This window comes from Actinosynnema sp. NPDC050801, from assembly GCF_040673975.1.
Lineage (GTDB): Bacteria > Actinomycetota > Actinomycetes > Mycobacteriales > Pseudonocardiaceae > Actinosynnema.
Genome location: NZ_JBFAQZ010000010.1, coordinates 227,935 through 285,605 on the forward strand (window position 1 = coordinate 227,935; position 57,671 = coordinate 285,605).

At 71.2% G+C, this 57,671-nt stretch carries 43 protein-coding genes (1 of these 43 running past the window's edge); 24 read left to right on the forward strand and 19 right to left on the reverse strand.

Going from position 1 to position 57,671, the window contains the following annotated elements:
* Together AB0K14_RS23445 and AB0K14_RS23450 are read right to left on the reverse strand one after the other, a co-directional pair.
* A protein-coding gene (locus AB0K14_RS23445) for a non-ribosomal peptide synthase/polyketide synthase (RefSeq protein ID WP_360455018.1) crosses the window boundary here: on the reverse strand, positions 1–13,365 show its 5' portion. The gene continues 603 nt to the left of window position 1, outside the view; the window shows 13,365 of its 13,968 coding nt (coding positions 1–13,365); the start codon lies at positions 13,363–13,365; its stop codon lies beyond the left edge, outside the window.
* A 124-nt stretch (positions 13,366–13,489) separates the two neighbouring features.
* Positions 13,490–14,830, reverse strand: coding sequence for a serine hydrolase domain-containing protein (locus AB0K14_RS23450; RefSeq protein WP_360455015.1), 1,341 nt, complete (start codon positions 14,828–14,830; stop codon positions 13,490–13,492).
* A gap of 500 nt (positions 14,831–15,330) precedes the next feature.
* Between AB0K14_RS23450 and AB0K14_RS23455 the strand changes: the two genes are divergently transcribed.
* Together AB0K14_RS23455 and AB0K14_RS23460 are read left to right on the forward strand one after the other, a co-directional pair.
* Positions 15,331–16,161 (forward strand): universal stress protein, encoded by an 831-nt coding sequence (locus tag AB0K14_RS23455; RefSeq protein WP_360455012.1) that lies wholly within the window; start codon positions 15,331–15,333, stop codon positions 16,159–16,161.
* A 420-nt stretch (positions 16,162–16,581) separates the two neighbouring features.
* The gene (locus tag AB0K14_RS23460; protein WP_360455009.1) at positions 16,582–16,986 is read left to right on the forward strand and encodes a hypothetical protein; all 405 of its coding nucleotides are present in this window, start codon (positions 16,582–16,584) and stop codon (positions 16,984–16,986) included.
* A gap of 120 nt (positions 16,987–17,106) precedes the next feature.
* Here the strand turns inward: AB0K14_RS23460 and AB0K14_RS23465 are convergent, their stop codons facing one another.
* The 3 genes from AB0K14_RS23465 to AB0K14_RS23475 all read right to left on the reverse strand — a co-directional run bounded on the left by AB0K14_RS23465 (position 17,107) and on the right by AB0K14_RS23475 (position 20,124).
* On the reverse strand, positions 17,107–17,703 hold the full coding sequence (locus tag AB0K14_RS23465; RefSeq protein ID WP_360455006.1) for a hypothetical protein: 597 nt from the start codon (positions 17,701–17,703) through the stop codon (positions 17,107–17,109).
* A gap of 245 nt (positions 17,704–17,948) precedes the next feature.
* Positions 17,949–19,163, reverse strand: coding sequence for a tetratricopeptide repeat protein (locus tag AB0K14_RS23470; RefSeq protein WP_360455003.1), 1,215 nt, complete (start codon positions 19,161–19,163; stop codon positions 17,949–17,951).
* A gap of 91 nt (positions 19,164–19,254) precedes the next feature.
* Complete coding sequence (locus AB0K14_RS23475) at positions 19,255–20,124, reverse strand: LysR family transcriptional regulator (protein ID WP_360455000.1); 870 nt, start codon at positions 20,122–20,124, stop codon at positions 19,255–19,257.
* Positions 20,125–20,189: 65 nt separating this feature from the next.
* Here AB0K14_RS23475 and AB0K14_RS23480 point away from each other — a divergent pair, with 65 nt between their 5' ends.
* Together AB0K14_RS23480 and AB0K14_RS23485 are read left to right on the forward strand one after the other, a co-directional pair.
* Positions 20,190–20,915 (forward strand): hypothetical protein, encoded by a 726-nt coding sequence (locus tag AB0K14_RS23480; RefSeq protein ID WP_360454997.1) that lies wholly within the window; start codon positions 20,190–20,192, stop codon positions 20,913–20,915.
* Complete coding sequence (locus tag AB0K14_RS23485) at positions 20,912–21,874, forward strand: DMT family transporter (protein ID WP_360454994.1); 963 nt, start codon at positions 20,912–20,914, stop codon at positions 21,872–21,874. The genes AB0K14_RS23480 and AB0K14_RS23485 overlap by 4 nt, the downstream gene beginning before the upstream one ends.
* Here AB0K14_RS23485 and AB0K14_RS23490 read toward each other — a convergent pair.
* The 4 genes from AB0K14_RS23490 to AB0K14_RS23505 all read right to left on the reverse strand — a co-directional run bounded on the left by AB0K14_RS23490 (position 21,852) and on the right by AB0K14_RS23505 (position 25,477).
* Positions 21,852–22,916, reverse strand: a complete 1,065-nt coding sequence (locus tag AB0K14_RS23490; protein WP_360454991.1) for a pyridoxal phosphate-dependent aminotransferase — start codon at positions 22,914–22,916, stop codon at positions 21,852–21,854. The two genes, AB0K14_RS23485 and AB0K14_RS23490, sit on opposite strands and share 23 nt — an antisense overlap.
* Positions 22,913–23,737 (reverse strand): diaminopimelate epimerase, encoded by an 825-nt coding sequence (gene dapF, locus AB0K14_RS23495; protein WP_360454988.1) that lies wholly within the window; start codon positions 23,735–23,737, stop codon positions 22,913–22,915. Before dapF ends, AB0K14_RS23490 begins: the two co-directional genes overlap by 4 nt.
* 7 nt (positions 23,738–23,744) lie before the next feature.
* Complete coding sequence (locus tag AB0K14_RS23500) at positions 23,745–24,437, reverse strand: 2OG-Fe dioxygenase family protein (RefSeq protein ID WP_360454984.1); 693 nt, start codon at positions 24,435–24,437, stop codon at positions 23,745–23,747.
* A 62-nt stretch (positions 24,438–24,499) separates the two neighbouring features.
* Positions 24,500–25,477, reverse strand: coding sequence for an iron-containing redox enzyme family protein (locus AB0K14_RS23505; RefSeq protein WP_360454981.1), 978 nt, complete (start codon positions 25,475–25,477; stop codon positions 24,500–24,502).
* A gap of 1,145 nt (positions 25,478–26,622) precedes the next feature.
* Between AB0K14_RS23505 and AB0K14_RS23510 the strand changes: the two genes are divergently transcribed.
* From AB0K14_RS23510 to AB0K14_RS23550, 9 genes are read left to right on the forward strand one after another with little or no spacing between them, the layout of a single operon-like run.
* Positions 26,623–26,976: an antibiotic biosynthesis monooxygenase family protein gene (locus AB0K14_RS23510; protein WP_360454978.1), complete on the forward strand. Its 354-nt coding sequence runs from the start codon at positions 26,623–26,625 to the stop codon at positions 26,974–26,976.
* A 3-nt stretch (positions 26,977–26,979) separates the two neighbouring features.
* Positions 26,980–27,588, forward strand: a complete 609-nt coding sequence (locus AB0K14_RS23515; RefSeq protein WP_360454975.1) for a SchA/CurD-like domain-containing protein — start codon at positions 26,980–26,982, stop codon at positions 27,586–27,588.
* Complete coding sequence (locus AB0K14_RS23520) at positions 27,585–27,974, forward strand: cupin domain-containing protein (RefSeq protein ID WP_360454972.1); 390 nt, start codon at positions 27,585–27,587, stop codon at positions 27,972–27,974. The genes AB0K14_RS23515 and AB0K14_RS23520 overlap by 4 nt, the downstream gene beginning before the upstream one ends.
* Positions 27,971–29,227: a beta-ketoacyl-[acyl-carrier-protein] synthase family protein gene (locus tag AB0K14_RS23525; protein WP_360454969.1), complete on the forward strand. Its 1,257-nt coding sequence runs from the start codon at positions 27,971–27,973 to the stop codon at positions 29,225–29,227. Before AB0K14_RS23520 ends, AB0K14_RS23525 begins: the two co-directional genes overlap by 4 nt.
* Positions 29,224–30,456: a beta-ketoacyl synthase N-terminal-like domain-containing protein gene (locus tag AB0K14_RS23530; protein WP_360454966.1), complete on the forward strand. Its 1,233-nt coding sequence runs from the start codon at positions 29,224–29,226 to the stop codon at positions 30,454–30,456. The genes AB0K14_RS23525 and AB0K14_RS23530 overlap by 4 nt, the downstream gene beginning before the upstream one ends.
* Position 30,457: 1 nt before the next feature.
* Positions 30,458–30,700 (forward strand): acyl carrier protein, encoded by a 243-nt coding sequence (locus tag AB0K14_RS23535; protein ID WP_360454963.1) that lies wholly within the window; start codon positions 30,458–30,460, stop codon positions 30,698–30,700.
* Between the two features lies 1 nt (position 30,701).
* Complete coding sequence (locus AB0K14_RS23540) at positions 30,702–31,160, forward strand: SRPBCC family protein (RefSeq protein WP_360454961.1); 459 nt, start codon at positions 30,702–30,704, stop codon at positions 31,158–31,160.
* Positions 31,145–31,474: a TcmI family type II polyketide cyclase gene (locus AB0K14_RS23545; RefSeq protein WP_360454959.1), complete on the forward strand. Its 330-nt coding sequence runs from the start codon at positions 31,145–31,147 to the stop codon at positions 31,472–31,474. The genes AB0K14_RS23540 and AB0K14_RS23545 overlap by 16 nt, the downstream gene beginning before the upstream one ends.
* Positions 31,467–33,041 carry an FAD-dependent monooxygenase gene (locus tag AB0K14_RS23550; RefSeq protein ID WP_360454956.1) on the forward strand — a complete coding sequence of 525 codons (1,575 nt, stop codon included), beginning with the start codon at positions 31,467–31,469 and terminating at the stop codon, positions 33,039–33,041. Before AB0K14_RS23545 ends, AB0K14_RS23550 begins: the two co-directional genes overlap by 8 nt.
* A gap of 96 nt (positions 33,042–33,137) precedes the next feature.
* Here AB0K14_RS23550 and AB0K14_RS23555 read toward each other — a convergent pair whose 3' ends face one another.
* The 4 genes from AB0K14_RS23555 to AB0K14_RS23570 all read right to left on the reverse strand — a co-directional run bounded on the left by AB0K14_RS23555 (position 33,138) and on the right by AB0K14_RS23570 (position 38,007).
* Positions 33,138–34,196, reverse strand: a complete 1,059-nt coding sequence (locus AB0K14_RS23555; protein ID WP_360454953.1) for an amidohydrolase family protein — start codon at positions 34,194–34,196, stop codon at positions 33,138–33,140.
* A gap of 461 nt (positions 34,197–34,657) precedes the next feature.
* Positions 34,658–34,888 carry a hypothetical protein gene (locus tag AB0K14_RS23560; protein ID WP_360454950.1) on the reverse strand — a complete coding sequence of 77 codons (231 nt, stop codon included), beginning with the start codon at positions 34,886–34,888 and terminating at the stop codon, positions 34,658–34,660.
* Between the two features lie 293 nt (positions 34,889–35,181).
* Positions 35,182–37,056: an ABC transporter permease gene (locus AB0K14_RS23565; protein ID WP_360454947.1), complete on the reverse strand. Its 1,875-nt coding sequence runs from the start codon at positions 37,054–37,056 to the stop codon at positions 35,182–35,184.
* A 69-nt stretch (positions 37,057–37,125) separates the two neighbouring features.
* Positions 37,126–38,007 carry an ABC transporter ATP-binding protein gene (locus tag AB0K14_RS23570; protein ID WP_360454944.1) on the reverse strand — a complete coding sequence of 294 codons (882 nt, stop codon included), beginning with the start codon at positions 38,005–38,007 and terminating at the stop codon, positions 37,126–37,128.
* Positions 38,008–38,126: 119 nt separating this feature from the next.
* On the opposite strand from AB0K14_RS23570, the gene AB0K14_RS23575 reads away from it, so the two are divergent.
* Positions 38,127–39,455 (forward strand): sensor domain-containing protein, encoded by a 1,329-nt coding sequence (locus AB0K14_RS23575; RefSeq protein ID WP_360454941.1) that lies wholly within the window; start codon positions 38,127–38,129, stop codon positions 39,453–39,455.
* Positions 39,455–40,117: a response regulator transcription factor gene (locus tag AB0K14_RS23580; RefSeq protein ID WP_360455201.1), complete on the forward strand. Its 663-nt coding sequence runs from the start codon at positions 39,455–39,457 to the stop codon at positions 40,115–40,117. Before AB0K14_RS23575 ends, AB0K14_RS23580 begins: the two co-directional genes overlap by 1 nt.
* A gap of 172 nt (positions 40,118–40,289) precedes the next feature.
* On the opposite strand, the gene AB0K14_RS23585 is transcribed toward AB0K14_RS23580, so the two are convergent.
* The 3 genes from AB0K14_RS23585 to AB0K14_RS23595 all read right to left on the reverse strand — a co-directional run bounded on the left by AB0K14_RS23585 (position 40,290) and on the right by AB0K14_RS23595 (position 43,582).
* Positions 40,290–41,834 (reverse strand): alpha/beta hydrolase, encoded by a 1,545-nt coding sequence (locus AB0K14_RS23585; protein WP_360454938.1) that lies wholly within the window; start codon positions 41,832–41,834, stop codon positions 40,290–40,292.
* 589 nt (positions 41,835–42,423) lie between these two features.
* Entirely contained in the window at positions 42,424–42,915 is a 492-nt protein-coding gene (locus AB0K14_RS23590; RefSeq protein ID WP_360454935.1) for a DinB family protein, read from the reverse strand.
* A gap of 40 nt (positions 42,916–42,955) precedes the next feature.
* Entirely contained in the window at positions 42,956–43,582 is a 627-nt protein-coding gene (locus AB0K14_RS23595; protein ID WP_360454932.1) for a class I SAM-dependent methyltransferase, read from the reverse strand.
* A gap of 86 nt (positions 43,583–43,668) precedes the next feature.
* Here AB0K14_RS23595 and AB0K14_RS23600 point away from each other — a divergent pair, with 86 nt between their 5' ends.
* From AB0K14_RS23600 to AB0K14_RS23625, 6 genes are all read left to right on the forward strand, one after another.
* Positions 43,669–44,256, forward strand: coding sequence for an XRE family transcriptional regulator (locus AB0K14_RS23600; RefSeq protein WP_360454929.1), 588 nt, complete (start codon positions 43,669–43,671; stop codon positions 44,254–44,256).
* 351 nt (positions 44,257–44,607) lie between these two features.
* Positions 44,608–45,711: a hypothetical protein gene (locus tag AB0K14_RS23605; RefSeq protein WP_360454926.1), complete on the forward strand. Its 1,104-nt coding sequence runs from the start codon at positions 44,608–44,610 to the stop codon at positions 45,709–45,711.
* A gap of 452 nt (positions 45,712–46,163) precedes the next feature.
* Positions 46,164–46,304: a hypothetical protein gene (locus AB0K14_RS23610; protein ID WP_360454923.1), complete on the forward strand. Its 141-nt coding sequence runs from the start codon at positions 46,164–46,166 to the stop codon at positions 46,302–46,304.
* A gap of 93 nt (positions 46,305–46,397) precedes the next feature.
* A complete protein-coding gene (locus AB0K14_RS23615; RefSeq protein ID WP_360454920.1) occupies positions 46,398–46,769 on the forward strand; it encodes a DUF4333 domain-containing protein in 372 nt (123 codons plus the stop codon).
* A 55-nt stretch (positions 46,770–46,824) separates the two neighbouring features.
* Entirely contained in the window at positions 46,825–47,136 is a 312-nt protein-coding gene (locus AB0K14_RS23620) for a hypothetical protein (protein WP_360454918.1), read from the forward strand.
* A gap of 144 nt (positions 47,137–47,280) precedes the next feature.
* Positions 47,281–47,409 carry a hypothetical protein gene (locus AB0K14_RS23625; protein ID WP_360454915.1) on the forward strand — a complete coding sequence of 43 codons (129 nt, stop codon included), beginning with the start codon at positions 47,281–47,283 and terminating at the stop codon, positions 47,407–47,409.
* 54 nt (positions 47,410–47,463) lie between these two features.
* Here the strand turns inward: AB0K14_RS23625 and AB0K14_RS23630 are convergent, their stop codons facing one another.
* The gene (locus AB0K14_RS23630; protein WP_364338676.1) at positions 47,464–48,993 is read right to left on the reverse strand and encodes a serine/threonine-protein kinase; all 1,530 of its coding nucleotides are present in this window, start codon (positions 48,991–48,993) and stop codon (positions 47,464–47,466) included.
* Between the two features lie 489 nt (positions 48,994–49,482).
* Here AB0K14_RS23630 and AB0K14_RS23635 point away from each other — a divergent pair, with 489 nt between their 5' ends.
* Complete coding sequence (locus AB0K14_RS23635; RefSeq protein ID WP_360454912.1) at positions 49,483–51,252, forward strand: PKD domain-containing protein; 1,770 nt, start codon at positions 49,483–49,485, stop codon at positions 51,250–51,252.
* Between the two features lie 72 nt (positions 51,253–51,324).
* Here the strand turns inward: AB0K14_RS23635 and AB0K14_RS23640 are convergent, their stop codons facing one another.
* The gene (locus tag AB0K14_RS23640) at positions 51,325–54,210 is read right to left on the reverse strand and encodes an AAA family ATPase (RefSeq protein ID WP_360454909.1); all 2,886 of its coding nucleotides are present in this window, start codon (positions 54,208–54,210) and stop codon (positions 51,325–51,327) included.
* Positions 54,211–54,452: 242 nt separating this feature from the next.
* On the opposite strand from AB0K14_RS23640, the gene AB0K14_RS23645 reads away from it, so the two are divergent.
* Positions 54,453–54,764: a hypothetical protein gene (locus AB0K14_RS23645; protein ID WP_360454906.1), complete on the forward strand. Its 312-nt coding sequence runs from the start codon at positions 54,453–54,455 to the stop codon at positions 54,762–54,764.
* Between the two features lie 984 nt (positions 54,765–55,748).
* Here the strand turns inward: AB0K14_RS23645 and AB0K14_RS23650 are convergent.
* Positions 55,749–56,753 (reverse strand): DUF2399 domain-containing protein, encoded by a 1,005-nt coding sequence (locus AB0K14_RS23650; protein WP_360454903.1) that lies wholly within the window; start codon positions 56,751–56,753, stop codon positions 55,749–55,751.
* 214 nt (positions 56,754–56,967) lie between these two features.
* Here AB0K14_RS23650 and AB0K14_RS23655 point away from each other — a divergent pair, with 214 nt between their 5' ends.
* Positions 56,968–57,264 carry an integrase gene (locus AB0K14_RS23655; protein WP_360454900.1) on the forward strand — a complete coding sequence of 99 codons (297 nt, stop codon included), beginning with the start codon at positions 56,968–56,970 and terminating at the stop codon, positions 57,262–57,264.
* Positions 57,265–57,671: the final 407 nt, after the last annotated feature.

Below are 57,671 nucleotides of genomic sequence, written 5' to 3' on the forward strand. Positions count from 1 at the left end.
CTGGTCGTCGGCACGACCGGCGAACTCCAGCCCGCCACCGGGCAGCCACCGCACGACGTCGCCGGTGCGGTACATCCGCTCCCCCGGCTCGCCGAAGGGGTCGGCGAGGAACCGCTCGGCGGTCAGGCCGGGCCGGTCGAGGTAGCCGCGGGCCAGCCCCGCGCCGGCGAGGTGGAGCTCGCCGGGCACGCCGACCGGCACGGGACGCAACCGGTCGTCCAGGACGTAGGCGCGCATGTTGTCGAGCGGTGCGCCGATGGGCACCACGTCGGGCACCTCGTCGACGTGGGACATCGGGTGGCAGGTGGCGAAGGTCGTCGTCTCGGTCGGTCCGTAGACGTCCACCACCACGAGGCCGGGACAGGCCTCCAGCACGCGGCGGATCGCCGACGCGGGCACGACCTCGCCGCCGGTCCACACCTCGGCGAGCCCGGCGAGGCAGTCGGGCGAGTCCTGGGCGATGACCCGGAACAGCCCGGTGGTCAGGAACACGACGTCGACCCCGTGCTCGGCGATCAGCCGCCGCACCAGGTCGGCGTCGAGGTCGGTCGGGGGCGCCAGCACCACCCGGCCGCCGCGCAGCAGCGGCACCCACAGCTCGTAGGTGGAGGCGTCGAACGCCAGCGGCGAGTGCACGAGCACGCCGCGGTGGGCGTCGAAGCGGCGGTCGAACGAGAACGCCACCACGTCGCGGTGCCGCACGGCCACGCCCTTGGGGGCACCGGTGGACCCGGAGGTGAACTCGACGTAGGCCAGGTTGTCCGGGTGCAGGGCGACCACCGGCCGGTCGTCGCGTCCTCCGGACCCGTCCACCAGCACGACCTGTCCGCTGTGGACCTCGCCGGCGGTGGCCCGCCACCTCTCGTCGGTGAGCAGCACCGTCGTGCGCGCCTGGTCGAGCACCAGCCGCATCCGCTCGGCGGGCGCCCGGACGTCCAGCGGCAGGTACGCGCCGCCCGCCTTGGCCACCGCCAGCACCGCCACGACCAGGTCGGCGGACCGTTCCAGGAGCACGCCGACGCGGTCCTCCGGGCGGACGCCCAGGTCGACCAGCCGGTGCGCCAACCGGTTGGCCCGCACCTCCAGCTCGGCGTAGGTCAGCGACACCCCGTCCCCCACCACCGCGGTGGCGTCGGGTGTCCGGTCGGCCTGCTCGGCGAACAGGCTCGCCACCGTGCCCCCGGGCACCGGGTGGCGGGTGTCGTTGCGCTCCACCACCAGGTGCTGCCGCTCGGCCTCGCCCACGACCTCGACGTCGCCGAGGCGGCCGTCCGGATCGGCGACCAGTCCGTCCAGCGCGCGGGCCAGGCGGTCCGCCATCCGCTCGACCGTCGCCGTGTCGAACAGCGCCGGGTCGTAGCCCAGGGCGATGGACAGGCGTTCGCCCGGCCGGACGCCGACGCTGAGCGGGTAGTTCGTGGTCTCGACGGCCTGCAGGTCGCGCATCACCAGGCCGTGGGCCGACGCCGCCTCGTCGTTGACCGGGTAGTTCTCGAACACCAGGATGCTGTCGAACAGGCTGACCCCGCTCGGCACCTCGCTCCAGCCCTGCAACTCGCCGAGGGGGACGAAGTCGAACCGCCTGGCCTCCGCCTGGGCCGACTGCAACCGGCGCAGCCACGGCACCACGCCCAGGTCGTCGGCGACGTCCACCCGGACCGGCACGGTGTTGATGAAGATCCCGGTGATCGTGTCCGCGCCCGGCAGGTCGGCCGGTCGGCCGGACACCGTGGAGCCGAAGCACACGTCGTGCCGGCCGCCGCAGCGCGCGAGGGTCAACGCCCAGCCGCCCTGCACGACGGCGTTGAGCGTCAACCCGTTGCGCTGGGCGAACTCCCGCAGTCGCCCGGTGTCCGCGCCGGACAGCTCGGTGATCACCCACTCGGTCGAGCGGGTGGTTTGGGAGCGGTCCACCGGCCGGTCGAGGGGCAGCGGGGTCGGCGTCGCGAACCCGTCGAGCACCCGGCGCCAGTGGTCCTCGGCCTCGCGCGGGTCCTGCTCGGCGAGCCACCTCAGGTAGTCGCCGAAGGGGCGTCGCCCGGTGGGCTCGGGACGGCGACCGCCGGCGAGCGCGGCGTGGCAGGCGAAGACGTCGGACAGCACCTGGAAGACGCTCCAGCCGTCCAGCAGCACGTGGTGGAACGTCCACACCACCCGGACCTCGGTGTCGGACAGGCGGGCCAGCACCACCCGCAGCAGCGGCGCCGCGGCCAGGTCGACGCCGTCGGCCCGGTCTCGGTCGAGCAGGTCCCGCAGCTCCCGGTCGCGGGCGTCGGGCGACAGGCCGGTCCAGTCGAGCTCGCGGATCGGCACGGCCACGTCGCGGCACACCACCTGCAACGGCTCGTCGACGTCCTCCCAGACCACCCGGCTGCGCAGCACCGGCGTCCGCTCGACCACCTCACGCCAAGCCCTGGCCAACACGGTCGAGTCGGTGACGCCCTCCAGCACGAACGCGAGCTGTTCGAAGTAGAGCCGCTGGTCGCCCTCGGACAGGCTGTGGAACAGCATCCCGGCCTGCATCGGGGTCAGCGGGTAGACGTCCTCCACCCCGCGCCCGTCCCCCACGAGGCGGTCCACCGCCGCCTGGTCCAACCGCGCCAACGGGAAGTCCGACGGCGTCCGCCCACCCGACTCCGGCCGGGCGCAGTGCTCCACCACCTCGCGCAGCGCATCCGCCAACCCCTCGGCCAACCGCCGCACCGTGGCCTCGTCGTGCACCCGGTCGCTGTAGTACCAGGTGAACTCCAGGCGCTTGCCTTCCACCGCGCCCACCACGTCCAGCAGGTGCGGCCGGGGCGCGTCCGGTGCGGCGTCCGACCGCAGACCGCCGGTCACCCGGAACGCGCTACCGGCGGAGGACTCGGACCAGTCGAACCGCCCGAGGTAGTTGAAGCTCACCGCCGGGTCCGGCTGCTCGCCCGGGGTCTGCGCCAGGTGGCGCGACGCGCCGTACCCGATGCCGCGCCGGGGCACGGCCCGGAGGATTTCCTTGGTCGACCTCAGCGCCGTGCCCCAGTCACCGGGCTCCCAGTCGCCGTCGGGCGCGTCCAGGACGACCGGGAACATCGTGGTGAACCAGCCGACCGTGCGCGACAGGTCGACGCCGGGCAGGACCTCCTCCTCGCGGCCGTGCCCCTCCAGCTCCACCAGCACCCGGTCGCGACCGGTCCACCGGCCGAGGACCCGCGCCAGGGCGGCGAGCAGCACGTCGTCGACCCGCGTCCGGTAGACCGCCGGCACGTCCTGCAACAACGCCCGCGTCAGCGCCTCGTCCAACCCGACCGAGACGGTCCGCACGGTGGCGGCGGTGTTCGCGCCCCGCCGGTCCACGGGCACGGTCGGGTCCACGCCGGCGGCCACCGCGCTCCAGTGGTCCGCCTCGTCGGCGAAGCCGCCGGACGCGACGTGCTCCGCCAGCCGGTGCGCCCAGTCCCGGAACGACGTGGTCCGGTCCGGCAACCGGACCCGCTCACCGCCGACGGCCTGCCGGTACGCGGTGTCGAGGTCCTCCAGCAGGATCCGCCAGGACACGCCGTCCACGACCAGGTGGTGCACGACGAGGAACAACGTCCACCGGGCCTGGCCCAGGTCGCACAGCACGGCCTTGACCAGCGGCCCGCGCCCGAGGTCGAAGCCGCGGCGGGCGGCGTCGGTGATCGCGCCCAGCCGCCGGTTCGGGTCGTCCGCGGCGGACAGGTCGTGCACCTCCAGCACGTCGACCGGCTCGACCGGCGGGATGTGCTGCCGCCACCCGTCGCCGGTGCGGTCGAAGCGCGTCCGCAGCGCGTCGTGGTGGGCGAGCAGGGCGTCCAGGGCCTGCCGCAACGCCTCGCGGTCCGGTTCACCGGCGAACTCCAGCAGCACGGACTGGTCGAAGTGCTCCGGCCGAGCCGGCCCGGGGTCGAGGAACCAGTGCTGGACCGGTGTCAACGGGACCTCGCCGCTGACCGGTCCCCGCGGCGCGGTGTCCGGCACGCCGGTCACCGGTGCGGCGGCGGCCAGCGCGGCCAACGTGGGATGGGCGAAGAGGTCCCTGGGCATCAGCCCGAGACCGGCTTGGCGGGCGCGCGAGACGACCTGGATGCTGGCGATCGAGTCACCGCCGAGCTCGAAGAAGTCGTCCTCGACGCCGACCCGGTCGACGCCGAGCACCTGCGCCCAGATCGCCGCCAGCGTGCGCTCGGCCTCCGTGCGCGGTGCGACGTAGGAGGAGCCCGTGGCCTCCCAGCCGGGGTCGGGTAGCGCCCGGCGGTCGACCTTGCCGTTGAGGTCGAGCGGCAACCGGTCCAACGCCACCAGCACCGAGGGCACCATGTAGTCCGGCAGCACGTGCCCGAGGAAGTCCCGCAGCCCGGCGGTCGAGGGCTCGTCGCCGGCGGGGACGAAGTAGGCCACCAGGCGCTTGCGCCCGGCGTGCTCGCGGAGCACGACGACGGCCTCCGCAACGTCGTCGTGGCGCAGCAGGGCGGTTTCCACCTCGCCGAGCTCGATCCGGAAGCCGCGGATCTTCACCTGGTCGTCGGCGCGCCCGACGAACTCCAGCTCGCCCGCCGCGGTCCACCGGACCAGGTCGCCGGTGCGGTACATCCGCTCCCCCGGCGGGCCGAACGGGTCCGGCAGGAAGCGCTGGGCGGTCAGCCCCGGCCGGCCGAGGTAGCCGCGGGCGAGACCCGCGCCGGCCACGAACAGCTCGCCCGCGACGCCGACCGGCACCGGCCGCAGGTCGTCGTCCAGCGCGTAGGTCCGCATGTTGTCCATCGGTCGCCCGATCGGCACCACGTCGGGGACCTCGCGGGCGTCGGACATCGCGTGCGTCGTCGCCATCACCGTGACCTCGGTGGGACCGTAGGCGTCCACCACCACCAGACCGGGACAGGCCTCCAACACCCGCCGCACGGCGCCCGCCGGAACCACGTCACCACCGGTCCACACCTCACGCACACCGGCCAGGCACGCCGGATCGTCCTGGGCGACCATCCGGAACAACCCCGCGGTCAAGAACACACCCGTGACCCCGTGCTCGACGACCATCCCCCGCAGCACGTGCCCGTCCACCTCGCCATCCGGGACGACGACCACCCGCCCACCGTTGAGCAGCGGCACCCACAGCTCGTAGGTCGAGGCGTCGAACGCCGGTGCCGAGTGCAGCGGCACCCGGTCGTGCCCACCGCCTCGGAACCGCCGGTCGGCGGCGAACGCCACGACGTCCCGGTGGCGCACCCCGACGCCCTTGGGCTTGCCGGTCGAGCCGGAGGTGAACATGACGTAGGCGAGGTTCTCCGGGTGCCACCGCACCTCGGGCCGCTCGGCCGGCCCGTCCAGCGGCCCGTCCACCGACACCGTATGTCCACTGTGGACAGCCCCGGCGGTCTCCTGCCACGTGGCGTCGGTGAGCAGCACGGAAACCCCGGCCTCGGCCAGCACCATCCGCATCCGCTCCACCGGGGCCTTGGTGTCGAGCGGCACGTACGCGCCACCGGCCTTCACCACGGCCAGCTCCGCGACGACCAGCTCCGCCGACCGCCGCACGAGCACCGCGACGCGGTCCTCGACCCGGACCCCGAGCCCGATCAGCCGGTGCGCGAGCCGGTTCGCCCTGGCGTCCAGCTCGGCGTAATCGAGCCGCACACCGTCGGCGACCACCGCCGTGGCGTGCGGCGACCGGTCGACCTGTCGGTGGAAGACGTCCGGCACCGAGCCCTCGGACGGGTCGCCGCCGGTGTCGTTCCACGCCACCAGCACCTGGTGTCGTTCGGCTTCGTCCAGCAACGACAGCTCCGACACGGGCCGGTCCGACGTGTCCGGGATCCGCTCCAGCAGCACCCGCAGGTGCCGGGACATCCGCTCGACCGTCCGCTCGTCGAACAGGGCCGGGTCGTAGTGGAAGGCGACGGACAGCGCCCGACCGGGCGTCGCCATGACGGTGAGCGGGTAGTTGGTCGGCTCGTGCGCCTGGACGTCGTGCAGCCGCACCCCGTGCGCGGCGGGGGCGTCGATGTCGAACGGGTAGTTCTCGAACACCAGGATGCTGTCGAACACCGAACCCCTGCCGGGGAGGTCGCTCCAGCCCCGCACGCGGGTCAGCGGCACGTGGTCGAAGCGGCGGGTCTCGGCCTGGTCCCGCTGGATCCCGCGCAGCCACGACAGCACGTCGGCGTCGCGCGGGACGGTGACCCGGGTCGGCACGGTGTTGATGAACATGCCCACCATCGACTCGACACCGGCCAGGTCGGCGGGCCGGCCCGAGACGGTGGTGCCGAACAGGACGTCGGAGGTGCCGCCGTAGCGGGACAGCAGCAGTGCCCACGCGCCTTGGAGGATCGTGTTCACGGTAAGGCCGTTGCGCCGGCCGAAGTCGCGCAACCGGTCGGTCGGCCCGGACGGCAGCGTGACAGCGACCGTCGCACCCGACTCGGCGCGGTGCGCCTCGACCGGCTGCCGGTCGAACGGCAGCGCGGTCGGCGAGTCGAACCCGGACAGGACCCCCCGCCAGTGCCGTTCGGCCTCGACCTGGTCGCGGCGGTCGAGCCAGTGCAGGTAGTCGCGGAACGGACGGCGCTCGGGCAGGGCGACCGGCTGACCGCGCGTGATGGCGGCGTACTGCTCGCACACCTCACCGAAGATCCGGGCGGCGCTCCAGCCGTCCAGCAGCACGTGGTGGAAGGTCCACACGACCACCACCTCGTCGCCGCCCAGCGCGGCGACCGCCACCCTGGTCAGCGGGGCGGAGCCGATGTCGAGGCCCTCGGCGCGGTCGCGGTCCAGGAACTCCCGCAACGCCTCCGCCCGCGCGTCCTCGGACAGCTCCGCCCAGTCCAGGTGCGCGACCGGCAGGGTGACGTCCCGGCGCACCACCTGGAGCGGTTCGGGCAGACCTTCCCAGGCGACCTCGCTGCGCAGCGCCGGGGCGTGGTCCACGACCCGCCGCCACGCCGCGGCCAGCGCCCGCGGGTCCGCCACCCCGGACAGCCGGAACCGCACCTGGTTGAAGTAGGCCCCGGACGTGGACGTGCCGACGAGGTTGTGGAACACCATCCCGGCCTGCATCGGGGTCAGCGGGTAGACGTCCTCCACCCCGCGCCCGTCCCCCACGAGGCGGTCCACCGCCGCCTGGCCCAACCGCGCCAACGGGAAGTCCGACGGCGTCCGCCCACCCACACCGGGACGGGCGCAGTGCTCCACCACCTCGCGCAGCGCATCCGCCAACCCCTCGGCCAACCGCCGCACCGTGGCCTCGTCGTGCACCCGGTCGCTGTAGTACCAGCTCAGTTCGAGGCAGCCGTGCTCCACGGCGCCCACCACGTCCAGCAGGTGCGGCCGGGGCGCGTCCGGTGCGGCGTCCAGCTCCAGGCCGCCCCGCACGGCCCGGACCAGCTCACCGCCGGCGGACGACCAGTCCAGCCGGCCGAGGTAGTTGAAGCTGATCCGGGGAGTCGGCGCGCCGGACAGGGCGGTCGCGCGCAGCGCGCCATACCCGAGGCCTCGGCGCGGGACCGCGCGCAGCTGCTCCTTGACCGACTTGAGCACGCCGCCCCAGTCGCCGTCCGGCACGTCCAGCGCGACGGGGAACATCGAGGTGAACCAGCCGACCGTGCGGGAGAGGTCCACGTCGTCCACCAGGTCTTCGCGACCGTGGCCCTCCAGGTCGACCAGCACGCGGTCGCGGCCGGTCCACCCGGCGAGAACCCGTCCCAGCGCGCTCAGCAGCACGTCGTTGACCTGCGTCCGGTACGCGCCGGGCACGTCCCGCAGCAGCGCCCTGGTGGTCCGCTCGTCGAGCCGCACGGTCAGCGCGCGGGTCGAACCGGCGGTGGCGGCGCCCGGGTGGTCGACCGGCAGCGACGGGTCCGCCCCGGTGGCCGCCGTCCAGTGGTCGGCCTCGTCGGCGAAGCCGCCCGCCTCGGTGAAGGCCGTGAACCGTCGTGCCCAGTCGCGGAACGACGTCGTCTTGGCGCCGAGCCGGACCTCCTCGCCACGCGCCGCCTGGCAATAGGCGGTGGTCAGGTCCTCCAACAGGATCCGCCAGGAGACGCCGTCCACGACCAGGTGGTGCACGGCGAGCAGCAGCAGCGGTCGCCGGCCGACGCCCAGGTCGAACAACACCGCCCTCAGCAGTGGACCGGTGGCGAGGTCGACGTTCGCGTGCGTGCGGGCCTTGACCGTGCCGATCGCACCGCCCTGGGCCGTCGGCTCCACCGCGGACAGGTCGTGGCGTGCCAACACCTCCAGCGGCTCGACCGGCGCGTTGTGCTGTCGCCACCCCTGCTCGGTACGCGTGAAGCGCATCCTCAAGGCGTCGTGGTGCTCCACCAGCTCCCGCAGCGCGCGCCGGAGCGCCTCTTCGTCGAGCTGTTCGGTCAGCTCGACGAGCACCGACTGGTCGAAGTGCTCCGGCCGCACGGCGTTGGTGTCGAACAGCCAGCGCTGGATCGGGGTGAGCGGCACGTCGCCGGTCACCTCGCCCTGTTCGGCGGTGACGGCCGCGGGCTCGACCACGGCCGCGACGAGGCCGGCCACCGTCGGGTGCCGGAACAGGTCGCCGGGGGTGAGGGTCAACCCGGCCGCGCGCGCCCGCGACACCACCTGGATGCCGAGGATGGAGTCGCCGCCGAGCTCGAAGAAGTCGTCCTGGGCGCCGACCCGCTCCACGTTGAGCAGTTCCGCCCAGATCCGGGCGAGCTCCGCCTCCGCGCCCGCGGCCGGCGCCACGTAGCCGCCGGTCACGCCGGCGCCCCAGTCGGGTGCGGGCAGGGCGCGCCGGTCGACCTTGCCGTTCGCGTCCAGCGGCAGCGCGTCCACGGTGACGAACGCCGAGGGCACGAGGTAGTCCGGCAGCGTGCGGGCGAGGAACTCGCGCAGCACCGCCGCGTCGAGCGGCTCGGACGCCGGTGTCACGTAGGCGACGAGGCGTTTGCGGCCGGTGTCGTCCGGCCGCACGACGGTGATCGCCTGGGCGACGCCGCCGTGCCGCGCCAGCGCGGTGTCGACCTCGCCCGGTTCGATCCGGAAGCCGCGGATCTTGACCTGGTCGTCGGCGCGGCCGACGAACTCGACCGTGCCGTCGGGTCTCCACCGCGCCACGTCCCCGGTGCGGTACATCCGCCCGCCCGCCCGGCCGAACGGGTCCGGCAGGAACCGCTGCGCGGTCAGGCCGGGCCGGCCCAGGTAGCCGCGGGCCACGCCCGCGCCGGCGATGAACAGCTCACCCGCCACCCCGACCGGAGTGGGGGCGAGTCCCTCGTCGAGCACGTAGACCCGAGTGTTGTCCAGCGGTCGGCCGATCGGCACCACGTCCGGGACGTCGCGGGCGTCCGACATCGGGTACGAGGCCGCGAACGTCGTGGTCTCGGTGGGGCCGTACCCGTCCACCACGGTCAGCCCCGGGCAGGCTCCGAGCACGCGCCGCACGGCGGCCGGCGGGACCACGTCACCGCCGGTCCACACCTCGCGCACGCCGGCGAAGCACGCCGGGTCGTCCTGGGCCAAAGCCCGGAACAACCCCGCCGTCAGCCACAACGCGGTCACGCCGTGCTCGCCGATCACGCGGCGCAGCACCTCGACGTCCAGGTCGCCGGGCGGAGCGACGACCACCCGCCCACCGTTGAGCAGCGGCACCCACAGCTCGTAGGTCGTGGCGTCGAACGCGGCCGGCGAGTGCAGCAGCACCCGGTCGTGCGCGCCGGCGCGGAACCGCCGGTCACGGGCGAGCGCGGCGACGTCGCGGTGCCGCACCGCCACACCCTTCGGCACCCCCGTCGAGCCGGAGGTGTGCATGACGTAGGCGAGGTTGTCCGGGTGGGTCGTGACACCGGGGTCGGTGGCCCGTTCGTCCGACAGGTCGGGGGCGTCCACCGCCACGACCTGCCCGCGGTGGACATCGGTGGCGGTGTCCACCCACACCCGGTCGGTGAGCAGGACCCGCGCACCGGCCTCGGCCAGCAGCACGCGCAACCGCTCGGCGGGCGACCTGGTGTCCAGCGGCACGTACGCCCCACCGGCCTTCAGCACGGCCAGCTCGGCGACGACGAGGTCGACCGAGCGGCGCACCAGCAGCCCGACCGGGTCCTCGACACGGACACCGAGACCGATCAGCCGGTGGGCCAGCCGGTTGGCGCGGGCGTCCAGCTCGGCGTAGGTCAGCGCCGTCCCGTCGGAGACCACCGCGGTGGCGTCCGGCGTGCGCCGCACCTGCTCGGCGAACAGGTCGGCGACCGTCGCGGCCGGCAGCTCGTGACCGGTGTCGTTCCAGCCCTCCAGCACCTGCCGCCGTTCGGCCGGACCGAGCAGCGACAGCTCGGCGAGGGGCCGGTCCGGGTCGGTCGCGATCGCGTCGAGCAGCACCCGCAGGTGGCCCGTCATCCGCTCGATCGTGCTCGCGTCGAACAGGTCGGTGTTGTACTCGACCGAGACGTCCAGCGAGTCGCCCCGCGGCCAGAACTCGACCAGCAGCTCGAAGCGGGCGGCGGGCCTGGGCAGGTGGTGCTCGGTGATCAGCAGCCCGTCGACCCGCGTCGGCCGCACCACCTCCTGCTGCAACAGGACCAGCGCCTGCACGAGGGGTGTCCGGCTCGGGTCGCGCTCGGGGCGCAGCTCCTCGACCAGCCGGTCGAACGGCACCTGGTCGTGGGCGAACGCGTCGAGCATCGTCTCCCGCACCGCGCCCAGGAACCCGCCGAACGTCTGCGAGCGGTCCACCGTCGACCGGATCACCACGGTGTTGACGAAGAACCCGACCAGGTTCTCCAGCTCGGTCCGGTCGCGACCGGACGTGGCGGTGCCCACGGCCACGTCGCGGCGGCCGGCGTAGGTGGACAGCAGCACCTGGACGGCGGCGGTGAGGGTCATGAACAGGGTGGCGCCGTTGCGCTGCCCCACCGCCGCCAGGCGGTCGACCAGTGCCGCGGGCAACGCCTCGCGGTGCACCGACCCCGAGGTGGTGCGCACGGCCGGTCGGGGCCGGTCGGTCGGCACGTCGAGCACGTCGAGGCCGGCGAGTGCGCGCCGCCAGTGGTCCAGGTGCCCGTCCAGGGCCGGGTCCGCCAGCCGTGCGCGTTGCCACACCGCGAAGTCCGGGTATTGGATCGGCGGTTCCGGCAGCGCGGCCGGGGATCTTCGCAGCGCGGCCCGGTACAGCTCGACCAACTCGTCCACCAGCACCCTGACCGACCACCCGTCGGTGACGATGTGGTGCTGGTCGAGCAGCAGCAGGTGGTCGTCGTCCGCGAGCCGCACGAGCACCGCCCTGGCCAGCGGACCCCGTCGCAGGTCGAAGGGCTCGGTCAGCTCCGCGACCAGCACCTCCTCCAGGGCGGAGTCCGGGCCGGAGGTCAGGTCCACCACCCGCAGCGGCAGCTGCCCGCGTGCCGCCACCACCTGCACGCCTTGCCCGTCGACCGTGTCGAAGGTCGTCCGCAGCGCCTCGTGCCGGTCGACCAGCCCGTCGAGCGCGGTCCGCAGGGCGTCGGGGTCGAGGGCCCCGGACAACCGCAGCCCGACACCGGTGTTGTACTCGGAGCTCCCGGGGTTCAGCTCGTCCAGGAACCACAGCCGTCGCTGCGCGGCCGACAGCGGCAGCGCCCGGTCGCGGGGAGCGCACGGGATCGGCGCGGTCGCGTCGGTGGGCAGCCGGTCCGCCAGCAGCTCGGCCAGGCCCGCGACGGTCCCCGCTTCGAACACCGCCCGCGAGGACAGGTCGACGCCGAACGCCGTGCGGACGCGGGAGATCACCCGGATGGCCTGGATGGAGTCGCCGCCCAGGTGCAGGAAGTCGTCCTCGACGCCGGGCTCCTCCCCCAGCACGTCCGCCCAGATCTCCGCGAGCGCCTTCTCCGCCTCGGTGCGCGGAGCCGTGCGCCCCTCGGACGTGCCGCTGCCGGGAGCGGGCAGGGCGCGGCGGTCGAGCTTCCCGTTCGCGTTCAACGGCAGGCGGTCCAGCGTGACGAACGCCGAGGGCACCATGTAGTCGGGCAGCGACCGCAGGGCGAGCACCCGCAACTCGTCGGCGGGCAGCGGCGCGCCGTCGGTCGGCACGACGTACGCGACGAGGCGTTTGACGCCGGGGCGGTCCTCCCTGGCCACCACGGCGACCTGCGCGGTGCGCGGGTGCCTGCCCAGCACGGACTCGACCTCGCCGACCTCGACCCGGAAACCGCGGATCTTCACCTGGTCGTCGGCCCGGCCGATAAACTCGAAGACGCCGTCCGGACGGCGCCGCACCAGGTCGCCGGTGCGGTACATGCGCTCGCCCGGCCCCGAGAACGGGTCGGCGACGAACCACTGGGCGGTCAGCCCCGGCTGGTTGAGGTAGCCGCGGGCCAGACCCGCGCCCGCCACGAACAGCTCACCCGGTTCACCGGCCGGCACGGGTCTGAGGTCGTCGTCCAGCACGTAGGCCCGCTTGTCGTCCAGCGGTCGCCCGATCGGCACCACGTCGGGGACCTCGCGAGCGTCGGACATCGCGTGCGCCGTGGCCATCACCGTGACCTCGGTGGGGCCGTAGGCGTCCACCACCACCAGGCCGGGGCAGGCCTCCAGCACCCTCCGGACGGCGCCCGCGGGAACCACGTCACCGCCGGTCCACACCTCACGCGCACCGGCCAGGCACGCCGGGTCGTCCTGGGCGACCATGCGGAACAGCCCGGCGGTCAGGAACACGCCGGTGATCCCGCGCTCGGCGATCATCCGCCGCAGCACGTGCCCGTCCACGTCACCGGGTGGGACGACGACCACCCGGCCACCGCGCAGCAGCGGCACCCAGAGCTCGTAGGTCGAGGCGTCGAACGCCAACGGGGCGTGCAGCAGGACGCGATCGTGACCGCCGCCGGCGAACCGCCCGTCCGAGGCGAACGCGACCACGTCGCGGTTCCGCACCGCCACGCCCTTGGGGACCCCCGTCGAACCCGAGGTGTGCATGACGTACGCGAGCGTGTCGGGGTGCGGACCGACCAGGTCGCCCGTCTGCTCCGCCACCGGTGGGTCATCGGACCGCACCACGACCACGTGCCCCTCGTGCAGCGCGGTCGCCGCGGCCTCCCGGTCGCGGTCGGTCAGCAGGACCGGCACGTCCGCCGCCGCCAGCACCGGCCGCAGGCGATCGGCCGGCGCGCGCAGGTCGAGCGGCAGGTACGCCCCGCCCGCCTTCACCACGGCCAGCAGGGCGACCACCAGGTCGGCCGAGCGCTCCATCAGCACCCCGACGGGCCGCTCCGCCCGCACACCGAGCCCGGTCAGCCGGCGGGCCAGGCGGGTGGCACGGTCGTCGAGCTCGGAGTAGCTCAACGCCACGTCGTCGGCGACCACCGCGGTGGCCCCCGGCGTTCGCCGCACCCACTCGGCGAACAGACCGGGGACGGTGGTGATCATCGGGTTCCCGGCGGGCCGTGGCGGTGCGTGGTGAGGAGACATGTGCGGTCCACTCTTTTCGGGCGCGGCGGAACCCACCGCGAAATGATCGTGACGAATGGGCGGGCCGGGCACGGCCCCGATCTCAGGCGGCTTCTCGCGCGCGCCTACGCTTGGCCGCCACCCGGCCACCGATCTGGATGCGGTTCACCCGACCGTCGCGGGCGTTGCGCAGAAAACGGCCGGCATAACCCTGTTCGCCGGTGGTGACGTCCGTGACCGAGAAGACCAGGCCTTCGTAGAGCGTCAGAGTGGCCGCGGAATCACCGTCGACGACCAGTGAGACCTGGTCGCCGTGAATGACGGCCGAGTACACGGTGTCGCCGTTGACGTATTCGCCGACGCAGTCGCGCGGTGGTGCTGTCCGGCGTTCCGCACCGGTCAGCGCGTGGTACGCGCCGATGTTCAGCCCGGTGGACCGCAGTTCCGCGCCGAGGTCCCGCCACATCGCCGAGCCGCTGCCCGCGTTCGTGGTGAGCGCGATCACCGTGCCCCCGGCCGGGTCGACGCGGAGGTAGCACGACGTGCCGTCGGCCATGCCGTCGTGGCCGAGCCAGGTGGTGGCGCCGCTGCGGAACAGCGCGAGCCCGAGAGCCCACCCGTCGGCCAGGCCGAACGGGTCCGCGTACGGGACGGGGCGGCGCATCTCGGCCAACTCCGCCGGGCCCACCGGGCCTGCCGTCGTTCCGCCGTGCTCGGGACGCAGGTGCATCCGGCCGAGCGCGACCAGGTCCGAGGCGCTCAAGGCCAGTGCGCCCACCGGCGCCTCCGCCGGTTCGAGCGTCTGCTCGACCTTGCGGACCAGGCCGCGTGCGCGGTTCACCGCGTGGCCGGTCGCCACGGACGGCGCGGATGTCGAGTGGTCCGGTGCCAGGATTGAGGCGGCGGTGATCCCCATCGGTTTGAGCACGATCGCTCGCATGGCCTCCCACCAGGTCATCCCGGTCAGGGCTTCGACCAGGTGCCCGGTCAGGACGTAACCGAGGTTGGAGTACGAGAAGCTGACGCCCGGCCGCTGGAGGGTGTCCAGGAAGCAGTCGCCGAGCGGGAAGTGGTCGGCCTCCGTGGGCCGGACGTAGTCGGCGGCGAGGCCCCCGGTGTGGCTGAGCAGGTGGCGCGTCGTGAGCAGGTCGACCAGGTCACCCGAGATCCGGTGCATCTCCGGCAGGTACTCGGCGACCGGCGCGTCGAGGTCCAGGTCGCCGTCGGAGACGAGGGCCATGAGCAGGGTCGTGGTGAAGGTCTTCGTGATCGAGCCGACGGGCACCTTGGTCGAACCCGTCATGGGTTCCCCGGTCCCGTGCTCCCGTTCGCCTAGCTCGAACGTCCGCAACTCGCCTTGGCGCAGGACGGCCAGTTGGGCGCCGGTGACCTCATTGCCCCGCGCTGTTCTCTCGAATCTTTCGGAAAGGTCATCTGAAGACATGTTTCCTCACTGGTGGAGATCACTGATGGACATCACTCATCTCGACCCCCATAGCTTGACCAATCCCCTCGATTCGAAACACGTTCACATTTTCCGACCCGGTCCGTCGTGTTCACCTCGGCCGCTCGGATGTCGACTCTGCGCAGATCAGCTGGAATCGACTGGCCTAGACTTGCTGCCGCAACCCGTATGCGCGACCGCCAAACGGGTGGAACGTCGCCGATCGTGACGAAAGATAGGTGGTCGAGATAAATACCCTGCACAACTACCCACCCAATCCTTACAGATTCACTCGAACGCCATGTTTGAACCACACTCTCCGCAACCATGCGAAATGGTCTCCGCAATTATGTGAGGACAACTCCCACCGGCCGTTCGCAAACAATTGTCGCGTTCCGCGCACGGGAGCTCACTCGGCCGATACAGTCCGACCGGTCGGCACCACTTCCCCGCGCCGGTGCCTGCCGAGTCGACCGCCGGGGCGGGTCTGGAGGCACAGGATGACGGCACGGCTCGGTCCCGCACCCCCCGTGGTGTCGGGGGTGTCGTTCAGCGCGGCGTCGTTAGCCGGGGCGCGCTGGGCCGCACACCACGCCCTCCAGCGGGGCCGCGACCTCCGGCTGGTGCACGCGTGCCGGGACCTCGGCGAGGTGGACGCCGCCCGAGCCCGCCTGGACGAGTTGGCCGCACGCTTGCGCGAGGCGTCACCGCTCCTGGGCGTCTCGGCACGAGTGGTCGTCGCCTCCGCCGGGCGCGCCCTGGTCGCCGAGTCCCACACCGCCGACATGATCGTCGTGGGCGGACCCGCCCCGGACGCCACCAGCGTGCTCGCCTCGACCGTGAGCGCGCGGTCCCGGTGCCCGGTCACCGCCGCCCCGGCCGACGCCGGGTCGGAGCACCCCGACCCGTCCGACCGCCCCGTGGCGGTCGGCATCAGTGGCGACGCCCTGGCCGAGCCCACGCTGCGCGCCGCGTTCACCCTCGCCGCGGCCCTGAACACCGGCCTGCGGGTGGTGTGCTGCACGCTGGACGACCACTCCACCACGCCGGTCACCATCCCGGACATCGCCGAAGCCGCTCTCTCCGCCACCCGGGCCTGCGCGGCCCACCACCCCACCGTGCCGGTGGACGTGCGGATGGCCAGGTCACGCCCCGCCACGGGCCTGGCCCGCCACGCCGTCCTCGCCTCGATGCTGGTGATCGGCTCCAGCCCGACCGCCACGGACACCTCCACCAGCCACCGCCTGCTGCGCCGCGGTGCGGGCCCGGTCGTGCTGGTGGGCCCCTTGGTCGTCCCCCAACCGGCGAGCGACAGCCCTCCTCCCCGATGAAAGTGACGCCGGCAGTGGCCACGGACACCCGCAGTTCTGCGGCACACGGCAAGGGAGATCCACGGACAGTGTTCCGCCGCAAGCCTTTCAGCCGATTGAGGACAGCGGCGTGAGTCACGAGACTTGTTCCCCATCGCACGTTCGGAGAACGGGAATCTCCATGCTTCTGCGTTCATCGGCAGTCACTGCCGTCGGCGCCTTGCTCGACGCGACGGGCGGCCGGACCGACCGCCGAGCCGTGCTGTGAACCGACGGACGCCCTGGGCGAAGGTGTCCTCAGCGCCGTCACTGGAGGTGGAAGCGGTGCGGAGAGTTCGAAGTTCTCTGATCCTGACCGTGCTGATCACGTCGTCCCTGTTGCTCCCGCCGTCCTCCTCGCACGCGAGGCCAGGCGGTCCCACCTGCACGGAGACCCAATCGGTGTCCTACTCGCCAGGCCTGCTGAACACGCGTCGGCCGGTGGACGTGAGCGTGCACAACGTCCTCTCGTGCACATCCCTCACCGACCCGGCCGTCACGGGAGGACACGTGCAGGCGACCATTCACGGCCTCGACCGCTCCTGCACTGACGTCGCGGCGTCCGGCAGCGGCTCGTACACCATCACCTGGAACACCGGCGACACCAGCACGATCAGCTACAACCGAACCGCCAACTACGTCCTGGGAACCCTTGTCGCCGTCGAGACCGGGACGGTGACGGCGGGCAAGTTCACCGGCGACTCCACCACGCACGTCGTCGAACTGCCCAACCTCAACCTCCTCGACTGCCTCACCGAACCCGGTCTCACCTCGACCTCGGGCATCGGCACCTACCTCTTCACCTGACCCACCCGTCCCGACGGCCGGCGCTCCGCCATCGTCCCTCCGTCGAGCCGTCCTCCGGACGGGTCCTCGGCATCGCCGGCGGTTCGCGCGGGCGTGGACACCGAGATCGGCTCGATGGCGTCAGCGGGTGCCGGTGTGGTGTTTGAGGGCCAGGAGCTTGTGGCGGTACATGCGGCACAGGGCGACCAGGAGGTGGACCTGCTCGCCGGGGTCCAGCGGGCGCAGGCGCTCGACGAGGTCGTCGGGGTGCAGGTCGGCGTCGGTGCCCAGACGCTGGTTGAGGATGTCCCGGGCGAGGTGGTGTTCACGATCGCCGATGGCCAGGCGATCGACATCGCGCAGGTCGTAGGTACCGGGTAGCGGGAAGCGGACGAGCGCCTCGGGGTAGCGGGCCGCCATGAGCTGCACGGCGACGTTGACCAGGCGCGCCACCAGCGCCGCCGCCCGATCGAGGTCGTCGAGCATGACCGCGAGCTCGTTCACCGTCACCGTGTCGGGTTCGAACGCCGGCGGCGCGTCGATGTCGACGTCGAGCCGGTGCAGGGCCAGGGTGATGTTGTCCAGCACGCGTTCGGGATCGACGAACACCTGCTCGGGGTGGTCGGTCTCGACGCTGGCCCGCGGGTGCCACGGGTCGAGGAACTCCCGCACCTCCGCCTCCCCGTAGATGCCGGGGTCGGGTAGGGGTCGTCGGGGACTCGCGGGCTGCTCCACCACCCTGCCTCCTCATGCCGGATCGCCGCCAGGTCGCCGCAGTGCCGCCGGCGGCCGTGCCTGCGGTGTCCCAGCCGGTATACCCACTACGGACCGGTAGTACGAAAACAGGGTCGCGGATCGTCAGCCGGGCGGGAGCCGGTCAGGTCACCGACCTCCACGAGTGCGCGGCCCGTCCCAGCCCAGGCAGGAAATGCCTGGTCGGAGCCACCTTGCCTTCCCAACGTCCCAAACACCTGGTATTGCCCCTAGGACGGACCTGACTCCGCATTCTTGTGGCAACAGCGGATCGTGTTCTTGGTGTGCGGTGCGGTCGATGCTTGCAGGCTGTGTGCGATCCGGTCGGCGTCATCGGTGCGTTGCTGGGCACGGTACAGCTGCACGGCCTCCTGCCAGACGGCTCCGGCTTCCTGGTCCTGGTCGAGTGCGGCGTGCGAACAGCCCAGCACGTCGAGGGTCTGTGCCTGGGCGTGGAGGTCACCGAGTGCGCGGAACAGGAGCAGGGCCTGCTGGTGGTGGCGGACGGCTTGGACGTGGTCGTCGGTGAGGTGATCGATGTGGCCGAGGTTGTAGAGGGTTCTGGCTTCGCCTTCCGGGTTGTTGTGGCGTCGGTGCATGGCCAGTGCGTTGCCGCAGTGCGTGCGTGCCTGCTGGTACCTGCCGAGGCGGGCGGCGAACCAGCCGATGTCGTTGAGCGCCCGCGCTTCCCCTATCGGGTGGGAGAGGCTGCGGAAGCACTCGTGGGCGTGAATCGCGGTCGAGAGTGCCGCCCGGTGCTGCCCGAACTCCCCCAATGTCCGCGCCATTGCTTCCTGGGCCAGGGCATGGTTGGCGTGGTCTTCGTTGTCCCAGGCCAGGTTCACCGCCTGGGCCAGGTGGGCGAGGGCGTCGACGTGGTGTCCGAGTTCGGCCTGGGCGCATCCGAGGGACCGGTGGGCGATGCTCAGCGCTGCGGGGTCGCGGAGCTGTTCGGCGGCTCGCAGCGCGGTCTGCCACATCGCGACCAAGCGGTGGTGTTCCCCCGACCGGCGGTAGAAGGTGTTCAACGCCCAGGCCAGTCGCCAGGTGGCGCGGTGCCAGCCGTGGTGGGCGGCGATGTGGCGCGCCGCCAGGACGCAGGTGTGCTCGGTGCGCAACCAGGTGGCCGCGGCCGGGGCGTCGGGCAACAGCTGGGGGTGGGCGCCCGGTTCCGGTTCGTGGACGGGCGTGCGGTGGGGGTGCAGGAGTCGGTCCGCGACGTGGGAGGTGTGCAGGTAGAAGTCGACCGCACGCCGCAACGCCGCCTCGCGCACGTCCCCGGTCATGTCGCGGTGGGCCATGCCGACGGCGAAGCTGCGCACCAGGTCGTGCATCCGGTAACGGCCTTGACGGTCGCGGGCCAGCAGCGAGCTGTCCTCCAGTGCCCGTAGCGCCTCGCGGAGCCGCGCCCGGGGCAGACCGCTCAGGGCGGCGGAGGCGTGCATTCCCGTGGCGGGGCCGGGTTCGGCCCCCTCCGCGCGGACGGCGTGACCTCCACACGCCGCCAACCAGCCTCGACGAACTGATCGATGCCGCTCAGCCCGTCAGCGCCGCCACCAGCGTGCCGACGACGCCGTCCTCCTCACGTCGGTGCAGCACCTCCGACCGGTAGGCGAGGTCCACCCCCGTCACCGGAACACCGACCAGGTCCGGAGTGACCGCCTCGGCCGGCAGGAGTGCCAGGCCCTCGCCGGCCACCAGCAGCCGGCGCACGGCGCCCAGGTCCGCCCCCAGGCACCGGACAGCCGTGCGCAGCGGCGGGAGGCCGGTGGTGGCGCACAGGTCGTCCAGTCCGACCAGGGCGTCAGGCGCGTCGATCCACCGCGCGTCGGCCAGCTCGAACAGCGAGACACCGGTCCGACCCGCGAGCGGGTGGTCGCGCGGCAAGGCCACCACGGCCGGGGACTCCGCCAGCGGCGTGGCGCGCAGCGAGCTGATGGCCGGCAGCCGCAGCGGGTCGGCGCGAACGGCCAGCGCCGCGACCACGCCCACGTCCAGGTCGCCGACCACGACCGCCTCGGCGACGGCGTCGAGCGGCAGGACGCGCAGGGTCAGCTCACGCACCCCCGCCCCACGCGCGTGCCGAGTCACGGCGGACACCACGGCGGACGAGGTGGGAACGATGCCGACGCTCAGCCGCGAGGTGGGCTGGGCAGCCACGCGGGCCACGTCGGCACGCGCGGCGTCGAGGCGCATCAGGATCGGGGCCGCGTGCTCCAACAGCCGCTCGCCCACCTCCGTGAGGACGACGGGACGCCGACCGAGCAGGACGGCGCCCAGGTCCGACTCCAGTGCCACGACCTGTTGGGAGACCGCGGACTGCGTGTAGCCGAGCTCCCGCGCCGCGTCGGAGAACGACCGCAGCCGCGCGATCGTGCAGAACGTGCGCAACAGCCGGGTGTCCACAGCTGATAAGCGTAGCTGATGCGGACATGCTCAACGATCGATTGACCTGCACTCACCCGGTGTCGATGATGAGGGCTGTGGAGCGGATCGCGCGGTTGGCGCTGGTGGGCGAGCGCTCCGCCGCGGTACGCGCGCACGGCCGCTACACGACGCTGTTCGACGCCTTGTGGCGACGTGCCGGGATCGCCGTCGACGCCTACTGGATCCCGACCACCGACGTCTCCGGGCTGGCCGCGTTCCACGGCGTGTGGCTGGTGCCCGGCAGCCCCTACGAGAGCGAGGACGGTGCGCTGACCGCCGTCCGCACGGCACGTGAGGGCGACCTGCCGTTCCTCGCGACCTGCGGGGGCTTCTCGCACGCCCTGCTCGAATACGCCCGGTCCGTGTGCGGGCTGGTCGACGCCGCGCACGCGGAGAACGCGCCGGACGCGGGCAGGCACCTGATCGTGCCCTCGGCCAAGCCGCTGGTCGGTCACGAGCGCCGCATCCGGCTGCGGCCGGGGTCGTTGGCCGAACGGGTGCTCGGCGCGGGCGCCACCACCGAGCGCCACCACAGCGGCCACGAGCTGGACCCGGCCTACGCATCACTGCTCGAAGTGGGCGGGCTGCGGCTCACCGGCCACGACGACGACGGGATCGCCCGCGTGGCCGAGCTGCCGGGGCACCGCTTCTTCCTCGCCACCGCGTTCCAGCCCGAGCTCTCCGCCGACTCGACCGCACCGCACCCGATCGTGACCGCGTTCGCCGAAGCAGCCGTCACGGCCGCCGCCCGACCACGAGGACGTTCATGACGACCGATTCGCGCGCGCAGCCCCCGAAGTGGCTGCCGTACTTCCTGGCCTGCTCGCTTATCTGGGGATCGGGCTTCGCCCTGATCAAGATCGGCGTCGACGCGGGCATCGCGCCCGCCTGGGTGGCGTTCTGGCGCTGCTTCTTCGGCGCGGCCGTGCTGTGGCTGCTGGTGCTCGGACGCAGGCTCGCCGTGCCGCGCAGCGCGAAGGTCTGGGGGCACGCGCTGGTCGTCGGCACGGTGCTGAACGCGCTACCGTTCGCCCTGTTCGCCCTCGGTGAGCAGAACATCAGCTCGCTCCAGGCGGGCGTGTGGAACGCGATGATCCCGCTGTTCACCCTGATCTGGGTGTTGATCATGCTGCCGTCGGAGAAGCCGACCCTGCGCAGGCTGGCCGGCCTGGCCACCGGGTTCACCGGCGCGCTCGTGGTGCTCGGCGTGTGGGACGGCGTCGACGCGCCGATGCTCGCGGGCAGCATCGCCTGCCTGCTCGCGGTCGCCTCCTACGGGCTCGGCTACACCTACACCCGCAAGTTCCTGTCCGATGTGGACTCACCGGCGCTGACGCTGACTGCGATCCAGATCGGTTTGGCCACGCTGGAACTGGCCATCGTGGCGCCGTTCAGCTCCGGCTCGCCGAGCCTGCCGATCTGGCCGGGTGTCGGGCCGATGGTCGCGATGCTCGTGCTGGGCGCGATCGGGACCGGCATCGCCTACATGTGGAACCTGACGGTGATCCGCGCGGTCGGCTCGACGGTGGCGTCCACGGTGGCGTTCCTGACGCCGATGTGGGCGGCGCTGATCGGCGTGCTGTTCCTCAGCGAGGCGCTGTACTGGAACACCGTCCTCGGCGCGCTGCTCATCATCAGCGGTGTGCTGCTGACCCGGCCGCCCAAGAAGCCGAAGCCGGCGCCCGAAGCGCCTGCCGTGAACGCGGTCAAGGCCGAAGCAGCGGAGTGATCCGGCGCAGGCCCTCGGCGACGGTGGCCGGATCGCGGGCGAAGCCGAGGCGGAACCCGCGGTCGCTGCCGAGGGTCTCGCCCGGCATCAGCAGCACCCCGGCGTCGAGGGCACGGCGGCACAGCGCCAGCGACGGCTCGCCGGAGGTCGGTGACGCCCAGGCGAACGGCGTGCCCTCCGGCCGGATCACCCGGACCAGGTCCGCGTGCCCGTCCGCCCACTCGGCCACCACCTCCAGGCCGGGCGCCACGGCGGCGTCGTAGGCCGCGGCGAACTCCTCGTGCCGGTCCAGCACGCCGACCGCCAGTTCCTCGCACAGCACGGAGTTCGCGATGGAGGTGTAGTGCTTGTGCCGGGCGCACCCGGCCACCACGTCGGCCGGACCGTGCAGCCAGCCGATCCGCAGCCCCGGCAGCCCGTACACCTTGGCCAGGCCGGACACCGACACCACGCGCGGGTGCCGCGCGACCGCCGAGCCGGCCAGGTCGAACCGGTACTCCTCGTCGAGCACGAGGTAGCCGCCGGTGCCCGCCACCAGGTCGGCCAGGGCGGTGACCTGCGCGTCGGTCGCCCGCCTCCCGCCCGGGTTGCCCGGCGAGTCCAGGTAGACCAGCCGCAGGTCCGGACCGGCGACGGCGCGCACCGCGTCGAGGTCGACGTCCATGTCGTCGGTGCGGGCCACGGCCTCCACCCGGCAGCCGCGGTGCGTGGGCACGTCCACCGACGGCAGCCACCCCGGCAGGAACGTCACCACGCGGTCACCCGGTCGGAGCAGGGTCGTGAACAGCAGGTACAGCGCCTCCGCTGCGCCGTGGGTGACCAGCACGCGATCCGGGTCGGCGCCGTTCCCGTAACGCGCCGCGATGGCCTCGCGCAACCTCGGCGTACCGATGTCGGAGCCGTAGCCCAGGGCCAGGCTCGCGGGCACGTCGAGATCGGCGAGGTCGCGCACCGGGACGTAGCTGTTGCCCAGGTCGATCTCGTAGCGCCCAGGCGTGTCCTCGAACGCCCACTGCCGCATCGGGTAGCGCGCCACGGTCATCCGACCTCCTCCAGCCTGCGCCGCAACGCGGGTGACACGTCGCCCGCGCACACCTGCTCGACCTCCCCGCACAGCCGCACCGCGCCGTCCTCGCCGATCACGACCTCGACCGCGCCGCCCGCCATCTCCACCCGCACCCGGTGGCCGGTCAACCCGCGGGCGTGCGCGGCGGACGCGGCGGCGCAGGCGCTCGCCCCGGAAGCCGGGGTGTAGCCGGCACCGCGCTCGTAGACCTCGATCCGCAGCACGTCCGGCGCGGCCACCGTGGTGAACTGGACGTTGATCCGGCCGGGGAAGCGCTCGTGCCCGGCCACGGACTCGCCGAAGGCGCGGGCGAGCTCGGCGTCGACCTCGTCGAGGAACAGCACGGCGTGTGGGTTGCCGTTGTCCACGACGCTGACGTCGAACCGCTCGCCCGCCGCGGTCAGCTCACCGGGATCCCCGACCCGAGCGTGACCGAGCTCGACCTCGACCAACCCGGCCGCCTCGTCGCGCACCTCCACAGTGGACTCACCGGCGGGAGTGGACACGACGAACCTGCCCGCGCCGGCCGACCGCCGCGCCAGGTGCAGGCCGACCATGCGGACGCCGTTGGCGCTGCGCGCGCACAGGCTGCCGTCCGCGTTCACCGTGTGCAGCACGACGGGCCGGTCGGCGTGGACCGGCCCGTGCGGCAGGCGCAGCACCCCGTCCGACCCGACACCGAGCCGCCGGTCGCACAGCAGCCGCACGGCCGCGGGTGTGACCGGCAGGTCGGTCTCGACGGGGTCGATGAGCAGGTAGTCGTTGCCCAACGCCTGGTACTTGACGAAATCGGGCACCGGGCGGCTACATCGCGTCCGTGGTGAGGGCCGCCTGGTCGTGGTCCTCGCCGTACCACTTCTCCTTCCACCGCGAGAACGCCACGATGACGATGTCGCGGTGGCCGGGGCCGCCGTCGGCGGACGTGACGTCGGTGACGTCGTGCTGGAGCGCGCGGTCGTCCAGCAGGACGGCCTGGCCGGGCTCCAGCGTGCCGTCCCAGAACGGGGCGTCCGCGCCGGGCTGCCACAACCGGGTCTTGCCGCCGCCGACGTTGTTGCGCCGCAGAACGGCGATCATGACGAACTCGTGGCCGTCGTGGTGCACGCCCTCGGGCGTCAGCGGCCCGACCCGGTCGCCCTCGGCGCGGGTGCGGTTCTGGTGCACGTTGATCTGCCAGTCCTCGCTCTCGTCGAGGCCGAAGCCCTCCATGCCCACGCGGATCAGCGGCGTGAAGTCGACCTCGATCGGCAGGTACTTGCGCTTGATGCCGCCCGCGACCGGGTTGAACTTGGTGAACGTGGTGTAGTCGCGGTGCTCCAGCAACTCGAACCGCCAGCCCTCCACCTCGTCGTGGTGCAGCCGGTACTGGCTGAACCGCTTGAAGCGGGTGCCGTTGCCCATGTACTCGTCGACGGGGCAGCGGTCGTAGCTGTCCAGGATCTCCTGGGGAACCTCGGGCAGGTCCACGATCGCGAACCGCTGGTCGTTCAAGGGCATGTCAGGTCCTTCCGTGCTCGACGACGGGGTGGCCGTCCGCCGGGGTCGGCGAGGTGTCGGGATCAGCTGTCTGCGGTGATCAGCTCGGAGACCTCGGCCAGCCGCTCGTCGAGGTAGCGGGCCGAGGAGTTCAACCGCCAGAGGGTGCCGCGCGCGATGCCGCGCCGCATGTAGGCGGAGTCGGCCGACGGGAGCACGATGTTGTGGAACCAACCCGCCGCGTGCTGCGAGTCGACGGTGATGTGCAGGCGGTGGTAGACGATGCCGACCTCGGGCAACCCGAGCCGCTCCCACGCGCCGACGACCTGCACGAAGCGGTCGGGCACCAGCCACTCGGTCATGCCGAGGAAACCGACCGCCTCCGGGTAGAACCGGCGGTAGCGGCACAGCAGCACGGCGAGGTTGCCCGACAGCATCGCGGTCGCGGTCAGCGAGTCCTCCAGCTCCTGCTGGCTGATGTCGAAGACGTCGTAGAGCTGGTTGAACAGGGTCGTGTGGACCTCGGCGGGCTTGCCGTTGCCCATCTCGTCCCAGAAGTTGTTGGCGATCTCCATCTTCGCCGGACCGGCCGTGCCGACCTGCATCAGCGCCAGCAGGTCGTCGAACCGCCCGTCCACCACGGATTCCTGGATGACGTACTTGCGCAGGTGCTCCGCCGTGGCGTGGTGGCGGATGAAGTCCATGTAGTACCGGTGCTTGAACACCCGGTGCCCGCGTGCGCCCTGCTTGAGCCAGGACAGGTACTCCGCCGGCGTGGTGGGTGCCGCGTCGACGACCGCCCAGTCGACCGCGGCGTCCTCCGCGGCGATGGTCGCGCGTTCCAACGCGGTGAGGATCCCGTTGATCACCAGCGAGCCCTCCGCGGTCGGCCCGTCGGGGATTTTCATGACCAAGTCGTAGATGCGCGCCAACAGCAACTGCTGGCTGCGGAAAGCTCCCTGATCCCCCGCCGCGGCAGCCGCGTTCAGCGCGTTGACGTCTTCCACCACCCGAAGAGCTTCCTGCCCGATGACCTTGGCATCCAGTTCTTCTGCGGGCATCCGAAGCCAGGATGAAATCTCTTCTACGAGTGCACCTCGATCACGCGCCACCGGCTCCACCTTGCCCAGGATTAGTCTGTCGACGACATATCCGACTTCAATCGACGTGGATGAGGCCCCAGCATCCGTTTTGATCAATTCGGACCGGCGACCAGCAATGATGATTGCTCAGGATCCGAGACGGCGACCATCCGCCATTCGGACGCAATGTTCACGCAGGTCGCGCACCGGTTAACGGTCAACGCGCCCGCTCGTTGCGACTCCGCACACCCGTCGATCACGTGCCGCCGCAGGACAACACGACCGCGTGTGCCACGCCGACTGCGCCGCCGCTTCGCACTGCGGGTTCGTGGCTCCGAAGTGCATTCACACCGACATTGATGCCTCGCCTGCCGATAACTCCATTCATGTTGTGGGATGCCAGAACTCCGCGTTGGGATGCCGAGCCACAGCAATCGCACATCATGGGCGATAAGGCCATGATCGTGGGACGTGGCGTTACGACTGCCGCACCTGGTCTTCGTCCGGCTCGTTGGTCCTTGAGTGGTGACACCGGGCACCCTCCTGCGACGGCGCCGGCGCCTGGTCGCGAAGAAGTGGACCCACCCCCACCGCACCGGCCGCCCACCGGTCCACGACACCCGTGCCGCACCGCACCGGCCGACGATCCTCCGCGCCGGACGATCGAGCCGTTCGGGCTGTGCGCACGGGTAGTGCCGTACCGGCGCGGCAGACTGAACACTCCACTGTGGCGTGACGCATCCGGCGATGAAGCCCGGAAGGTCACGCCCCGTGTGGCCCGGTCGGGTGATGTAACACCCGACCGAACGGTTCTGCGGCGTTGATCGGCTAGCCGGTCACTTCGCGGGCATCCCTGGTCCGGACGCCCCGGCGCGGACCGTGCCGGGCGGTCCGGCAGCGCGTTCGGGACGACAGAACAGGAATGACTCCATGTCAACCGAATCTCACACGGCGAAGTCTCTCGCAGAGAAGTGTCGAGCACCCGGTTCCGGCATGCCGACGGCCCGTGCGGCCGTGGTGGCCCGAACCGCGTTCACCGCCTCCGCGCCCTCGTCGCTCGCAGAGGCGGTACCCGAGGTGTTCCAGGCGTGCGAGATCGCCGCGTACCCGGAATGCACATCGTCATGACGGCCGCGGACTCGCGGCACGCAGGCCGCCTGCGCGTGATCTTCCGGTTGCGCATCGCAGACGGCTCGCAGGAACGATTCCTGGCCGCCTACCGGCAGGTTTCTCGTCAGGTATCCGAAGTGGACGGCTACCTCGGTGACCAGCTGTGCCAGTCGGAGGAGGACCCCGCCGACTGGGTGATCACCAGCGAGTGGTCGAGCCCGGCGCACTTCCACGAGTGGGAGGCGACTCCCGGCCACCGCGAGATCGCGGCTCCGCTGATGGCGTGCGTGACGACGAGAGATTCGCTGCGCTACCACGTCCGCCTCACCACCGCGGCGGCGTCCGAGTCGAGCACGGTTGGAGGTTAGGTCGTGAACCGCTACGCGTTGACGTTCTCCGTGCGGCCGGGGTCGGAGGCCGAGGTGGCCGAGATCCTGTCCGCCTACGCCGCACCACCCGCGGGCCGGCCGGAGGCCGCACGCCCGCTGCTGGACCGCACGTCGGTCTTCATGGCGGGCCAGGTCGTGGTGCGGGTCGTGGACATCACCTGCCCGCCCTCGGTGGCCATCCGGCACCTGGCCGGGCAACCGCAGATCCGGGCGGTCGAGGAACGGCTCCGGCCGCACCTGGTCGAGGACCGCGACCTGGCCGACGACGACAGCCGCCGGCGTTTCCTGGCCACCTCGGTGATGCGGGTCGTGTCCTCGCGCAACGGCCACACCGGTCACCTGGCCCGCACCGCCGCGCTCTACCAGGCGTTGCCGGGCCAGGGCCGTGAGGTCGCCCGCCTGCTCGCCGTCGACGGCGCGGGTCCCGGTCGCGGTGCGACGGTGTTCCGCCGCCGCGACCTGGTGGTGCACCTGCTGGAGTCGTCCGACGAGGCACCCGCCGTGCCGCTGGCGGGTCTGCTCGCGCCGCGTGTCCAGCTGGCGCGCCCGATGACATTGGTGACCGACCGGGTAGTAGGAGTGGTGAGATGACCGGCCAACTGCACCGGACCGTGAGCACGTCCGACGCCGCCCCCAACCGCAAGCGGGGCGGGGACATCCGGGTCCTGTTGAGCCCCACGACCGTCGGCGCGACCGGGGGATTCCTCGGTGTGACGCTGTTGGAGCCGGGCCAGCAGGTCAACGAGCACTACCACCCGTACTCCGAGGAGTTCCTGTACGTCGCGGAAGGCGAGATCGACGTGGACCTCGACGACGTGCCGCACGCCGTGCCGACCGACCACGCGCTGCTGATCCCGATCGGGGTCCGCCACCGGGTGCGCAACACCGGATCCGGACCGGCCCGCGTGGTGTTCCAGCTGTGCCCGCTCGCGCCCCGGCCCGAACTGGGGCACGTCGACACGGAGCGGACGTCATGACCCGCCGGGTGGCCGTGACCGGCCTGGGGGTGGTGGCACCGGGCGGCGTCGGGACGAAGGCGTTCTGGGAGCTGCTGATCTCGGGGCGCACCGCTACCCGGCCCATCAGCCTCTTCGACGCGGCGGGTTTCCGGTCCAGGATCGCCGCCGAGTGCGACTTCGACCCGGCCGACGCGGGACTCGGCCCCACCGAGGTCGCACGCATGGACCGGTACGTCCAGTTCGCCGCCGTGGCCGCAGACGAGGCGTGGCGGCAGGCGGAGCTGGACGTGGCGGACCCCTGGCGGTTGGGCGTGTGCATGGGATCGGCGGTCGGCGGCACGACGCTGCTGGAGCAGGACTACGTGACGACCTCGCACGCGGGCGCCCGATGGCTGGTCGACGCGGGCTTGGCGTCGCCGTTCCTGCACCGCGTCCTCTCACCGGCCACGCTGGCCGCCGAGGTCGCCGACCGGATCGGCGCGTGTGGCCCGGTGCGCACGGTGTCCACCGGCTGCACGGCCGGGCTGGACGCGGTGGGTCACGCCGCCCGCCTCATCGAGGAGAACCGGGCGGACGTGATGGTCACGGGTGCGTCCGAGTCGCCGATCTCGCCGATCACGGTGGCCTGTTTCGACGCCATCCGCGCGACTTCCGCCCGCAACGACGATCCCGCGCACGCCGCGCGTCCGTTCGACCGCGACCGGGACGGGTTCGTGCTCGGAGAGGGTGCGGCGGTGCTGGTGCTGGAGGAGTTGGGGCACGCCCGCCGCCGGGGCGCGGTGGTGCACGCCGAGGTGGCGGGTTTCGCCACCCGCAGCAACGCCCACCACATGACCGGGTTGAAAGCGGACGGCGTCGAGATGGCCGAAGCGGTGCGGCGGGCCATGGACCAGGCCCGACTGCGGCTCGACGACATCGACTACATCAACGCGCACGGCTCGGGCACCCGGCAGAACGACCGGCACGAGACCGCGGCGTTCCGGCGGGTGTTCGGTGCGCGGGCGTACGAGGTGCCCGTGAGTTCGATCAAGTCCATGATCGGCCACTCGCTCGGCGCGATCGGCTCCATCGAGCTGGCGGCCTGCGTGCTGGCCCTGACCAACGGCGTCGTCCCGCCGACTGCGAACCTGGACACGCCCGATCCGGAGTGCGACCTGGACTACGTGCCGCACACCGCCCGGGAACGGGATTTGCGCGCGGTGCTGTCGGTCGGCAGCGGCTTCGGCGGTTTCCAGTCCGCGGTGGTGCTGGCCCGCGGGGGCCGGTCATGAGCGCCGTCGTCACCGGACTCGGCGTGGTCGCGCCGAGCGGTATCGGGGTCGACGAGTTCTGGCCGGCCGTGCGGGACGGGCACGTGGCGCTCGGGCCGGTGCGCCGGATCGAGCCGAACCCGTACCCGGTGGTCGTGGCGGGCGAGGTGGACGGGTTCGAGCCGGACGGCTGGATCGACCCGCGGATCACCGTGCAGACCGACCGGTTCACCCACTTCGCGCTCGCCGCGGCGGGGATGGCGCTGCGTGACGCCGACCTCGACCCGGCCACCGTCCCACCGTTCGGGTTCGGCGTGGTGACGGCGAGCTTCTCGGGCGGTGTGGAGTTCGGCCAGCGGGAGATCGAACGGCTCTGGAAGGACGGGCCCGGGCACGTCGGCCCCTACCAGTCGATCGCGTGGTTCTACGCCGCGTGCACCGGCCAGATCTCCATCGGCAACGGCCTGCGCGGGCCGTCGGGGGTGCTCGTGGCGGACGAGGCGGGCGGTCTGGACGCCTTCGCGGCGGCGGGCGACGAACTGCGCCGAGGTGCCAGGGCGATGCTCGTCGGTGGCGCCGAAGCACCGTTCTGCCCGTTCTCGGTGTGCTGCAACCTGGGGCTCGGGCTGCTGAGCACGGGCACGGACCCGGCCACCGCGTACCTGCCGTTCACGGCGCACGCGACCGGGTTCAGCCCGGCCGAGGGCGGTGCGATGGTCGTGATCGAGGACGAGGACGCCGCGCGGGGGCGAGGTGCCGAGGTACGGGCAGTCGTCGCCGGGCACTGCGCCACCTACACCGGCTCGCAACACCTCGACCTGTCCGCCGAAGGGCTGCGGCGGGCCGCGGAGGGCGCGTTGGACGAAGCCGGCCTCGACCCCGGCGACGTGGACGTGGTCTTCCTCGACGCGTTGGCCGATCCACGCGCCGACGACGCCGAAGCCAAGGCGGTGAGCCTGCTGTTCGACGAACGCGCCGACCGCGTGCCGGTGACCGCGCCCAAGACCGGGTACGGGCGCTGCTACGCGGGCGCGGCCGTGCTCGATGTCGCCGTCGCCGTCCTGGCGATGGAGCACGGCGAAGTGCCGCCCACACCGGGTGTGCGCGACTGCCGGTTCGACTTCGACCTCGTCACCGGAGCATCCCGCGCGGCCGACATCCGCACCGCCTTGGTCCTGTCCCGAGGCTTGTACGGCGGGAACTCGGCGCTGGTGCTCCGACGTCCGGAACCGATCAGAGGAGATGACTGACATGGACACGACCCTTTCCCCCGACGACCTGGCCGCCCTGATCAGCCGCTGCACCGGTGTCACCGTGACCGGTGAGCAGGTCACCGACTCCGCCCGCACCTTCGACGACCTCGGCGTCGACTCCCTCGGCCTGATGGGCGTCGTGGCCGAGCTGCAACGCAACCACGGCATGTCCCGCGACGTCGAACTGGAACCGAGCCAGTCGCCGCGGGAACTGCTGTCCCTGCTCGCCGGGAGGGCGTGACATGGTCGGGCACACCGAGAACGAGATCGTCATCGACGCGCCGATGGACTTGGTGTGGGAGCGCACCAACGACGTCGAGAGCTGGCCGGACCTGTTCAGCGAGTACTCGTCGGCGCAGGTGCTGGAACGGGACGGCAACCGGGTCCTCTTCCGGCTCACCATGCACCCGGACGCGAACGGCAACGTGTGGTCGTGGGTGTCCGAGCGCATCGCCGACCCCGCCACGAGGACGGTCACCGCGCGACGCGTGACGACCGGCCCGTTCGAGCGGATGGACATCCGGTGGACCTACGAGCAGGTCGACGGCGGCGTGAGGATGCGTTGGACGCAGGACTTCGCGATGAAGCCGGACGCGCCCGTGGACGACGCCGCCATGACCAAGCACATCAACGACAACAGCCGCGTCCAGATGGCGCTGATCAAGCAGAAGGTGGAGGAGTTCGCGTGCACCGCACCCTGATCGTCGCCCGGATGGTCCCGGACACCGCCGACAAGATCGCGGCGGTGTTCGCGGACTCGGACCACCACTCCGGCCTGGCCGACGCGATCGGGGTGCGGGCACGCAGCCTGTTCCAGTTCGGCGAGCTGTACCTGCACCTGATCGAGGGCGAACGGCCGTTGGCGGAGGCGGTGGCCGAACACCGCCACGACCCCCGGTTCAGGCGGATCAGCGAGGACCTGAGCCCGTTCGTCAGCGCGTACGACCCGGAGGCGTGGCGCGAGCCGAAAGACGCCATGGCGCACGAGTTCTACCGGTGGGAGCGGCATGTCTGACAGCGCAGGTCGGCACATCCCGGTGCTGGTCGTCGGCGGTGGCGCGACCGGGTTGTCCGCGGCGGTGTTCCTCGCTTGGTACGGCGTCCCGGCGCTGCTGGTGGAGCGCCGCCCCGAGCCGCTGGACGAACCGCGGGCACGCGCGCTGCACCCCCGCACCATGGAGCTCTACCGCGCGGTGGGGCTGGAGGACGCCATCCGGGAGGTGCGGTCGCCGATCGCCGGCCACGACGTCATCGCGCACGCCGAGACCTTGGCCGGCCCGGAGTCCCTGCGGCTGCCCCACTTCCTGGACGCCGACACCGGCTCGCTCAGCCCGTGCAGGTGGGCGACCATCGACCAGAACCAACTCGAACCGGTGCTGCGCGACCGGGCCGTGTCAGGCGGGGTGGACGTGCGGTACGCCACCGAGGTCGTGGCGGTGGACGACAGGCCGGACGGTGTCGTCGCGCTGCTGCGCTCCCGCCGCACCGGGCACGAACAACTCGTGCGAGCTGACTACCTCGTCGCGGCGGACGGGTCGCACAGCCCCGTCCGCCGCATGCTCGGCATCGGGCACGACGGCCCTGGGACGCTCGCCCGCAAGGTGAACGTCTACTTCGACGCCGACCTGCGTGAACCGTTGCGAGGGCGCAGGGTCATCCTGATGACCCTGCGCAATCCCGCCGTGCACGGCTTCCTCAGCCCGATCGACGGCATGAAGCGCTGGCGGTTGGCCATCTCGCTCAAGCCCGACCAGGACACCACGATCAGCGAGACCCAGAGCGTCCGGCTGGTCCGGGCGGCCATCGGCGTGGACACCCTGCCGATCGTCATCGACAGGGTGTCCGAGGTGCCGTGGGAGATCTCCGGCCGTGTCACCCGCCGGATGTGCACCGGCCGCGTCTTCGTCGCGGGCGACGCCGCCCACACCATGCCGCCGGTCGGCACGTTCGGTGTGGCGACGGGTGTGCAGGACGCGTTCAACCTGGCGTGGAAGATCGGTCTGCACCACCGGGGGCTGGCCGGACCCGGAGTGCTCGCGAGCTACGAAACCGAGCGCCTGCCCGTGGCGCAGCACACCACCCGGTTGACCGCGGAACGGTACTGCCTGGTCAACGGCGGCAGCGGCGACGCCCGGGAAAGCGCCGTGCGGCAACGGATGACGATGTTCGGCTACACCTATCTCGCCGGCGCTCTCGTGCCCGACGACGTCACGCCGCACCCGGTGGAGGATCCCGACCACCCGTCCGGCGCGCCGGGCACCCGCGCTCCGCACGTCCCGCTGGCGCACGACCGCGGCCCGATTTCGCCCACCGAGCTGATCGGCCGGGGGTTCGTGCTGCTCACCGGCTCCACCGGGTGGGAACGCGCGGCGGCCGAGGTCGCCGCCCGATCCGGTGTCCGCATCGACCACTACCGGATCGGCGACTCCCTGCGTGACACGACGGGCGCGTTCCACCGCCGTTACGGGATCACCGACAGCGGGGCCGTGCTCATGCGCCCGGACGGTTTCATCGCCTGGCGCACCCGGACGACCGACCCCGATGCCCTCGCCGGGGTGGTCGACCGCGTGCTGTTCCGCTGAACCCCTCGGTCGGTGGTCGAGGCTGGGTAATCCGGGCGGTCGGTTCGAGTTCGGTGAACGCGCCGGCTACCTGGGCAGGACATGCGCATCGGTCGTTCAGAGGCACGCCAGCGCAGGGAAGAGCCGGAGTGCGTTGTCCCGGTTGATACCGCCGCGCAGCCCAGCATCCAGCGCGGGATCGGCGTCGAAGGCCGCGGTCGTGCCGGCCAGTTGGGCAGTCGACGTCGCAGGCCAGTCGCTGCCGTAAAGCAGGTGCGTCGGACTCACGGAGGCCAGGAGCGTCGGCGTCGAGTGCGAGGACATCGGCGCTGCCGTGTCGTAGTAGAACCGGCGCAGGTAGTCGTCCAGCCTGCCCGGTGGGAGGGGCGGGTCGAAGCGGTCGGCGTTGAGGGTCACCCGGTCGGCGACGTAGGGCAGGAATCCCCCGCCGTGCGGCAGGACGACAGTGACGTTCGGGAAGCGGTCGAGCGTGCAGTGGACCACCAGGTTCAGCGCGGCCCGCGTGGTGTCGAGCGGGTAGTCGCACACGTAGCCCGGTATCCCCGGCACGACGGCCTGGTCGGGCGTGGTGCCGGGGAGGTCCGTCGGGTGCAGCACGAGGACGCTGCGCAGCGCGTCGAGCTCGGCCAGCAGGGGGTCGAAGGCCGGGTCGCCGATGTAGGTGCCGTCGCGTCCGTGCGTGAACGCCTGGCACCCCACCGCGCCCATCTCCGCACCGGTCCGCGCCGACCACACGTCGAGGTCCACGTCGTCCAGACGCACGCGCGACAGGAACGCGAACCGCCCGGGATGGGCGTCGGCCAGCTCGCGCACCTCGTGGTACGCGATCATGAGGCCTTCCTTGTACTGATCCCCGTCACGGTAGCGGGCCGCGGGCATCGCCACCGACAGGACCGCCGTCCCGACGCCGACACCATCCATTGCGGACAGCGCCGCGCCGACGTCCCACTCGGCCCACCAAGGCAGGGGCGAGAGGGTGACGACGCCCTGCTCCTCCGCCCACCGCAGCCACCGGGGCGGCGTGCAGTGGTGGTGGACGTCGATGCGCTGGCCCCGGTGCTCCTCCCCCGACGCCGACGCCAAACCACTGTGGACGAGCGAACCGACACCGCCCACTCCGCCGATCAGCACCGACCGCCGAGAGACCACGCCCACGACCGCCTCCTCGGTTCCCGCCACACCGCATCCGACTTCCAGGATCGAACCGCGCCCGCACACCACCCGCAAGGCCACCACCGCGACGGCACCCCTTCGTGTCCGCACGCCCAACTCCCCAGGACACCGCCACGGCCGTCCGGATCGATGCTGCCGTGACTGAGCGCCCGTCCCCCCGTTCGCTCCTCCGCAGCCTCGGTGCACCGGTGCGGCCCGACCTACCGGCACGTGCTGCGTCCGGCTGAAACGCCGCAGACGCGGGTGGAGCCGGCAGCACCCAGCGCACCGGCGCGGGAAGCCAACCCCGTGGCGGCGGTTCCTGCGCACACTATGGAGTGCGGGAACTCTGTACGGGGATGCTGAGCTGCGGCGATCGTGCACCCTGGGCCCCGGAACATGATCGTGAGGTATGGCGTTGCGACTGCTCCACCTGATCTCCGTCCGGCTGGGGCCGCCTGAGCTCACACCTCCAGGACCCGCCCGGCGGCTCCGCGCGTCGTCCCCCGACCACGTGCGACGCGTGGGAGACCCGGGATGAAGGTGGCGACGACCAGGGCGAGCAGCGCCGCCGCCGCGCCGGCCAGCAGCACGGCGGTGAACGCGGCGGGGTCCGGGACGGCGCGCCCGCTCACCGTCGTGGTCCCGGCGGCGAGGAGCAGTCCGGTCACCGCGCCGGCGGCAGACGTGCCCAACGACCGGCAGACCGTGCTGCACCAACGCAAAGCCGTCGCGGACGAGGTCGAGGGGATGCTCGATGCGCACCCTCTCGCCCCGGTCCTGATCTCGATGCCCGGCATCGGGGTCAGGACCGCCGCCCGCATCCCCCCGGCCAACAGCCCGGTCAGGCTCGCACGGCCGGGCAGCCAGAGAACTGGACATCCTGGATAGCAGACCCAACCACGACCATTGGGCATCGGGACGTCACCGCGAGCACGTACCGCACCCCAGCGGTACGGCGCTCGCCGACCGCCGCTCGCCGGTCAGCTCATTCTTTGGCTGCGACCAGGGACACAGGACGCGCTTTCGTCGCAATTGCCGCGGTAATGGCGCTGGTCACCGCCACGATCCCCACCGAGCCGATCGCGACGGCCACGAGGAGCGTCCAGGGGACCGCCACCACGGGCACGCCGATCGCCTTGTCGACGGCGCCGGCGATGCCGGCCAGGCCCACCCCGGCCACCAAGCACCCGAGCACCAGGCCGATGACCGCCACGGCGGTCGCTTCGACCACGGCCGTGCGCACCACCTGGGGCTGGGTCAGCCCGGTCACCCTGGAGACGGCGAACTCGCGGCGGCGTTCGGTTCCGGCGATGACCACCGAGTTCACCACGGCCATCAGCGCGTACAACCCGGCCAAGCCCATCAGCACCGTCAGGATCTTGACGTTGCCGGCCTGCGCGACCTCCGCACGTTCGACCGCCCACTCGGACACCCTCCGCACCTGGCTGACGCCCGCCTGCCCGATCCGCTCGGCGACGGCGTCCGGGTCGTGCCCCGGCGCGACCTGGACGACGGTCTCGGTCGGCGCCCCGGCCCACACCTCCCGCGGCAGGGCCTGGCGCGGGACCAGGAAGCTGTCCCCCGCCTCCAGGGTCTCCGGCAGGCCGCCGACCACGGTGAGCCGCAGCGGCTGCCCACCGATGTCGGCCGCGAGCACCCGGCCGGGTTCGATCCGGTCGGCGTGCCGCGCCGGGCCGGTGAACACCGTGGCGCCGGTGAGCGCGTCCAGGTTGCCCGTCGACGGGGGCAGGGTGTGCGTGCGCGCGTAGTCGGCCGCGTCCACTGCGATGATGCCGGTGTAGAAGTCCCTCGTGATCACCCGCTCGTCCTGCGCCTCCTCCACGGTGATCGTGATGTCCACGGCGTTCTGCCGTGAGGCGACGGCCACGCCCTCGATACTCGGCAGCCGTTCCGCCTCCTCGCCGGTGGAGGTCACGACGAGGTCGCCGTTCACGGATCGCTTGGCCTCTTCACCGCCGGCGGCGGCGAGTGAGGCGAAGGTGCCCGCCAGCCCGAGCAGCAGGGATACCAGCACGATCAGCGGTGAGGCGGTGGCCGCGCTGCGCCGCACTCCGTCCCGCAGGTTGGCCTGCGCCAGGCCGATCAGCGTGCTGCCGGGCACGAGAACCCCGAACAGCCATGCCATGAACGGCACGACCAGCGGGCTCAGCAAGCTCATGGCGACCGCGCCGAACATGGAGATCCCGAGTGCCGCCATCATCGCGCCGATCAGGTTGGCGCCCTGGGCCCACACCACCATGGCGATGGTGCAGCCCGCGAAGGACAAGCCGAACAGCCACCGTGAAGCGGTCATCACCCTGGCGGCCCCACCGGTCTCCTGCAGGGCTTCCAGGGGCCGGATCCTCGCCGCCCGCAGCGAGGCGGTGAACACGCCGGTCAACGCGACGCCGACACCGACGATGCCGGCGGTGATCACGGCCCACGGCCGCCACGGGACGCTGAAACTCTCCGGCAGCAGGCCTATCTCCACGAGCAGCCACGTCTGCGCGTACTTCGCGATCACCCCGAACGGCACGCCCAGCGCGGATCCCACCAGACCCAGCAGCAGGGACTCGGACAGCAGCAACGCCCGCAACTGGCCGCGACTCCCTCCGGTGAGGCGCAGCAGGGCGAGGTCGCGGCGACGCTGGGCGACGGTGAAGCTGAACGTCGAACTCACGATGAAGACCGCGAGGAACATCGCCAGGAACGCCGTCATGCCCATGACGGTCGCGGCGCCGACGAACCCCTCGCGCACCTGGTCCTCTGCCTGGCGGGACAGCCCGGGTGGGATCCGCGGGTCTCCGGTGGCCGCCAGGACCAGCATCGAAGCCTGCACCAGGGCGACACCGACAGCCACGCTGAGGATGGCTCCGATGAATAGCTCCCACCGCTCGCGGAACGTGCTGAACGACATCTGGAACACGGCTCAGCTCTCCAACCGCGCGAGCCGCTCGGCGACGTCGCGGACAGTCGGCACGTCCACGCGGTCCACGATCCGGCCGTCGGTCAGGAAGACGACCGTGTCGGCGCCGGCCGCGACCGCGGGGTCGTGCGTCACCATGACGATGGTCTGGCCCACGGTCTCCACCATGGTGCGCAGCAGTTGGAGGACCGTTCTCGCGGAACCGGAGTCCAGTGCGCCGGTGGGTTCGTCCGCGAACAGCACGGCGGGTCGGGAGATCATCGCCCGAGCGATGGCGACTCGCTGTTGCTGGCCGCCGGAGAGCTCACGGGGCCGGTGACCCGCGCGATCGGCAAGCCCCACACCGGCCAGCACCTGTCGGACCTCGCTCTTGGACACCCGCACCCCGGCGAGCTTCGAGGGGAACGCGACGTTCTGCTCGGCCGTCAGCGAACTGATCAGGTTGAAGCTCTGGAACACGAACCCGATCGTGCGCCGCCGCATCTCGGTCAGAACGCTGTCCGGCGCCGCGGTGATGTCGCGTCCCGCGAGCCGGACACGTCCGCGAGTGACCTGGTCCAGTCCTGCGGCACAGTGCAACAAGGTCGACTTGCCGGAGCCCGACGGGCCCATGATGGCGGTCCAGGTGCCGGTCGGGCAGCTCAGGCTGACATCGTCGAGTGCGGCCACACCGGTGTTCTTCGCCCCGTAGAACCGCGTGACCTGGTGCAGTTCCACGGCCGGGTAGCCGGGGGGCGGCATCCCCTGCCGGTGACCAGCGCCGAGGTGCTGATTCCAGGACATGACAAACCCCCGTTGTTCGTGACGGACAACCAGTGGCACGACTGTCGCGAGCCCCCTCCCGACCTGTCGCCCGCTTGCCTGGCTGTCGGTGGAACCAGCCAACCGCACGTCTCACGCGGGTGTCACTGTCCCTAACCTCCGAGTAGGAGGTAGAGGTTTCTCTACCTCCTCCGTCGAGACCGACGATCACCTCCACACCGGTGCTGACTACGTTGTGTGTTGTGTCGGTACGCAACGCACGCACGATCTGGGAATCGATGACGTTCCGCCGGTTCCTCCTGACCAGCTGGCCGTGGCGTGGCTTGTCGTTCGTGATCAGCACGCCGGTGGTGTCGGCGCTGGTCGGCGTGCCGGTCGCCGCGTTGTGCCTGCCGTGGGTGTACCTGGTCTTCCGGTTCCTCGGGACGGCGCCGATCGCGCTGGGCGAGGCGGTGTTGGCGGGGCTGGCCGGGTTGCTGATGATCGTGGCCGGGGGTCCGCTGGTAGCCCTCCCGGTGGCCCAGGTGGAGCGAGTGCGGTTGCGGCTGGTCCACGCCGACCCGGTGCCGTGGCCGCGCTCATCCGGGGACGGCGGCTGGTTCGGCTGGTTGCGCAACCGGTACACCGAGCCCGCGACCTGGCGGAAGCTCGTCTACCTGGCCGTGGTGACGCTGACGGCGCTCCCGAGCGCGGCGCTCGTCCTGACCATGACGATGGTCCTCTCGCTGATCGTCAGCCCGCTGCTGGTCACGCCTGGCAGAACCCTCGCGCTCGGTCTCGGGCGGGCGAGCACGGTGGCGGAGGCGCTGCCGTACTCGCTGCTGGGAGTGGCACTGTTCCCGGTGACGTTGTACCTGTTCGCAGGGCTGGCCGGGCTGCACGCGGCGACGGCCAGGGCGCTGCTGTCCGGGGTGTCGGACGAACGGCTGAGGACCGAGTTGGTGGAAGTCTCCCGGTCACGGGAACGCCTGGTCAACGCATTCGAGGTGGAACGGCGGCGGATCGAGCGGGACCTGCACGACGGGGCGCAGCAGCGGGTGGTCAGCCTCATCCTGCAGTTGGGGCTGGCGCAGCTGGAGATGCCGTCGGACTCCCCCGGCGCCGAATCGGTGGCCAACGCCCATGAACAGGCCAAGCAACTGTTGACGGAGCTGCGGGAGTTCATCCACGGGATCCACCCGCAGGCGTTGTCGGATCTGGGGTTGCCGGCCGCGTTGCAGGAGCTCGCGGACCGGTCGACGGTACCGGTGACGGTGGACTGCGCCATCCCGGAGCGGCCTCCCGGTGCGGTGGAAGGCGCGGGGTACTTCGTGGTGGCAGAGGCGTTGAGCAATTCGAGCAAACACAGCGGGGCCACCGAAATCGAGGTCACGGCGAAGCTCCGGCGCGACGTGCTCACGGTGGAGGTCACCGACAACGGGCGGGGAGGTGCGGACGCCGGGCGCGGTACCGGACTGACCGGTCTCGCCGACCGTGCCGCGGCTCTCGGCGGCACCTTGTCCTTGTCCAGCCCCATCGGTGGGCCCACCACAGTGCGAGCGGAGTTCCCGTGCAGCCCACGCAACCAGTGATCCGCACCGTTCTGGCCGAGGATGGTGCGCTGCTGAGAGAAGGGCTCGCGGCCCTCCTGGACCGGTTCGGGTTCCAGGTGGTGGCGGCCGTGGGAGATGCGGAAGCACTGATCACCGCGGTCGCCGAGCACAACCCCGACCTCGTCGTCACCGACATCCGGATGCCACCGGGGTTCTCCGACGAGGGGTTGCGGGCGACGGTGCGGTTGCGGCAGGAGCGGCCGGAGTTGCGGGTGGTGGCGCTGAGCCAGTTCGTGGAGACCAGCTACGCGTCCGACCTGCTGGACTCCGGCAGCGGGATCGGCGTCGGCTACCTGCTGAAGGACAGGGTCGGGGACGTGCGGGAGTTCATCTCCATCCTGCGCAGGGTGGCGGCGGGAGAGACGGTCGTCGACCCGCAGGTGGTGCGCAAGCTGTTGAAGCGCAGCAGCACTCCGCTGGCGACCCTGTCGAACCGCGAACGCGAGGTCCTCGGGCTGGTGGCCGAGGGTTATGCCAACGCCGCCATCGCGGAGAAACTCGTCGTCTCCGAAGCCGCGGTGAACAAGCACGTCGGCAACATCTTCACCAAGCTGGGGTTCACACCTGGTGATGACCGCAACCGGCGGGTGCTCGCGACACTCGCGTACCTGCGGGATGGGGCACAGCTCAATCGTCCGTGATCCAGCAGGCGGTGGAGGCGGTCTGCTCCCGAACTGCTCCCCAGAACGATCACCGGCCCGCAGACGATGATCCGCCTGCGGGCCGGTGACCTGCACAAACACACTGTGGGCGAATGATCCCGCCGACCACCAGGTGTTCCCCGTCCATCACATCTACCGCCGGCAACCACGGTCACCGCGGGGCGACGTCGGTGCAGTCGATCTTCTCGTCCGGGAGCCGGCCGGTGGTCAGGAACGTCACCGTCGCCTCGTCCACGCACGTGGAGCCCTGGTTGTAGACGTAGTGCCCGCCGTTGTCCGCGCCGACGAAGGTCGCTCGCTCGCCGAGGACCTGGTAGAGCCCGAGGCCGTCCTCCCACGGTGTGGCGTTGTCCCTGCGGTTCTGCAGGATCAGCGTGTTGCGCGGTCCCTTGTCCGTCACGCGGACGGGCTCTTCGACCGGCCTCGGCCAGAACGCGCACGCCCGGATGTTGGCGGGCATCCCCGCGGTGAGCGGCCAGGCCGCGCGGTCCTCGGCGGTGCGGCGGGCGTACTCGTCGACGTCGTCGGACCACGCCGCGTCACCACAGGTCAGTGCCAGGAACATGGTGGCCTGGTTGTCGGCCGGCACGCCCGGGATCGGCGGCGGTGCGGTGAACACGTGCCGCAGCACCTGGCCGTCCGCCTCAGCGAGCACGCCGTCGGCCAGCCCGACGGCGGCCTTCCAGAACTGCGCGAGCACCGGGAGGGTTTCGTTGTGCAGCAGGAGGCTGTAGGTGACGGTGCGCAGCATCGAACCCGTCAGGGCCAGTGAGGTGCCGGGGACGGGCGCGGGGGTGCGGTCGAGGCGGTCGGCGAGTGCGAGGTACTTCCGGGTCACCTCGTCGACGGTGCCGCCCAGTCCGAGCGTGGCGTGCTGCGCCGCGGCGACCCTTGCCGCGTCGGGGAAGCGTTCCGACATGGCCTTGCCCCAGTTGTCCGTCGCGTTGGCCCAGACCTTCGTGGGGTCGACGTTGCCCTCCAAGACCACCCGGTCGGCGCGCTCCGGGAACAGTGACCCGTAGACGGTGCCGAGGTACGTGCCGTAGGACTGGCCCCAGTAGGAGATTTTCTCCTCACCGAGCGCCGTGCGGATGCGGTCCACGTCGCGGGCCGTGTTGGCGGTGGTGAAGTACCGGAGCTTCTCGCCGGCGTTCGTCGCGCACCGCTCGGCGTCGGTGCGGGCGTGGTCGACGTTCGCGGTGATCGAGCCGTCCGCGGCCGGGTACGGGAAGAGACCGGCGAGAGACGGGTCGTCGAGGCCGCAGCTCTGCGGGGTGCTGTGCCCGACCCCACGCGGGTCGAAGCCGATCAGGTCGTAGGCCGCCAACACCGACGGCGGCAGGGTCGGCGCCACGACACCCGGTGTGTCCAGGCCGGACAACGCCGGGCCGCCCGGGTTGAGCAGCAGGACACCGCGGCGGTCATGGGCCTCTGCCGCCGGCAGCTTCGAGACGGCCACCTCGATCTTCTCGCCACCGGGGTCCCGGTAGTCGAGCGGAACCTCCACCGTTCCGCAGGTGAGCCGAGAGTCGCGACCCGCACCCTCGGCCAACACCGGGCACGTGCCCCACGTGATGCGTGGCGCGGCGGCCACCTCGGCGACGACCGGTGGTGCGTCCTCACTCGTCGCGCCTTCTTCCGCGTCGGCGTCACAGGCCGCCACCGCGGCGACGGTGAGCACCACCGCGATCACCACCCTGGTGAACCTCCGGGGGATACCGGCTCCCGCTGACCGTTGCATCGTCTTCAACGCCCTTGCCCTCCAGCTCTCGGCGTGCCGCGACGTACTGACGCCGTCGCCAGAAAACCTATGGAAGACCGCGGTGCCACGAATCCCCTTGGGGTGGACACTTTCCTGTAGTCCTCACGGGGGACAGCGGCCTGCGGCCAACTGGCCGTCGCCCGATGCGGGGCGCGCCGGACTGCCCGGCGCGGGCACCGCGGCTCGGTACCACGCGGTCGTCGTCGTGCCCGGCCATATCCCTGGTACGCGGGAAGATCTTGTCGTTCTCGCCGAACGTGCGGATCGCGAAGTCCTCCACCGGGTGCGGTGTCACGCCGACCAGAACCAAGTCCTCACCCCGCGCAACTCGGAGCTGGAGGATCAGACCCGACAACTCCACGCCGGCTGGTCGACGCCGATCCCGATGTGATCCCGCTGCCCGACCGTTCCCGACCAAGTCGACCGAACGATCATTCGCCTGATGTGCGGCCTGTCGTCGGTACCTGCGAGTGTGCCCAAGCCACGTACGGTTGTCCCCGGCCCGCTGACATAGCTGGTGGGGTCAGCGGCCGGTCGCGCCGTCTATCAGCTCACGGAGGATGTCGGCGTGGCCCGCGTGCCGGCCGGTCTCCTCGATCGTGTGGACCAGCGCCCAGCGGACGCTGGGAGCGGGACGCCCCGGCTGCGGTCGAGGGACCGGCGCGGCGAGGTCGATGCAACCGTCGAGCACCTCGTCGGCGCGTTCGACGGTCTCCCGGTAGCGGGCCACCACGTCGGCAACGCTGTCCGCCGGTGCGGCTTGGAACGTCGCCTGCCAGTCGGTGACCTCGTCACCGAGGAAGATCGCGCGCTCGACGAAGGTCAGGTGGTTGAGCAGGCCGAGCAAGTTGGTGCCGGACGGCACCGCGGCTGTCCGGACCTGCGGTTCAGGGGCGCCCTCGACCTTCGCGGCGATCGACGCGCGGAGGTAGTCGAGGAATGCGCGCAGGACCTCGGCTTCACTGCTGCCGGTCTTGGGCGGCGGAGTGTCACGGCGGCGTGTTCTGGCGGGCATGGCGGTCTCCTTCATGTTCTCGGGCGGCCCTGCCCTCCGGTCAGGCGGTGCGGTGAACGACCAGGACGTGGTCGATGACCTCGGCGGTCTGCCCGCTCGGTCCGGTCGCGATCCTGCGGGGCGTGTCGGCCCGCTCGACCGCCCACGTCGCCGCGTCCAGGGCGATGCCCGCGGCGATCTCGCGGGGGCTCGGGTACCGGATGTCAGGATCTTGGTTCCACGACCACGGCGCGGTCGAGCCGTGGTCGACGACCAGCAGCCGCCCGCCTGGGCGCAACGCGTGCGCGGCTGACCGCAGGAGCGCCACTCTGTCCAGGTCGAACGGGGTGTGCAGGTAGTGGGCGCAGATCAAGTCGAATTCACCGGATGGGAACGACGTGTGCAGGTCGTGCCGCACGGCGGCGACCCGGTCGCCGAGGCCGCGGACGCGGGCGAGGGCCGCGAGCCGCTCGACCGCCACTGCCGAGATGTCGACGGCCGTGACCTGCCACCCTCGGCCCGCGAGCCACAGCGCGTCGCCACCGTCGCCGCATCCGAGGTCCAGGGCATCGCCGAGTGGCAGACCGGCGACCGTCTCGGTGAGCCGGGCATTCGGTCGCGGGCCGGTGGCTGCCGGTCGAGACACATGCACTTCGTCCCAGAACGTGACCGCGTCAGCAGCGCTCATCAGGACTCCTTTCGCCTGTATGGGCCCAGCTCACCAGGCGCGCACCGAACCGGCACGGAAACTTGCGGTTCCGGCAAGATGGTCTGATGGACCAGGAAACCAACGAGGTGCTCGACGGGGTGGGGCCGCGACTTCGCGCGCTTCGTCGTCACCGCGGCATCACCCTCGCCGACCTCGCGACGACGACCGGCGTGTCGGAGAGCACCCTGTCCCGCCTGGAAAGCGGTCAGCGCCGCGCGACCCTGGACCTCCTGCTGCCGTTGGCCCGCACCTACAACGTTCCGCTGGACGACCTCGTCGGCGCCCCGCGCACCGGCGACCCCCGCATCCACCTCACGCCGATCCGCCGGTTCGGGATGACCTTCCTACCCCTGTCCCGGCGGCCAGGAGGGGTACAGGCGTTCAAAATGATCATCCCGGCGCAGCCCGAACCACTCGAACCGACCCCGCAGACCCACGATGGCTTCGAATGGCTGTACGTGCTCAACGGACACCTGCGACTGGTCCTCGGCGAGCGCGACCTGACACTGCCACCCGGTGAGGCAGCCGAGTTCGACACGTCCTCGCCGCACTGGCTGGGCAGCGCCGACGACGGCGCGGTCGAGCTACTCATTCTGTTCGACCCGCAAGGGATGCGCACACACATCCACGCCGACCCCCACCGCCTCCCATAGCTCCTCGACGTTCCGGACTGCCGCCGATTGACGGCGAGACCAGACCGGTATGACACCAGACGTTCGACTGCTCCACTAACAAGCCGAACACACAGCGAATTCAACGCCACGGGTCCGTACGTAGACGTTCGGCGCTACCGTCGGCCGGTCCTGTACCGACCGCACCGCCTCGTAGGCCGCCCGCCAGGTTGTTCCGCGAGGTCGACGTGTCGGGGTGGTCAGGGGCGCTGAGGCGTTGGCTGTATGCCGTTACGGCATTCCCGATGGGCACGCAGGTAGCCGATCTTGACGGCGGGTGGGTTGGTCCGGCTGGTTGTCGCTTCGGTGTGGCGAACGGGGCAAGCTGTACCGATGGACGTGTCACCGGCGATACCCGCGATCGTGTCGGCGAAGCCTGACGGGTGGCGGCTGGTGTTCCTGCCGAGTGCGGCCCGTCATCTGGGCGGCAACGCGGCGGCCGGGCTCGTCATACCAGCGGTGATAACGGTTCCGTTCACGATGGTGCTGGTGCTTGCCGTGTGGGGATTCGTCGGGGGTACGGCCGCCTGGTACACGGTGCTTGTGCTGTTGGGCGTGCTGGTCTTGCTCGGGCTGGCGCTGTCTGTGTTCGTGGTCGTCCACGAGTTCGCCGCGGTCCGCTGGGTCGCGCTGTGCCCACGGGAGGCTCCGGAGTTTCTTCTGGTCAAGCGGATTTTCGGGGAAACTCGGGTGCCGATGGGGGAAGTGCGACGGGTCACCGTGCTCCACCGCGTGAAGATGGGAAAACCGACCGGGGTCGATGTCGTCTTCCACACCGCGACCGGGGACATCAGCTGCCCGAGGGTGGGTGACACGGCGAATCTCGCAGAGTGGCTTCGGGACGTGCTCGTGGGCGTCGAGGTCGACCGCACGCGGATCGTCGACCGGCTTCACCTGACGCGTGACCAGTGGTGGCCGTATGCCAGGGTCGCTGCCGAGTGGGGTGTGCCGGTCGAGGCCGTGGGCGCGCTCGTCGACCATCTCGGCGTCCGCAGTCACTTCTTCACACCCCGTGTCGGGGCCATGCACGGGAACAACCAGGGCGTGAACCTGTACGACCCGGATGACGTCCAGGAGATCACCGATCAGCTGGCGGAACCGTCGGCGGAACGCAAGGTCGCTGCGTTGATGCTCCAGCGGCTGACCAGCCTGGCGAAGAACGCCGCGGGGGACAAGCCGGCGGAGGACAAGTCGTCCGAGGTGCTCGGCGAGGTGATGCCGGATGCCGAGCTCGCTCGCCGGTATCGAGCCGCGCTGGCCTTGACCTCGCTCGGGGAACCCGACGCTTACGTGGCTCATGCACAGTATTCGCTCTGCCAGGCCGTGCGCGGGGAGCCACTACCGCCGGAGGGCACCGAGGTGCCCGACGATTTCCCGACGGTTCTCGCCGAGACGCTGGCGACAGCGCCCGTCCTGAGGCTCACGAGATCTGGCTGAAGCCCTCGGATAATGCCTGCTTCGTCCCGGTACCGATTGAGTGCCACTCCACGCTCACATGTAACGGTTAAAGCCATTCGGTCTCTCGAGCGGCCCGGTTTCGTCGTCGCCAACGTGCACGTGGCGGTGTCCGGAGGCAACGTTCTGCCGCTGCACCCTTGTCCCGGTGACTGAGGTTGTGACACGGTAGGCCGAATGGCCGACATGCCAGGTACGTACGGACTACAAACCTGGGGATGCAGGAGGCGGACTCATGCGCGTCCTTCGGCGGATCACAGTGGCCACCGCGTTGCTGATGAGCATGACCGCCGGGAGGGCAGATCGGCCGCCGACGTCTCGGCGAACGCGCGCATCGCCGCGAGGTCGGATCGGACGCCGCCAAGGGCGACTCCTGGAATGCGAACGACACGCTGGACAAGGTCTTCGGCTACTACACCGGTACCTCTGACTGCGTGCAGACGACGCGTGCCGCGCAGAACGAAGGCGTGGTCACGGCCGAGACGCTTCTGTCCCACACCGGTTCGCAGCGATGGCGCACCACGGCAAGTTCAGCGCTCACCGTGGCGAAGTTCGCCCGCGGCCTCGGGCTCTGACCCTGTGTTCGCCGATGGTCTCGTCCTTGTCGTGAGTCAGAGCCGTATTCCATCACCCGTAACGGTCCGGTTGATGTGGCCGATCCCCGAGGCATGCGCGTCCCCTCGGCGTTACTCGTCTCGGTCGCCACGCTCGTGATCTTCGGCACTGCGTGCACCGCGACGACACCGGGCACCCCTCAAGCTGCTCCGACGACGGTCACGATGGTCTCCACGGTGACCGTTACCCCCACACCACGGACTCGGCGGGTGTTCGACACGCAGGTTGTCGAGCTCGGCGTCGGCAGCGTCCTGCGCGATGACTACAAGTTTTCGGGGGTGAAGACAGTCGAGTGCCCGGAGGATCAGCCCGTGGTGGTCGGGACGTCGTTCGTGTGCGTGGTGCAGCTCGACGGGCGGAGCAAGGAAGTCACGGTGACGGTCAAGAGCGGAGACGGCGAGTACGAGGTCGGCCAGCCCCGTTGAAGGCCGGCGCCGACCTCCGACCCGACCGCAGGTCGATCACCTGGAGAAAGGGAACATGACTACGAACGAGCAACAGCGCCTGTCCCGCCGCAGGGCCACCCGCGAGATGCTGGAGGCGGACGCCTACGCGGACGCGCTGGTGAACACTTTCCGCGACACCCCGCACGAGCGCGAGGCGGCGCGGTTGGCGCAGTTGGTCGCCGACTCCGCCGTGGACGCCTCACGCCTCCACCGCGGAGCCGACCGAGACCCACGCGCAGCCGAAGGCGCGGAAGCCGCCAGGGTGAAGGCGAAAGCCGAGCGGCAACGCGCGGAGGAAGCCGTGCAGCGGTGGTTCGACGAGAACAACCGCGCACGCGGCGGCTGACGGCGGACATGCTCCGCGTTCAGGTCAGCCCGAGACAACGCCGGTGGTACAGCGTCGTCGGGCCGAACCGCACCGCTTCCGCCTCCCGCGACAGCTTGCCGCACACCGCGCACTCCGCCGGGACCACGTTGCCGTCCGGGGGTCATGACGCGCACGGTGTCCACGTCCAGCGCCCCGACGAACACCTCCTCCGCAGACTCCCGCACCACCGCCGCCTCCGCCAGCTCGGCGCGCGACAGCCGGGCGCGGCACGTCCGCTACGCCATCATGTAGGCAACCGAACACCTTCGGTTCAGATACGTCGCGAGCCTACGAGAGCCGCCGCGCTCAGCAGGTGAACAGCTGAGACGGCGGAGTCGTGTGGTCGAGCCGTTTCACGTAGGCGTCCCCGCCGATGGCGGCGCGCTGCGCACACGCCTCGTCTTGGGTGGCGAAGGTGCCGTAGTACACCGCGTAGATGTCGGCTCCATCGAGTTGCTTGCGCAGCGAGCCGCACCCGGTCGTCGGCGTGTGCAGGTACCGCGCGCCGGGGTGGTCGGACAGCAGCCGCTGGACGTCGGTGCGGTATCCCGCCGGTTCGACGGCCGCCCCGACGAACGTGACGTAGGCACCGTCACAGGTGGGCGCGCTCATCGGCTCGGCCAGCCCGAGGTCCGCGCTCGGGGGCGCCACGACGGACGGCGGCACGCTGACCGGCGGTGGTGGGGTTGTCGTCGGTGCTGCCGTTGTCGCCGACGAGGGCGTCGGCGTCGACGACGTGGTGGTCTCGGCGCCGCTCGCCGGGGTGAACCGCTCCGCTCGCGCCCCGTCGGCGCTGGTCGCGGTCCCCGGCGTCGACCGTCCGGCGAGGCTGACCGTCGCGCTCACCGCGGCCGTCGCCAGCACGACTGTCACGGCCGCGACCAGCCACGGCGTCCGCCGAGGCCGTGCAACCGCGTGCACCAACGTCGGCCGGGGCGCGACCGGCGGCAGCGGGGCGGGCAGCGCAGGTCCGGCGAGCGCCGCCCGCGCGGCGGCGGCCAGTTCGCCCGCGCTCGCGAAGCGGTCGGCCGGGTTCTTCGCCATCCCCCTCCCGATGACTGCGTTCAGGGCGGGCGGCAACCCGGGTCGCACCGCGTCAAGCGAGGGTGGCGACTGGTTCAGGTGCGCGCCGATCAGCGACGCGGCGGTGGTGCCGAGGAACGGCTTGCTGCCCGTCAGGCACTCGTGGAGGAGGCACGCCAGCGAGTAGACGTCCACCCGGTAATCGGTGGGGCCACCGCCGAACCGCTCCGGCGCCATGTAGTCCAGCGTGCCGATCGCGGCACCTGTCCCGGTCAGCCCCGTCGTCGCGTCCAGCGCCTGCGCGATCCCGAAGTCCACGAGATACGCGAACCCGGCATCGGCGATGAGGACGTTGGACGGCTTCACGTCCCGGTGCACCAGGTTCTGCGCGTGGGCAGCGCCGAGCGCCTGCGCGACCTGTTCGACGATCCCCACTGCTTCACCGGGGTCGAGCGGGCCGCCGTTCCGCAACCGCGCGGCCAAGTCCTGCCCGTCGACAAGCCGCATGTCGAGGTACAGCCGCCCGTCCAGCTCACCGTAGGCGTGGATCGGGATGATGTGCGGCTCCTGCAACCGCGCCACCGCGTGCGCCTCCCGCCGGAACCGCTCCCGGTACTCCTCGTCCTCCGCGAACCGCGCGGCGAGCAACTTCAGCGCGACCATCCGGTCGTGCCGGGTGTCGTAGGCACGCACCACCTCACCCATCCCACCTCGCGCGATGAGCGACTCCACCCGATAAGGCCCACACTCCCAGACCACCGAACACCCCCTCCGGCCCTCGTACCGCGCCTGACCACCCACACGTCGGGCCACCCCGCCCGTTCGTTACAAAGGACCAGCGCCAGAAACCCACCAACACCGGACCTCGAGGACGCGGGTAGTCGCGCACGGTTCCTGATCCCTCGACATCCGCCGACGACAACGACTGGGCGGCATCCTCAACGAGTACCAACGCGTCGCCTGACCTGTACGGACGACATTCTCGGCAAGCACACCGTCGACGGCGAGCTGAAAAGGTCCAATAAGTACGTATACGCAAGAACTCCTACCCCGATTGTCCGCTTCGTGAGCGCTGTCGACGCTTGACGAGTCGGCCAGGCCCCTACACCCGGCCCCAGTCAAGCAAGGGGGTGTCGGAACATCGCCGACCGGCCTCCGGCTGACATGGCCGCTGAAGTCCCGCGGACCGCGTGTGCCGCCCGACCGAACGTCGGTCTGCGCACGAAGCCGTCACGGCACATCACCATGCCGCGGCGGTGGGTTGAGTCGTTCCCTGCTACGGCTGAAGGAGTCTGGTTACGCATGTCCGCTTCACACGCAAGAGGCAAGCGCATGGCCGGTGTGCGCACCGGCCTCGCCTCGACCATGGCGTTGGCACTGAGCGTCGTCGGCGCCGGCGCCGCACAGGCGACCGAGGGGCAGATCCTGAGCGGAGGTGCCCGAGGTGCCGTCGACGGCAGCTACATCGTGGTCCTGGACGGTGTGCCGTCGACGGCCGCGAGCGCCCAAGCCGCGGTCTCGGCGCAGGCCACCGACCTGGCCGGCGAGTACGGCGGCGAGGTCTCGCACGTCTACTCCGCCGCGCTACGTGGCTTCTCGGTGCGGATGAGCGAGCGGCAGGCCAAGCGGCTCGCCGCCGACCCGGCGGTGCGCTACGTCGAGCAGAACGGGATCGCGCGTGCGACCGAGACGTGGGGCTTGGACCGCGTCGACCAGCGGGACCTGCCGCTGGATGACGGCTTCACCGCGCCGAACGACGGTTCCGGCGTCACGGCCTACGTCCTCGACACCGGCATGGACTTCCGCCACCCCGATCTGGAGGGTCGGGCGAGCAGCGGTTACGACTTCATCGACAACGACAGCGACGCGAGCGACTGCCACGGTCACGGCACCCACGTGGGCGGCACGATCGGCAGCAAGACCTACGGTGTGGCGAAGAACGTCGAGCTGGTCTCGGTCCGGGTGCTGGACTGCAACTCGAGCGGACCGTGGGACAAGATCATCGCGGGTATCGACTGGGTGACCGACAACGCCCCGCAAGCCGCCGTGGGCAACATGAGCCTCGGCGGCAGCCGGGCCACCGCCGTGGACCAGGCCGTGACCAACTCGGTCAGGGCCGGTGTCGCGTGGGCCATCGCGGCCGGCAACAACGGGCAGAACGCCTGCAACGTCAGCCCCGCCGCCGCGGAAGGTGTGCTCACGGTCGCCGCGACGGACAACGGTGATCGCCGCAGTGTGTGGAGCAGCTCGTCGTCGTCCAACTACGGCAGCTGCGTCGAGCTGTTCGCGCCGGGCAGCAACATCACCTCTGCCACCAAGGGCGGCGGAACCGCTGCCTGGAACGGCACGTCGATGGCCACTCCGCACGTGGCCGGTGCACTGGCGCTGGTGACAAGCGCCAACCCGGGCATCTCGGTGGCTGACGCCAACGCCAAGGTCCTCGACACGGCGACCGTCAACAAGGTCTCGGACCCGAAGGACTCGCCGAACCGGCTGCTGTACGTCAAGGACCTCGGGGCCCGTGACCCCGGTGCGCCCACGGCGTCGTTCACCGCGAGCTGCTCGTCGACGACTCCCTCCTGCTCGTTCGACGCGTCGGCCTCGTCGGACCCGGACGGCACGGTCTCCTCGTACGCCTGGGAGTTCGGCGACGGCAAGACCGGCAGCGGTGTCAAGCCGTCGCACACCTACAGCACGGCGGGCGCCTACACGGTGAAGCTCACGGTCACCGACAACAGCGGCAAGACCGCCACCACGTCGAGGAGGGCCGTCGCCGGTCCGCAGCCGCCGACGGCGTCGTTCACCGTGTTCTGCCAGCGGACCGTCTGCTCCTTCGACGGCACCGCGTCGAGCGACCCGGACGGCGACATCGCCTCGTACACCTGGAACTTCGGGGACGGTCAGACCGGCAGCGGTGTCAAGGTCAGTCACACCTACGCGAGCCGGGCGGCCACCTACACCCCCGAGCTCACCGTGACCGACCGCGCCGGCAACAAGAACTCCATCGTCGGCAAGCGGATCCAGTGCAACACCTACGGCACCTTGACGTTCTGCCAACCGCTCTACTACTGACAGCACGTCGTCCACGTGTCGAGCGGCGCTTCCGGACGGCTTCCGGGAGCGCCGCTCGCTCCCAGTGAGAACTCAACCGAGGCGGTCGGCGCGCAAGTGAGCGCGCGACTTGATCCCCAGCTTGCGGAACAGCCGAGCCACGTGCTGCTCGACCGTCCGCGACGACAGGAACAGCTTCTCGGCGATCTCGCGGTTGGTCCGCCCGTCCGCGACCATGCGTGCGACCTCGACCTCCCTGGGTGAGAGGTCGTTGCCGTACCCCCGCCGTCCCCGCCGAGCCGGTTTCGCGCTGCCGAAAGTGTGCAGGGCGTGGCGGCAGCGGGCGGCGTCCTGCGACGCACCGAGCGCGTCGAAGGTCTTCACCAGGTCCGTGAGCAGCTCGACCGCCTTCTCCGGATCGGACGGCACCAGGACCGTCGCCTCACGTTCCCTGGCGATGGCGGCGAAGTACGGCGCGGGCATCGCCTCGTAGCGTGCGACGGCCTCCCTGAAGTGCCCGACGGCCTCGGGCAGTTCACCCCGCGCCTCGGCCAGCGCGCCCCGGCACTGCGCGAGCGCGGCGAGCACGGCGGGCGCGTCGCGGTCGGCGATGCCTTCGGCGACCTCGTCCACCAGCCGTTCGGCTTCCGCGATCCGTCCGGCGGCCGAGTAGGCGACGACCGCGACCGGCGCCAGCAAGCCGACCCAGGGCCGGTCGGCCGCCCGCCGCACCGCGGCCAGTCCTCGATCGACCTCCGCCGCCGCGTCGACCACCGCTCCCCGTTGCAGCAGGATCGAAGCCATGCCCGCGGTCCCGCTGATCGCCACCGGAGCGATCGCGTCGCACGGGTCGTGAGCGCCGGTCCTCCCGAAGTGCTCACCCGCCACCGCCCAGTCCCCGCGGGCCGCGGCGAGCCAGCCGAGCACCAGCTCCAACTCGCCGGTCATGGCGGTCACGTCGCGGTACTCCTCGATCAACCCGCTCGCCCGCTCCGCCAGACCTTCCCACCGACCGGTGATCCAGTCGAGTCGCGCCTCGGTGGTCCGACCGTTGCTGACCACGTACGACGCGCCGCTGTCGGTCGCGAGGCGCAGTCCGTCGTGCAGGAAACGAGCACCCAGGTCGAGGTGGCCGAGCCACACGCACGCGTCGGCGACGTTGCACCGCAGCCGAGCCAGGTGCTGCTGACCACCGAGCGTGTCCGCGCGCTCGGGCACCTCGTCCAGCCCTGTGAGGTACCCCCGGTGCAGGCGGTACGCCAACTCGTTGGCCAGCAGGGAGATGCGCAACTCGCCCGTCGCGGTCGCCAAGTGGGTCGCAGCGCGTCGTCGCCACCTCTCCAGGTCCTCCGGCGGAGCTGTGCCGAGGTACGGCATGGACAGCACGGCGGCGGCGCGGGCGACGAGATCGGGCCTGTCCGCGAACTCGTCGATCGCGCGTTCGAGCTCGGCCCGACCCTCCCGGACATGGCCGATCTGGCGGACCAGCAGCGACGCTCGGTACAGGCGCACTTCGCCGCGTACCGACGTGGCCAGGCGCGGGTCGGCCAGCAGGCGCTCCAGCGTCTCTGTCGGATCCCGCTGGTCCAGCCCGGTGTTGGCGATGCGCCCGAGCTTGATCGCCAACCGGTCGACCACTTCGGCGGGCAGCACCGGCACGGCGAGCAACCGCTGCAGCAGCGTGGTCGCGGTCGCCGCGTCACCGGAGTCGATCGCCCGGTCCGCCGCCGCCTCACCGTAGGTCAACCAGTCCACCGTCCGGCCGGCACGCTCGCTGTGCCCGGCCAACTGGACCAACGGCCTCGGTTCGACGTGCTCCAGCGCGCCGACGGCACGGTCGTGCAGACCGGCGCGCTCCGGAGCGCTGATCGTGTCGTAGACGGCCTGACGGGCCAGCATATGCCGGAACCCGTACCTCAACCCGTCCACCTCGTGCAGGACGTGCCCGTCCACGGCGTGAGCGAGCGTCGCCCGCACCCGCTCCACCGGGACACCACCGACCTCGGCGAGCAGCTCGGCGGGCGCGGGCGCGCCGAGCACCGCGGCCGCCTCGACCAGGCGGACCGTGGCGGCGGGCAGGGTGGCCAGGCGATCGGCCATCGCATCACGCAGCAGCACCGGAACCCTGACCGCGTCGAGCAGCCGTTCGGCCCGCACGCTGCCCGCGTGCACGGCGCCTTCGGGGTCACGCAGGGCGCGCAACATCTCCTCGACGACGAACGGGATGCCCGCGGTCCGCTCGTGCAGCCGGGCCGCGAACTCCGCCGACACCTTCTCCGCGCCGAGGATCGCCTCGGTCAGCCCGCGCACACCGTCCACGTCCAGCGGCTCGATCTCCAGCACCGCGACCAGGCCGCCGGCGGCGGAACGGAACTCCGCGCCCAACGGGCTGCCGCCGGACAGGTCCTCCCGCCGGTAGGTCAGGACCATGCTGAGGTTGGCGGGCGGCCCACCCGCCAGGAAGCGCAGCAGTTGCCGCGTGCCGTCATCGGCCCAGTGCAGGTCCTCGACCACGAGCAGCACCGGACCGATCGCGCCGAGGAGTTCCCGCACCGCCCGGAACAGCCGGTGCCGCTCAGCCCGGGGATCGCCGACCGGCGGCAACGGGGCGGGCAGCTCGGCGGCGATCTCGGGCAACAGCGGAGCCAACGCGCCGATCACCGGATTCAACTCCCGCTGCCGGGCCAGTACCCGTCCCGCACCCCGCAACGCCTCCAACAGCGCACCGTAGGAGAACGGCTCGCCGACCTGCCGGCAGTAACCGACCAACGGCAACACCGCACCCAGGTCCCCGGCGAGCAGCTCGGACACCAACCTGCTCTTGCCCACCCCCGCCTCGCCCTCGAGCAGGACAACAGCGGGACGGCGCACGACGACCTCACGCAACGCGGCCAACTGCTCGCCGCGCCCGATGAGGATGGGTGAGCTGGTCCGGAACCAACTGCCGCGCCCTTTCTCCGAACCGCCATCCCGTCGCATCACCACACCTCCAAGGCGCACCGACCGACGTCACCAGGTGCCGAGCTTAAACGAGCGCGCCCGCACGGTGACGGCGCCGACCAGGGCGATCGACCCGGATGCCGGGTACGGCTTCGATCAACGGACCACACTGGGGCGTTTGGGTCGAACCGCCACCCGGGGACCAGTTGGCGCATGGCGGTGGCGTCGTCCCAGGCGCGGCATGATGACCGGCTGTGCTGCTCTGACTGGCCTACCTCGGCGTGACCAACGTCTTCGCGTTGCTGCGCCTTCTGCCCATGAGCGATCAGGACAAGGACGTGGAGATCCTGGTGCTGCGGCACCAAGTCACGATCCTGGAACGCGAACCGGGCAAGGGCCGTCCGCGGTTCTCTCCCGGCGACCGGGCGTTCCTCGCGGCACTGCTGCACCGACTTCCCGTCGACACGCTTCGCCGGCTCCGACTGCTGGTCCGTCCGGAGACGGTGCTGCGGTGGCATAGAGATTTCATCGCGCCGCCGTCACGCAGCCTGTGGGGTCTCAGAACTCTGCACTGGTGCGCCGAGCTGGGGTGATCGTGCGCCATGAACCAAAGGGACATGACTGAGTGGCGTGGAATTTCGACTACCACGCCCGACTCCTCGGTTGGCCGTTCTGCTCGAGGGTCATCAGTGACAAAAATGCCCAATTACCGGCGCCGCGGCACGTGGTCGCCGTTACATGCCGGACCAGCCCACGCCCCCGGACCGGCTCGATCACGTAGTGATCGCCGCACCTGTGCGTCGACTCTTCCCTACCGCCGCTCGATCACCGACCGGTGACACCGGGCACCATCCCGCGACGACGCCGGCACCGGCCACAAGGAAGTGGATCAGCACACGGCGGACACCCGACCGCTCCCGGCGAGACATCGCACAAGCTCCAACCGACCCGAACGGCAATTAACCGCACCCGCGACCTCTTCGGTGCGGTACGAAGTGTTCACCACGACACTCCGCATGTCGATTAAAGCCGTAGATGCTCGATCAGCAATCTTACCACCGGAGACCGACGAATCCGACCACACATGCGATGTTCTCCAAAGGAGGCCTGCTCCCAAACTACTCCCCGGGCCGGTGACCTGCACGAACATACTGTGGGCGATACTTGGATCGCGGGTGCTGAGTACGACCGTTGGAGGGTCACTCTGACTGTCGGCGAGGAACAGCGCCTTCGCCGCTGACGTGCTCGTTGATGGTCCGCTGCTGTGGGAACGGCTGCTCCCTGTTGTCGTGGACGGCATCTCGATGCCTGTACAGAGTGGCGTGCGGTACAACGGCCCTCGTGCACAACGAACTGACCGGGAACATCCAGAGGGTCAGTTTCACGCGTCGGTCGTCGACAGCATGTCCCGGGTGATCGTGTCCCTGCTGTACAGAGCGGCTCGGAAGCTGCTGTCCACCCCGCCGGCGCTGCTGCGCAGCGGGGCCGCGAAGGACGTCGAACCTCGCTGACCTGCGGAGGATCGTGCGTAGATCATCCACGGGGGCGCAGGCGGCGGGACGTGAAGCGGTTCGCCGTCAGAGGAGTGACGGCAGCACGTGCTCCTCGGTGACCATCAGGCCCGTGGTGGTCATGGTCTTGGCCAGGTCGGGATCCCAGTTAGCCTCCGCGGGGCCGTTGTTCAACGTCGGCAGTTCGACGCCGCGGGCGATCAGGGTGGTGACGGCCTCGCGGTAGTCGTTCGCCGACATGCGCCACGCCGTGCCGTCGGTCCAGGCGAGGATGTCGTTGGTCGCGCGGACGCCGTCCGGTGTGAAGTCGTTGTGGCAGCGGACCGCCTTGCCGATGAGGTGGTGCTTGGCCTGTGCGGTGAGGCCGTTCGGGAGCACCATCAACGGTCCGGGCACGCCGGATTCGAGCAGGCGTGGGCTGCGGACAACGGTGATCTCCGGGGCCTCGAGGGTGTCGTTCAGCGTCAGGTAGCCCTGGGAGGTCAACACCGGGTCGCTATAGGCGTCCCTGAGGATTCCAGCCTGCTCCCAGGTCGTGCCCATGAGTTCGAGCGCCTTGCCCACGATGCGGGCGAGCGGCCGTCCGTCGTCGAGGTCGTTGCCGGCCAAGGCGTACCGGGTCGTGGTCGGACCGAGCTTGCCGAGTACCCAGGCCGCCTGGTTGGCGAGCATCGGCAACGCCGGTTGTGGGATCTTGCCGTACCGGCGCACGTGCGCGATCCACGGTGCGGCCCACGGTTCGTGCAGCAGGTTGTGCTGACGCAGTGCGAACTTCAGCACGGCGTCGGCTGTCGAGGCCTCCTCGGCCGTGGACATGCCGATCGGCCTGCCGTGCAACGCTTCCAGCACCTCGGTCAGCGTGCTGCCGTGCGCACGGACGTGCTCGTCCAGACGCGCCAGCGAGATCTGCCGGCGGGCCGGGTGCGCGACCGGCTTGCGCAACAGTTCGGTGAGCGCCGCGGCGGTCTTCTCGTCCTCGACGCGAATGCCGAACGCAGACCGGCCGCCACCCTCCAGGGTCTCGCGGGCCAGCCGCCACAGCTCGGCGAGCTCAGGTTGGTCCAAGTTCACCGTCCGAGCCTAGTTTCGCGATCCGGAGCGCGCGCACGCCAGCCTGAACACTCTTCGTAGCCGGCGAGGGTGGGCACGGCCCATGTGGTGAACCTTGTGTATGCCGATAACCTCATCCATGCAGGTGAGAAGCGTGAGCAGGCCAACAGGTTCGGGCAGCCCGTAGAGTGCTGGTGATCCACAGTCTCGTCACTGACAGGCATGATGACCGACTGTGCTGCTCCGACTGGCCTACCTGGGCGTGACCAACGCTTTCGCACTGCTGCGCCTGCTGCCCCTGAGCGACCGGGACAAGGACACGGAGATCCCGCCGCGGCGCCACCAGATCATGGTCCTGGAACGCCAACTCGGAGACGCCCGCCCACGGTTCTCCTTCGCCAACCGGGCATTCCTCGCGGCACTGCTGCACCGACTCCCGGTGCAAGCGCTTCGTCGACTCCAACTACTGGTACGCCCGGAGACAGTGCTGCGGTGGCACCGCGACCTCCTCCCCCGCCGCCACGCAGCCTGATCCAGACCCAAGCGGCCCGGCCGACCACGAACCATCCGCTCGATCCGCCTTCTCCTGCTGCGCCTGGCACAGGACAACCCCACCTGGGGGCTACCGCCGCATCCGCAGGTGAGATCATGTGGCCGACTTCTGGCCCCCACAGCATCTCCCGCGACGGCACCAGCCCAGGTCACAAGGAAGCGGACCAGTACGCGGTGACAGCCGATCCGGCCCGGCAAGACGTCGCACAGGTCGACCAACCGACCCGAACGACAGTCAACCGCACCCGTGACCTCTTCGGTGCGGTACGAAGTGGTCACCGCGACACTCGGGATGTCGATCAAGGCCATGGATGCGCGACCAGCGGTTTCATTACCGAAGACAGACGAATCCGACCACAAATGCGAGGGCTCTCAAAGGAGGCCTGC

Coding starts and splice junctions, on each gene's coding strand:
- AB0K14_RS23450 (WP_360455015.1), bottom strand. CDS start 14,830: ATGTCTTCAGATGACCTTTCCGAAAGATTCGAGAGAACAGCGCGGGGC.
- AB0K14_RS23455 (WP_360455012.1), top strand. CDS start 15,331: ATGACGGCACGGCTCGGTCCCGCACCCCCCGTGGTGTCGGGGGTGTCG.
- AB0K14_RS23470 (WP_360455003.1), bottom strand. CDS start 19,163: ATGCACGCCTCCGCCGCCCTGAGCGGTCTGCCCCGGGCGCGGCTCCGC.
- AB0K14_RS23480 (WP_360454997.1), top strand. CDS start 20,190: ATGATGAGGGCTGTGGAGCGGATCGCGCGGTTGGCGCTGGTGGGCGAG.
- AB0K14_RS23485 (WP_360454994.1), top strand. CDS start 20,912: ATGACGACCGATTCGCGCGCGCAGCCCCCGAAGTGGCTGCCGTACTTC.
- AB0K14_RS23490 (WP_360454991.1), bottom strand. CDS start 22,916: ATGACCGTGGCGCGCTACCCGATGCGGCAGTGGGCGTTCGAGGACACG.
- AB0K14_RS23500 (WP_360454984.1), bottom strand. CDS start 24,437: ATGCCCTTGAACGACCAGCGGTTCGCGATCGTGGACCTGCCCGAGGTT.
- AB0K14_RS23505 (WP_360454981.1), bottom strand. CDS start 25,477: ATGCCCGCAGAAGAACTGGATGCCAAGGTCATCGGGCAGGAAGCTCTT.
- AB0K14_RS23510 (WP_360454978.1), top strand. CDS start 26,623: ATGACGGCCGCGGACTCGCGGCACGCAGGCCGCCTGCGCGTGATCTTC.
- AB0K14_RS23520 (WP_360454972.1), top strand. CDS start 27,585: ATGACCGGCCAACTGCACCGGACCGTGAGCACGTCCGACGCCGCCCCC.
- AB0K14_RS23525 (WP_360454969.1), top strand. CDS start 27,971: ATGACCCGCCGGGTGGCCGTGACCGGCCTGGGGGTGGTGGCACCGGGC.
- AB0K14_RS23530 (WP_360454966.1), top strand. CDS start 29,224: ATGAGCGCCGTCGTCACCGGACTCGGCGTGGTCGCGCCGAGCGGTATC.
- AB0K14_RS23535 (WP_360454963.1), top strand. CDS start 30,458: ATGGACACGACCCTTTCCCCCGACGACCTGGCCGCCCTGATCAGCCGC.
- AB0K14_RS23540 (WP_360454961.1), top strand. CDS start 30,702: ATGGTCGGGCACACCGAGAACGAGATCGTCATCGACGCGCCGATGGAC.
- AB0K14_RS23550 (WP_360454956.1), top strand. CDS start 31,467: ATGTCTGACAGCGCAGGTCGGCACATCCCGGTGCTGGTCGTCGGCGGT.
- AB0K14_RS23590 (WP_360454935.1), bottom strand. CDS start 42,915: ATGCCCGCCAGAACACGCCGCCGTGACACTCCGCCGCCCAAGACCGGC.
- AB0K14_RS23595 (WP_360454932.1), bottom strand. CDS start 43,582: ATGAGCGCTGCTGACGCGGTCACGTTCTGGGACGAAGTGCATGTGTCT.
- AB0K14_RS23600 (WP_360454929.1), top strand. CDS start 43,669: ATGGACCAGGAAACCAACGAGGTGCTCGACGGGGTGGGGCCGCGACTT.
- AB0K14_RS23605 (WP_360454926.1), top strand. CDS start 44,608: ATGGACGTGTCACCGGCGATACCCGCGATCGTGTCGGCGAAGCCTGAC.
- AB0K14_RS23615 (WP_360454920.1), top strand. CDS start 46,398: ATGCGCGTCCCCTCGGCGTTACTCGTCTCGGTCGCCACGCTCGTGATC.
- AB0K14_RS23620 (WP_360454918.1), top strand. CDS start 46,825: ATGACTACGAACGAGCAACAGCGCCTGTCCCGCCGCAGGGCCACCCGC.
- AB0K14_RS23625 (WP_360454915.1), top strand. CDS start 47,281: ATGACGCGCACGGTGTCCACGTCCAGCGCCCCGACGAACACCTCCTCC.
- AB0K14_RS23635 (WP_360454912.1), top strand. CDS start 49,483: ATGTCCGCTTCACACGCAAGAGGCAAGCGCATGGCCGGTGTGCGCACC.
- AB0K14_RS23640 (WP_360454909.1), bottom strand. CDS start 54,210: ATGCGACGGGATGGCGGTTCGGAGAAAGGGCGCGGCAGTTGGTTCCGG.